The organism is Microvirga yunnanensis, from assembly GCF_025460875.1.
This window is the reverse complement of sequence record NZ_JAMXFI010000007.1, coordinates 3,313-59,887: the sequence shown is the minus strand read 5'-3', so window position 1 is coordinate 59,887 and position 56,575 is coordinate 3,313. Positions and strand designations below refer to the sequence as shown.

The window sequence follows — 56,575 nt, the reverse complement described above, 5'->3', positions numbered from 1 at the left end:
ACAGGCGCAGCATCATCTCGATCTGGTCGTCATATTCGACCGACAGCCAGGACAGCCACTCCCGCATCGGGATCAGCCTGCCTTGGCGGTCTTCTTGGCTGGGGCCTTCTTGGCCGCCGGGCTCTTTGCCGCCGGCGTCTTGGCCGCCGCCTTTTTCGCCGCCGTCTTGGGAGCGGCTTTCTTGGCCGCAGACTTCTTGGCCGCAGGTGCCTTGGCGGCCGCCTTCTTGGCCGGGGCCCTGCGGCCGCGGGCGGCCTTCTTCGACGGAGCGGCGGCGCGACGGACCTTCAGAAGCTCGACGGCCTCGTCCAGAGTCACCGCATCCTGGGCCATCGTCCGAGGCAGGGTGGCGTTGGTCTCGCCGTCGGTCACGTAGGGGCCGAAGCGTCCCGCCTTGACCACGATGGGCTTGCCGGATTCCGGATCGTCGCCCAGCGCCCGGCCAGGATCGCCCGCCCCGCGTCGGGCCCCTCCGCCGCCGCTCTCCTTGGTGACGATCAGGTCGATGGCGCGGTTGGCCCCGATCTCCAGCACGTCGTCGCCGGGCCCGAGATTGGCGTAGGTCTTGCCGTGCTGAACATAGGGCCCGTAGCGGCCGATGCTCGCCAGAATCGGTTCGCCCGATTCCGGATGGGTCGCCACCTGCCGCGGCAATGCCAGCAGCTTCAGGGCCTTCTCCAGATCGACGAGCGCCGGCGACAGGCCCTTGGGCAGGGACGAGCGCTTGGGCTTCTCGCCTTCGCCGAGCTGCACGAAGGGACCGAACCGACCGTCGCGCAGGGTGACGTCCAGACCCGTCTCGGGATCGGTGCCCAGCACCTTCACGCCAGGCTGCCCGCCGTTCTCCGACGAGCCGTCGCCTTCGCCTTCCACGCCGCTGGCGGCAAGCTGTCGGGTGTACTTGCACTCCGGGTAGTTCGAGCAGCCGATGAAGGCGCCGAACTTGCCGAGCTTCAGCGAGAGCTGGCCGGTGCCGCAGGTCGGGCAGGTGCGCGGGTTGGATCCATCACCCTTGTCCGGAAAGATGTGCGGCCCGAGAAGCTCGTTGAGGGCATCGAGCACTTCCGTGGTGCGCAGCTCCTTGGTCCCGCCGATGGCGGCCGAGAAATCGCGCCAGAAGTCGCGCAGCACCTGCTTCCAGTCGATCTCCGAATTGGAGATCCGGTCGAGCTGCTCCTCGAGGTCCGCCGTGAAGTCGTATTCCACGTAACGGCGGAAGAAGCTTTCCAGGAACGCCGTGACGATCCGGCCCTTGTCCTCGGGCACGAGCCGCTTCTTCTCGATCCGCACGTATTCCCGGTCGCGCAGGGTCTGGAGCACGGCCGCGTAGGTCGAGGGGCGTCCGATGCCGAGCTCCTCCATGCGCTTCACGAGAGAGGCCTCCGAGTAGCGGGGCGGCGGCTCGGTGAAGTGCTGGGAGGCGTTGATCCGGCGGCGCTCCAGAGGATCGCCCGCCTTCATCGGGGGAAGACGTCCCTCGTCCTCGTCGCCCTCGTCGTCCTTGCTCTCGTTGTAGAGCGTGAGGAAGCCGTCGAACTTGATCACCTGGCCGGTGGCGCGAAGGTCGAGCTTGCGCGGCCCGACCCGGGCGGCGATGTCGGCCGTGGTGCGCTCGAGCTCGGCCGATTCCATCTGGCTCGCCACGGTGCGGGTCCAGATCAGGTCGTAGAGACGGGCCTGCTCGGGCTCCAGGTACTTGGCCACAGCCTTCGGCAGACGGCCCATGTCCGTCGGCCTGATGGCCTCGTGGGCCTCCTGGGCGTTCTTGGCCTTGGTCGAGTACTTGCGCGGGGCGCCGGGAACGTAGCGCTCGCCGTATTCCTTGCCGATCACCCGGCGGGCCGCCTGGACGGCTTCGGGCGCCATGTCCACCCCGTCCGTTCGCATATAGGTGATGAGGCCGACCGTCTCGCCCCCGATATCGACGCCTTCGTAGAGACGCTGCGCGATGCGCATGGTCTGGGCCGGCGCCAGGCCGAGCTTGCGGGAAGCCTCCTGCTGCAGGGTCGAGGTCGTGAAAGGCGGATACGGATGGCGCTTGGCCGGCTTGGCCTCGATGTTGGCCACCGAGAAGGTCGCCAGCTCCAGGTCCTTCTTGAAGGCTTCCGCGTCCTTGCCGTTGCCGATGTCGAGGCGCTGGATCTTCTTGCCGTCGGCGCCGACGAGCCGCGCGTCGAACACTCCGCCGTCCTTCGTCGCCAAGGTGGCGATCAGCGACCAGTATTCCCTGGGCTTGAAGGTCTCGATCTCGAGTTCCCGGTCGCAGACGAGGCGCAGGGCCACCGACTGCACGCGGCCGGCCGAGCGGGCCCCCGGCAGCTTGCGCCAGAGGACCGGCGAGAGGGTGAATCCCACGAGGTAGTCCAGGGCCCGGCGGGCCAGATAGGCGTCGACGAGCGCCTGGTCGATCTCGCGCGGCTGGCGCAGGGCGGCCTGGACGGCATCCTTGGTGATGGCGTTGAAGGTCACCCGCTCGACGGGCAGGTCCTTGAGGGCGCGCTTCTCGCGCAGGGCTTCCAGGACGTGCCAGGAAATGGCCTCGCCCTCGCGGTCGGGGTCGGTGGCCAGGATGAGCTTCTCGGCCCCCTTGATCGCCTTGGCGATATCGGAGACGCGCTTCGAGCCCCGGTCTTCGAGCGTCCAGATCATGCGGAAATCGTCATCCGGGTCGACCGAGCCGTCCTTGGCGGGCAGATCGCGGATATGCCCGAAGGAGGCCAGGACCTCGTAATCCTTGCCGAGATATTTGTTGATCGTCTTGGCCTTCGCAGGCGACTCGACGACGAGGACTTTCATGAACGACTTCCTAAAAGCGGGAGCAGGCGGACGCCCTGTCTCCAGGGCAGATGCGCCGGTCAGCCCTTGGCCAGCGCAGGGCGGGATAAGTGGTAGATGATCGCCGACAAGTCAAATCGGACTTGTACGGATGTTTCCTATATGGCCACGAATGCCCGCTCCAGCAAGGGATTCACCGCTCCTCCCAGGTCGTTGGCGCCGATCATCCGCGACGGAACGGCAAGGCGGGTCAGGGCATAGACCTCGGCGATGTCCGGCGGTGCGGACCGGGTCAGGGCCGCGGCGGCGGCCAGGACGAAAAGCCGTTCGGCCACGAATCTGGCCTTCGCCTCCGCGTCGGTGGATTGCAGGGCCAGGACGATGTCCCGGGCCGCATCCGAGGCGCCCGGGAGATCGCCGGCATCCTTCATCAGGCGCTCGAGAACGGAGGCGGCGACCTCGGGCTCCCGGTTCTCGGCGCGCAGGATGTCGAGGGCGATCACGTTGCCGGAGCCCTCCCAGATCGCGTTGACCGGCGCCTCGCGATAGAGCCGGGGCAGGGCGCTCTCCTCCACGTAGCCGTTGCCGCCGAGGCACTCCATGGCCTCGTAGAGGAGCCGCGAGGCAGCCTTGCAGATGCCGAACTTGGCCGCCGGGGTCACCAGACGGGCAAAGGCGGCCTCGCGGCTGTCCGCCTGCCGGAGGTCGAAGCTGTCGGCCACCCGCAATGCGAGGGCCGTCATGGCCTCGCTCTCCAGGGCGAGGTCGGCGAGCACCATGCGCATGGCCGGCTGGTCGACGAGCCGCTTCTGGAACACGCTGCGGTGCCGGACGTGGTGGGCGGCGAGGGCCAGTCCCATCCGGACGAGCCCGGCCGAGGCCACGGCGCAATCGAGCCGGGTCAGCTGCACCATGTCGATGATGGTGCGCACCCCGCGACCCTCCTCGCCGATCCGCCAGCCGAAGGCCTCCTGGAACTCGACCTCGGAGGAGGCGTTCGAGCGGTTCCCGAGCTTGTCCTTCAGCCGTTGCAGCCGCAGGGCGTTGAGGGAGCCGTCAGGCCGGAAGCGGGGGGCGAGGAAGCAGGTGAGCCCGCCGGGCGCCTGGGCGAGCACGAGGAAGGCGTCGCACATGGGGGCCGACATGAACCACTTGTGACCGGTCAGCTCGTATTCGTCTCCGGCTTTGGGTTCGGCGCGGGTCGTGTTCGCCCGGACGTCGGTGCCGCCCTGCTTCTCGGTCATGCCCATGCCAAGCGTGACGGCCTGCTTCTCCCAAAAGGGGATGAAGCGGGAATCGTATGCGCGCGAGCGGATTTTCGGCAGCCACTCGGCGAGCCGGTTCGGCGAGGCGGCGAGCGCCGCGACCGACGCATGGGTCATGGTGATGGGGCAGACATGCCCGCTCTCGACGCCTGCCGCCGTATGGAGCCGCGCGGCCCGCGCCACATGGGCATGGCCGGTCCGGGGCTCGTCCCAGGTCGAGGCGTGCAGGCCGTCCTCCATGCTGGCCCGCATGAGCAGGTGATAGGCCGGGTGGAACTCCACCGCGTCGATCCGGTAGCCCCGCGAATCATGGGTGTGCAGCTTGGGCGGGTTCTCGTTGGCGAGCCGGCCGATGTCGAGCCGCTCCGCCGATCCCCAGGCCGCGCCGAAGTCCAGGAGCCGCTCTCCCTCCATGCCGACGCCGCTGGCCGTCAGGGCGTCGAGCAGGGGCCGGTTGGCGGCGATCAGGTTCACGTCGCCGAACGGGGGCGGCTGATTGATGACCTCGTGGGTCTCGAACGCGTGCATGGTGACCGCCCTTCGGCACAATCCCTGATGATTCTAGGGTTGAAGCGCGTCCCGCGTAGAGACCCTGCTTGCGGCGGTTTCCCGGAGCGCCTATAGCCATCGCTTTAAGATGACTGACGCCCCCCGATCCGTTTTTCCCCACCGGCATCTCCTCGGCATCGAGGGGCTGTCTCCCCTGGACATTCAGGCGCTGCTCGATCTGGCCGACGAACAGGTCGAGGTGAGCCGCCAGATCGAGAAGAGCAAGTCGACCCTCAGGGGCCGGACGCAGATCAACCTGTTCTTCGAGGCCTCCACCCGCACCCAATCGTCCTTCGAGATCGCCGGCAAGCGGCTGGGCGCCGACGTGATGAACATGCAGGTGGCCTCCTCCTCGGTGAAGAAGGGCGAGACCCTCATCGACACGGCCGTGACCCTGAACGCCATGCGGCCCGACATCATCGTCGTGCGCCACCATGCGGCCGGCGCGGTGCATCTTCTCGCCCAGAAGGTGGATTGCGCGGTGGTCAATGCGGGCGACGGCGCCCACGAGCATCCGACGCAAGCTCTGCTCGACGCTCTCACGATCCGCCGCAACAAGGGACGGATCGAAGGCCTGACCGTGGCGATCTGCGGCGACATCCTGCATTCCCGCGTCGCCCGCTCCAACATGATCCTGCTCGCCGCCATGGGAGCGCGGGTGCGCCTCGTGGCGCCCTCGACCCTGCTGCCGCCCGGGATCGCCCGGCTCGGGTTCGAAACCTTCACCAGCATGGAGAAGGGGCTCGAGGATGCGGACATCGTTATGATGCTGCGCCTGCAGCGCGAGCGCATGAACGGGTCCTTCGTCCCCTCCGTGAAGGAGTATTTCCGCTTCTACGGCCTCGATCAGGAAAAGCTTGCCTTCGCGAAGCCCGATGCGCTGGTGATGCATCCCGGCCCCATGAACCGGGGCGTGGAGATCTCGTCGGACGTCGCGGACGGCGCGCAGTCGCTCATCCGCGAGCAGGTCGAAATGGGCGTCGCCGTGCGCATGGCGGTGCTGGAGGCTCTGGCGAGCCATCTGCCGAACCGGTGAGGCGCGTCATGAGCAACCAACCCATCCTCTTCAAGAACGCCCGTCTCATCGATCCCGCCCGCGACCGCGAAGAGCGGGGAGGCGTGCTGGTGCGCGACGGCCTGATCCAGGCGGTCGGACCGCAGGTGAGGGAGGCTTCCGACGCGCAGGTGATCGATTGCGGCGGGCAGGTGCTGGCGCCTGGCCTCATCGACATGCGCGCCTTCATCGGCGAACCCGGAGGGCCGTACCGCGAGACGCTCAAGAGCGCCGGCGAGGCGGCGGCGGCCGGCGGCGTGACCACGGTCGTGTCCATGCCCGACACCAGCCCTGCGCTCGACGATCCGGCCGTCATCGATTTCATCGTGCGCCGCGCACGGGACACCTCCATGGTCAATATCCGCCCCGCGGCGGCCCTGACGAAAGGGCTCGAGGGGCGGGAGATGGTCGAAATCGGCCGCCTCAGGGAGGCCGGCGCGATCGCTTTCACGGACGGTGCCCGCTCGGTCACGAACGCCCAGGTGATGCGGCGGGCCCTCACCTATGCGGGCGATTTCGACGCGCTGATCATCCATCACGTCGAGGATCCCGACCTCGTCGGGCAGGGGGTGATGAACGAGGGCGAGTTCGCCTCGCGGCTGGGGCTCCCGGGCATCCCGCGGGAGGCCGAGACGGTGATGCTCGAACGTGACGTCCGGCTCGTGCGCCTCACGGGCGGGCGTTACCACGCGGCGATGATCTCCTGCGCCGATTCGGCCGAGATCATGCGCCATGCGAAGGATCGGGGGCTGCCGGTGACCTGCGGGGTCTCGATCAACCATCTGGCGCTCAACGAGAACGATATCGGCGATTACCGCACCTTCCTGAAGCTCTCGCCGCCCCTGCGCCACGAGGACGACCGCCAGGCCGTGATCGACGCCCTGGCCGACGGGACCGTCGACGTGATCGTCTCCGACCACAATCCACAGGATGTGGAAAACAAGAGGCTGCCCTTCGCCGAGGCGGCCGACGGGGCCGTGGGGCTGGAAACGCTGCTCTCGGCGGCCCTTCGGCTCGTCCATTCGGGCCGGCTTTCCCTTCCGAGGCTGCTGCGGGCCATGTCCTTGAGGCCCGCTGAAATCCTGGGACTTCCGGCCGGCCGGCTTTCGGCGGGCGCTCCGGCCGATCTGTTCGTCTTCGATCCGGACGCGCCCTACGTGCTCGACAAGCGCCACCTCAGGTCCCTGTCCAAGAACACACCCTTCGACGAGGCGCGGCTGGAGGGGCAGGTCTCGACCACGATGGTTGCGGGCAGGGTGGTCTTTCGGCGCGATACGATGTAACGAGAAGAGAATGTCCGACGAAGTCAACCTCCTCCACCTGCTGGCCGCCCTGCTCTTCGGCTATCTTCTGGGCTCGATTCCGTTCGGCCTGATCTTCACCCGCATGGCCGGCCTGGGCGACGTGCGCAAGATCGGCTCCGGGAATATCGGCGCCACCAACGTGCTGCGCACGGGCCGCAAGGGTCTCGCCGCGGCGACGCTCGTAGCCGACGCCCTCAAGGGCACGATCCCGGTGGTGATCGCCGCGCAGTGGGGGCCGCAATTTGCGACGGTCGCCGCCCTCGGCGCCTTTCTGGGCCACCTTTTTCCCGTCTGGCTCGGGTTCAAGGGCGGCAAGGGCGTGGCCACCTTCATCGGCGTGCTGATCGGCCTGAAGCCGCTGGCGGCGCTCATCTTCTGCCTGATCTGGCTCGGAGTGGCATTCGCCTCCAAGTACTCCTCGCTCTCCGCTCTGATCGCCAGCGCGGCCACCCCGGTCGTCCTGTGGCTGCTGGGCGAGCCCGGCATGGCCGGGATGGCGGTCATCCTCGTGGCGCTGCTGTGGTGGAAGCACAGCCAGAACATCAGCCGCCTTCTGGCCGGGACAGAAGGCAAGATCGGCCAGAAGGGATAATCCATGATTCTCACGGATGAGCAGCGGCTCGATTGGCTTCGCCTCATCCGCTCAGAGAAGGTCGGGCCGCGCACCTTCCGCGCGCTGATCAACCAATACGGGGGCGCCGCCGGCGCCCTGGAGGCCTTGCCCGATCTCGGACGTCGCAGCGGAAGCCCGGGCCTGAAGGTCTGCACCCGGGCGGAGGCCGAGACGGAGATGGCCGGGGCGGCGCGCCTCGGCGTCCGCTTCATCGCCATGGGCGAGCCCGATTACCCGAAGACCCTTCAGGCCGTGGACACCGCGCCGCCGCTGATTGCGCTCCGGGGTTCGGCCGGGATTCTGGCCAAACCTTCGGTCGCCGTCGTGGGATCGCGCAACGCGTCCGCGTCGGGCCTCACCTTCGCTGAGCGCCTGGCGCGGCAGCTCGGCGAAGCCGGCTATTCGGTCGTGTCGGGCCTGGCGCGCGGCGTCGACACGAGGGCCCACAGAGCGAGCCTGGCAACCGGCACCGTCGCGGTGCTGGCCGGCGGACATGACCGGATCTACCCGGTTCAGAACGCACCGCTCGTCGAGACCATCGTGGAGCAGGGCGGGGCCGTGCTATCCGAGATGCCCATGGATTGGGAGCCTCGCGGGCGGGACTTTCCGCGCCGCAACCGGATCGTGTCGGGCCTCTGCTACGGCGTGGTGGTCGTCGAGGCGGCGCGGCGCTCGGGTTCTCTTATCACGGCCCGGTTCGCCCTGGAGCAGGGACGCGAGGTCTTCGCCGTGCCGGGTTCACCCCTCGATCCCCGGGCGGAGGGAACGAACGATCTGATCCGCGAAGGTGCCACCCTGTGCGCCAGCGTCGAGCATGTGACGAGCGTCCTGGAGCCGCTGATCGCATCCGGCCCCCGCCTCGATCAAGGTGCGGAGGAGCCGATCCATCTCCTTGGTTCGGAAGAGCTCTGGGACGAGCTGGATCTTCCCGACGTCCTCCGAGCGCCCGTGCGCCCGATCATGCCCGAGGCCGGGGCGGACGATGCAACCGGTGACGTCCAGTCCGACCTGGTGGCGTTTCTCGGCCCTTCGCCGGTGACGGTCGACGATCTGGTCCGGCAATCCGGCCTGTCGATCCGCAACGTTCAGATGGCTCTCCTCGAACTTGAGATCGCCGGACGGCTCGAGCGGCACGGCGGCAACGCGGTCTCGTTAATCACCAGCCCCTAGCGCATCGATCCCGAAAGTGGGGCCACTTTTGGAATCGATGCTTCAGGCTGTTGTTTTGGAGCATCTTTGCACGCAAAACCGGTCCCCACTTTTGCGCCCGATGCTCTAGCGGTCCTCGCCGGGAGCCTCGCGAACGCGGACGGCCTCCAATCGGGCCATGTCCAGCAGGTAGGCCAGGAGATCGAGCTTCGCCTCTCGGGCGAGGGAAGAGAGCACGGCGGAAAACTCCGAAATGTACTCGGCCGTCTCGGTGACCGACATCTCCGGCCGGCCCGCATCGGCCGCCTGGCCTCCAGGCTGTTCGTTCGCCAGGGAGGGGAGGAAGGATCGGTGCGGAGGTTTGGCCATCGATGCCGACGCTGTCTCTATGTTTCACTGGCTCTAGATAGCAGCACAACCAAAAATAAGACAAGGCCGTTTCATTAATCTGCAAGTTGTATCATCAACCGAGCCCTGAAATCAGGAGTGGCATCGAGATCCGGGCCAGCAGGGTCTGCAGGGTCAGGATCTCGGCCATGAGGCCTGCATTGCCGCCCATCTGCCGTGCCAGCACGAAGGCGGCGCTGGCCGAGGGTACGGACGATGCGACGATGGTCACCGTCAGGTCGTTGCCTTCCACGCCGATGAAACCCGCGTAGGCGACGGCCATCACCGGCATCAGGACGAGCTTCAGGCCGGCTGTCAGCAGGTGCGGGATTCCGGGACGGGCGAGCCTGCGGATGTCGAGGCCCGCGCCGACGATCAGCAGACCGGCCGCGAGCGCCGCGCGCCCCATGACGTCGATATACGCGGCCAGAGGCTTGGGCAGCGGCGGCACCAGGACGTTCAGCAGAAGGCCGATGGCGCAGGACCAGATGAACGGATTGGTGACGAACGAGCGCAAGATGTCCCAAGGGCTTTGCTTGGGCCTGCCGGCGAAACGGATGAAGACGTAGAAGGCGAGCAGGTTGAGGAGCGGCACCATGGCCGCGATGGCAACTGCGATCAGGGCGATCCCCCGCTGGCCGTAGAGACTTCCCGCGACCGCCAGCCCGACGAAGGTGTTCCAGCGGGTCGCGCCCTGGAAGATCGACGTGAAGCTCGGGCCGTCGATCCCGAGCCCGCGTTCGAGGATGGGGCGCAGCCCCAGGACCAGCACGGCCATGGTCAGGATGGCGCCGACCAGCGCACCGCCGACACCGAGGACGGGGACCGAGGTCAGATCGGCCCGGGAGAGGGTGTCGATGATGAGGGCCGGGAAGAAGATCACATAGGTGACCCGCTCGAGACCGGCCCATTGCGGCTCGCTGACGAAATTCGTCACCCGGCAGAGCCATCCGGTGGCGATGATCAGGAAGGTGGGGATCAGGCTGGCGAGAATGGCAGACATGGAGAGCCATGGGAGAGGCCGGACCTTGCGATCCGGAAAAGCGGGGTGCATGAGGCGCTTAAGACGTCTCGAGCCCATCGACAAGCGCCGGATAAGCTTGCATTGGAATTCCGCTCCGATGCTCCACTTGTCCTAATCCGCGTCCGGTCCGAGGCCCTTGATGATCCAGGTGACGAATTCCATTGCCCTCGACGAGGCGGAACTCCAGGAAAGCTTCATTCGCGCGTCCGGACCGGGAGGCCAGAACGTCAACAAGGTCGAGACCGCGGTCCAGTTGCGCTTCGACGTCCGCCACTCTCCTTCGCTGCCGGATTTCGTGAAGGAGAAGCTGGAACGGCTTGCCGGGAAGCGCATGACCAACGACGGTGTTCTCGTGATCACGGCCCAACGCTTCCGCAGTCAGGACCGCAACCGCGAGGATGCGGTCGCGCGTCTGGTCGAACTGATCCGGCAGGCGACGGAGCGCCCCAAGCCGCGCCGGCCCACCCGCCCGACCCTGGCTTCGAAGAAGCGCAGGCTCGAGGCGAAAGGGCGGCGGTCCGAGATCAAGAAAGGGCGCAGCGGGAAGCCGGGCTTCGACTAGAGCATTTTCCGGTGAAGTGGATCCGGTTCACCGTCAGAAAATGCGGCTAGGCAAAGACAAGAGATGATTCCACGTGAGTGGAAGCAGCTCTAGACCATCGGACCCAAGAGAGGATTCACTTTTGCGTCCGGTGCTCGAGCCGTCATCCCTGAAGGACGATGCCGCCGAATCCGAGCAGGTCGGCGAAGACGGCCAGCACCACGCCCAGGCCGACCAGGCCGAGACCGGTCAGAAAGTACCGGACCGAGCGGTTGTACCGCTTGAGCTGGAGCGACGAGACAAGGAGCAGGTCGGCCAGGGCCTTGACCTGAAGGGTCAAGCCGACCGTGATCAGCGCGACCGACACCAGATCCGAATGGGCCCATTCGCCGGGCAGCGCCGACCAGCGGCTCAGAAAACTCAGAGAGAATCCGACGACCACGCCGATCGCCGTGATCGAGCCGTTGCGGAATGTGGAATCGACGCGCTGGTGCTCTTCGGCCGGCTTGGCCGCATCGTTCGCCATCGTCGGGCTCCGCCTCCGGCAGGTTCCGATGAACCCGCTTCGCGGCGATCTTAGCGTACTTTCCCGCGAGGGTCCTCCCGCGACGGCCGAACCGGGTCTCAGCCGTAGTCGCGGGTCACGCCGATTTCCGTCGTTCCGGCGACGGGCTTCGTCGTGAGGGCGACGGCGATCTCGAACACGCCGAGGATGAGACGGGGCCAGGACACCTGATCGGCAAAGCCGAAGAGCCAGGGGAGGCCGCCAGAAGCAGTCCGCCGGCCGCGTCGACCCCAAGATGAGCCCGCATGGGGATCAGCCGTCCCAGCGACAGCTCGTCGTCCGTCATGGGGCTCGTGACCAGGATGGCCGCCCCGAGGATCATGGGCACCCATTGGGCCGGCCCATTGTCGGCGAAGCCGAGCAGGAAGGGCGCCATGGTCAGGGCGAGCCCGGTCGGGCAGTCGATGGCAGCGTGGATACGGGTCGGGATGAAAGGCATGAATGAACGATCCTCATCCGGCATGGCCGCGCAGGTGCAAGGGCGCGGCAGTCAAAGCACGCCCGCCTGGAATGTTCCCGGGTTGAACGGATAAGTCTATGAATGGACTTATGTTATCGGTCCGGCGGATAGGTGTGCTCGCGGCCCCTGTAGTCCGAGACCGAGTAGCAGCCCTCTCGGCCCTGGATCGCATCGGGACCGATGACCGCCTTGCCGTGACCGCCCGGGATGTCGAGGATGTAGGTCGGCTGGCACAGCCCCGAGATTCGACCTCGCAGACCGGCGACGAGGGCCCGGCCTTCCTCGATCGTCAGGCGGAAGTGGCTCGTCCCGGGGGCAAGGTCCGGATGATGCAGGTAATAGGGCTTTACCCTCGTCTCCACGAAGGCGCGCATGAGGGCCGCGAGCGTATCGGGATCGTCGTTGACCCCTCTCAGCAGCACGGACTGGCTGATCATGACGATGCCTGAATCGACGAGCCGCGCGCAGGCGGCCCGGGCCTCGGCCGTCAGCTCGCGCGGGTGATTGGCGTGAAGGGCCACGTAGGTTGTCTTGCTGCTCGCCTTCAGGGCCGCGATCAGGGCTTGGTCGACCCGCTCCGGCTCGACCACGGGCACGCGGGTATGGAAACGAACGATCTTCACGTGATCGATGGCGGAAAGCCGCTCCATGATCTCCGTGAGACGACGAGGGGACAGAACCAGCGGATCTCCCCCGGTCAGGATGACCTCCCAGATCTCCGGGTTGCCGGCGATATAGGCGAAGGCTCGGTCCATGGCGTCCGGCGACAGGGTGCCGAGCCCCTGGGGCCCGACCATTTCGCGGCGGAAGCAGAAGCGGCAATAGACCGGGCAGACATGCACGGCCTTGAGCAGAACACGGTCCGGGTAGCGGTGAACGATGCCTTCGACGGGGCTGTGCGAAAGATCGCCGATCGGATCGGCACGCTCGTCCGGCATGATCGTCAGTTCGGCTGCATCCGGCACGAACTGACGGGCGATCGGGTCCTGCGGATCGCCCCGGTCGATCAGCGCGGCCATGGCGGGGCTGATCGCGATCGCGTAGCGCTCGGCCACGGCTTCGATCGCCGCGCGCTCGTCCGGACCGACGAGGCCTGCCTCGGTGAGTTCGACAGGGGTGCGGATGGGGCGGATCGCGTTCAACGGCCCGTCTCCGGCACGGGCGCCCAGAGCACCTGGTCGATGCGCGCGGCCCCGGTGGCGAGCATCACGAGGCGGTCGAAGCCAAGAGCAATGCCGCTCGCCTCGGGCATTCGGGCCAGCGCTGCCAGGAAATCCTCGTCCACCGGATAGCTCTCGCCGTAGATTCGCATTTTTTCCGCCATTGCCGCCTCGAAGCGCCGCCGCTGCTCGGCCGCGTCCGTCAGTTCGCCGAAAGCGTTGGCGAGTTCGACCCCGCAGGCATAGAGCTCGAACCGCTCCGCCACCCGCCGGTCGCGGGCGCTCGGGCGGGCGAGGGCCGCTTCCGCGACCGGGTACTCGTCCAGGATCGTGGCGCGACCGAGGCCGAGATGGGGCTCGACACGCTCCACGACGACGCGGCTGAACAGGTCCGCCCAGGTGTCGTCCCCGGCCACCCGAATGCCCGCCGCCTTCAGGCCGGCGGCCAGGTGGTCCCGATCCGTCGCGCCGCTCGCGTCGATGGAGGCGAGGAGGTCGATTCCGGCGAAGCGGTCGAACGCCTCGGCCACGCTCAGGCGCTCCGGCTCACGGAACGGATCGGCCTCGCGGCCGCGCCAGGCGAGGGTGCGGGTGCCGGCGGTTTCCGCCGCCAGGCGCAGGATCTCTACGCAGTCGCGCATGAGAGCCTCATAGCCTTCGCCTGCGCGGTACCATTCGAGCATGGTGAATTCCGGATGATGCAGGGGGCCGCGTTCCCGGTTCCGGTAGACATGGGCGAAGCAGGCGATGCGGGTCTCGCCGGCCGCCAGGAGCTTCTTGCAGGCGAATTCCGGAGAGGTGTGCAGGTAAAGGGGCGCCCGCGAGCCGTCGAGGCCGACGGCCTCCGTGACGAAGGCGTGAAGATGCGCCTCGTTGCCCGGCGAGGTCTGGAGCGTGGCCGTGTCGACTTCCACGAAATCCCGTGAGGCGAAGAACGCCCGGACGCCGGCCTGGATCCGGTTCCTGCTCAGAAGGAAGGGCCGGCGGTCCGCATGGACGTGGGGCGTCCACCAGGGAGAGGGGGAAGGTACGGGTCGATCCATTCCAGAGGGCTCATCAAGGTCGGACTGGCGATTTTCGCGAAGATAGGCTACTGCGGCTCGGAAAACCGGTTTCGGTGCTCCTGAAGGCTCGGCGACCCGACCCTCATGACGCGCCCCTATCTGTCACAAGGAAAGCTTCCCGTGAAGGTCATCGCCTCAACGCTCCGCAAAGGCAACGTCGTCGACATCGACGGCCGACTCTATGTGGTTCTCACCGCTCAGAATATCCACCCCGGCAAGGGAACGCCGGTCACCCAGCTCGACATGCGCCGCATCTCCGACGGCGTGAAGGTGTCCGAGCGCTACCGCACCACCGAGCAGGTCGAGCGGGCCTTCGTGGAGGACCGCGAGCACACCTTCCTCTACGAGGACGGCGAGGGGTTCCATTTCATGAACCCGGAGACCTACGACCAGGTGACCGTGCCCGAGGACATCATCGGCGACCAGAAGGCCTATCTCCAGGAAGGCATGGCCGTGATGCTCTCGACCCATAACGGTGTTGCCATCGCCATCGAGCTGCCGGCCCGCGTCACCCTCGAGATCACCGACACGGAGCCGGTGGTCAAGGGTCAGACCGCGTCGTCGTCCTACAAGCCCGCCATGCTGTCCAACGGCGTGCGCACCCTGGTGCCGCCCCACATCACGGCCGGCACCCGCGTCGTGATCATGACGGAAGACGGTTCCTACGTGGAGCGTGCGAAGGACTGATCCTTCGCTCCTGGCCTCGTGGCCGGCATCCGCCGGCCGAGGAGGCAGGCGGACCAATCAGGTCTTGAAGGGCAGGACGTTTGGGTGAACCCTCACCGGACATCCTGCCCTTTTCTCTTTTGTCGGAATCGGATGGCCTCATGACCCGCGGTCTCGCGAACCCCATCAACCCTCTCGTCGCCGATGTCGGCTCTCCGCCGATTCCCGAGGCTCAGGCCTGGACGAAGCGCTATGACGGCTCCCTGGGTCCGCTGATCAACCTGTCGCAGGCCGTCCCGGGCAATCCGCCCCATGCCGAGCTGCTCGCCCGGATGGGGGCTGCCGCGGGCTCTGCGGCCGGCTCGCAATATGGGCCGATCAATGGGGACGCGGATCTGCGACAGGCCTACGCGGCGGATCTTTCCCGCTTGTACGAGGGCCGGATCGGGCCCCAGGACACGGCGGTGACCGCCGGCTGCAACATGGCGTTCTTCGCCGCCATGATGCTGCTCGCCCGCCAGGGCGACGCGGTGCTCCTGCCGACGCCCTGGTACTTCAACCACCAGATGACGCTCGACATGCTCGGCATCGAGCCGCGCCCGCTGCCGTGCCGGGCGGAGAACGGGTTCGTGCCCCGGGTGGAGGATGCGGAGCCCCTGCTCGACGGGACGGTTCGGGCCATCGTTCTCGTCACGCCCAACAATCCCACCGGCGCCGTTTATCCCGCGCATGTGATCGAAGGCTTCGCACAGCTCTGCGCCAGACGCGGCATTTATCTCGTGATCGACGAGACTTATCGGGACTTCCTGCCGCAGGGCATGAACCGCGCGCACGGTCTGTTCATTGGCGAGGAATGGCGCAACACGGTGATCCAGCTCTATTCCTTCTCGAAATCCTACGCGATCCCGGGTCATCGCACGGGAGCCATCACGGCCGATGCCCCGCTCATCGACCAGATCGCCAAGATACTCGACTGCATCCAGATCTGCGCGCCCCGGACGGCCCAGGCTGGGCTGCCCTGGGCCATCGACGCCCTGCGCGACTGGCGCGAGGACAACCGGGCCGAGATCAACCGGCGTGCACAGGTTTTTCAGGAGGCGCTCGCGCCGCTGCCGGAATGGAAAATCGAGTCGGTCGGGGCCTATTTCGCGTATCTGCGTCACCCGTTCCCGCAGGCCAAGGCCCAGCAGGTTGCGGAGAAGCTTGCGACGGAGCGAGGGGTCCTGTGCCTGCCGGGGAGCTATTTCGGGCCCGGTCAGGAAGGACATCTGCGCGTTGCCATCGCCAATGTCGGAGCCGATGTCCTGAAGGGACTCACGGATCGGTTCAAGGAGTTCCGGCTCTGACCGTCCCGGAAGGGGTAGGGTACAATCTGCGGCGGCTGCCCTTGGCAGGAGCGCACGGCGATGGTTACTCTCTTGATCGAATACGGCGTCCGATCGGGACGCCCGGGGATTCGTTTTGACCGTCAAAGTGGACGCGACAGCAGAACCAGGAGACCGACATGCGGACCCGCTGAACGGGTCCGCAAACGGCGCCTCCTTGGTCGCGGAGCGTCCCGCGCCGGCCCGGACCGGTACGCGCCGGCGGTCTTCGAAAAGCTACGCCGCGCTCGATCTCGGCACGAACAATTGCCGCCTTCTCATTGCGGAACCGGCCCATTTCGGCTTTCGCGTCGTCGACGCGTTCTCGCGCATCGTCCGGCTCGGCGAAGGCCTCGGCCTCGGCAACCGCCTCAGTGACGACGCCATCGCCCGTACGCTCGACGCCCTGCGCGTGTGCCGCGAGAAGATGGCCGCGAAGGACGTCACGCGGGCGCGCCTCGTCGCCACGGAGGCGTGCCGTCTCGCCGAGAACGGCCCGTCCTTCATCGAGCGCGTGCGCGACGAACTCGACCTCGATCTCGAGATCGTCGACCGCAAGACCGAAGCGTATCTGGCCGTGACCGGATGCGCGTCCCTGGTCGATCCCAAGGCGCATTCCGTCATCGTGTTCGACATCGGTGGCGGATCGACGGAAATCGCCTGGCTCGACGGTCAGGCGCCGCATGCCTTCGCGGATCCCTGCAAGCGGATCCGCGCCTGGGATTCGCTTCCCGTGGGCGTCGTGACCCTGGCCGAGCGCTGGGGCGGCATCGATGTGACGCCGGAAACCTTCGAGGGCATGGTCGAAGAGGTGTCCGATCTTCTGCTCGATTTCGCCCTGGTGGCGGCGCAGGCGGGACGGGCCCGGCATTTCCACCTCCTCGGGACCTCGGGAACCGTCACCACGGTCGGCGGCATTCATCTGGGACTCGCGCGCTACGACCGGCGCCGCGTCGACGGAATGTGGATGCGCAACGGCGAGATCTCGACAGTGATGCAGCGTCTGCTGCATTCGGACTTCACGCAGCGGGCCGAGAATCCCTGCATCGGCAGGGAGCGCGCCGATCTGGTTCTCGCGGGCTGCGCCATCTTGGAAGCGATCCGGCGGGCATTCCCGTCGGAGCGCCTGCGCATTGCGGATCGCGGATTGCGCGAAGGAATTCTGATGAAGATGATGCGAGAGGATTTCGTGTGGCGAGGGGGGCAGCGGTGAGCGCCAAAGCGGGATCCGGGACCCGCAATCTCAAGCAGCGCGTGAAGACCGCCCACAAGCGGACGCTTTCCTCGCAGAAGTGGCTCGAACGCCAGCTCAACGACCCTTACGTCGCGCGCGCGAAGCGCGAGGGCTATCGATCGCGCGCGGCCTTCAAGCTCCTGGAGATCGACGAGAAGTACCATCTCCTCAAGCCCGGCCAGCGCATCGTGGACCTCGGCGCCGCGCCCGGCGGCTGGTCGCAGATCGCCGCCACGAAGGTCGGCCCGAAGGGAAAGGTGGTCGGCATCGATCTTCTGCCGATCGACCCCATGCCGGGCGTCGAGTTCATCCAGCTCGACTTCCTGGACGAGAGCGCTCCCGGCCGGCTGATCGAGATGCTCGGCGGTCCGGCGGACATCGTCATGTCGGACATGGCGGCCAATACCACCGGCCACAAGAAGACCGATCACCTGCGCATCATCGGCCTCGCGGAAGCGGCGATCTATTTCGCCCGCGAGATCCTGGCGCCGGGCGGCGCCTTCGTGGCCAAGGTGTTCCAGGGGGGCACCGAGAACCAGCTGCTGGCCGATCTCAAGCGGGATTTCGCGGTCGTGCGCCACGTGAAGCCGGCGGCGAGCCGTGCCGACTCGGCGGAACTCTACGTGATGGCGACCGGTTTCCGGGGGCGGGCCGACGGGACGCCCGCCGCCTGACGGGTCTTGCCCGGGGCCTGATTTCGCAAAGGACACGACCATGGCAGCGCACCAGATCGGCATTATCGGCCTCGGCAAGATCGCACAGGATCAGCATCTGCCGGTCATCAAGGCCAACCCGGACTTCGAGCTCCTGGCCGTCGCGAGCCAGCGCGGGCTGCAGCCGGACGAGGCGAAGTACAGCTTCCAGGATTACCGGGACCTCCTGAAGATCCCCGAAGTGGAGGCGGTGGCGATCTGCACGCCGCCGCAGGTCCGCCACCAGATTGCCCGCGAGGCGCTCCTGGCGGGCAAGAGCGTGCTGCTCGAAAAGCCGCCGGCCGCCACCTTGAGCGAGCTCGAGGACCTGAAGGAGCTCGCCGCCAAGGTGGGGAAGGTCGTGTTCACCACCTGGCATGCCCAGTACAACAAGGCCGTCGAGGAGGCCAAGAAGGCCCTCGCCGGATGGACGATCAAGCGCCTTCTCGTGACCTGGAAGGAGGACGTGCGCCACTGGCATCCGGGCCAGCAATGGATCTGGCAGCCGGGGGGCTTCGGCGTGTTCGATCCCGGCATCAACGCGCTCTCCATCGTCACCCGCATCATGCCCGAGCCGGTCTTCATCAAGGCTTCGGATCTCGAATTCCCGGCCAACCGCGACGCGCCGATCGCCGCCCATCTGACGTTCTCCATGAGCCACGGACAGGGGGACCTGCAGGCCGTGTTCGACTGGCGCCAGACCGGACCGCAGACCTGGGACATCGAGGTCGAGACGGAAGCGGGCCTGAGCCTCAAGCTCTCCCATGGCGGCAGCTGCCTGGAGATCGGCGGCCGGCAGGTGGTGCAGGAGGAGCCGGCGGAATATCAGGGGATCTACCGACGCTTCGACGAGTTGCTGAACGCCCGCCAGTCCGAGGTGGACGACGCGCCTTTCCGCCTCGTGGGCGATGCCTTCATGATCGGCAGGCGGGTTCAGGTCGAGGCCTTCGAGGACTGATCGGGCGACCCGTCTGTCATCACGGGCCCTGTGCCAGTGGTCCCGGTCGATCGAGGCGCCGCGTTCTTCAGGATCGGGATGGCCGGGACAAGCCCGGCCATGACGGGAAGGGGAACGCTTACGCCAGGCTCTTCTTCAGGAAACCGATCGTCCGGCTCCAGGCCAGGTCGGCGGCTTCCTTGTTGTAGCGGGCGGCCCCGGTATCGTTGTTGAAGGCGTGGTTGGCCCCCTCGTAGACGTAGATCTCGTAGGTCTTGCCCGCCTGCTTCAGAGCCGCCTCGTAGGCCGGAATGCCGGCATTGATGCGCTCGTCCAGTCCGCCGTAATGCAGCATCATGGCGGCGTTGATCCTCGGCACGTCCTCGGCCTTGGGCTGTCCGCCGTAATACGCCACGCCTGCATTGAGGTCCGGCTCGTTGACCGCCAGGTTGTTCACCGCGCCGCCGCCCCAGCAGAAGCCGATGGCTCCGACCTTGCCGTTGCTGTCCGGGCGGCCTTTCAGATAGGCCACGGCCGCCTTGCCGAAGGCGATCACGTCCGGCTGCTTCAACTGGCCGATCATCTCGCGGCCTTTGTCCTCGTCGGCCGGGGTCCCGCCCATGGGCGAGAGACAGTCGAGGCCGAGCGCCACGAAGCCCTGGGTGGCGACCCGGCGGGTCACGTCCTTGATGTGCGGGTTGAGCCCGCGGTTCTCATGAATGACGATCACGGTCGGCAGCTTGCCGGTGGCGTCCTTCGGCCTGACGAGATAGCCCTTCAGCCCCGGGACGCCCGGGATGTCCACGGTTTCCGTCGTGATCCGCGGGTCGCTCTCATCGACGGTCTGAGCCTGCGCGTAGTTGCTCTGCAGGACCGACAGGAGGGTCGTCGCGGCGGCGGTACTGCCGGCCAGGGCGGCGAGCTTGTCGAGGAAGTTGCGGCGGCTCATGCCGCCATGGGTGAAGTCGTCGTAGAGATCGATGATGCGTTGATCCATGCGGGCCTCCCGAAGGGCCGGATTGGTCCGGCGCCTTTATTCCCAACCGGAAGGTAGCGCGGCCTAGCGTCCCGACATACCGTCTCCGAGACCCGTGGAGGCAGGTTTCTCCTTCACAATCTTGTGTCCCGACATCTCGGCGCCGGCGGTCGGCGACAGGCCGATGAAGACGAAGCCGGCGAGAGCCGACACGGTCGCGACGGCCCAGAACGCCGGGCCGAAATCCGCCGCCGTGATCGTGGCGTCGCCGTCGAGGCTGGCCGCCGTCTCCAGCACGAAGGCCCCGAAGGCGACGCCGATGCTCAGCGAAACCTGCTGGAGGGCGCTCGACAGGCTCGTGGCGTAGCTCATCTCCCGGTTGGAGATTTCCGCATACCCGATGGCGTTGAGGCTGGTGAACTGGAGCGAGCGGAAGCAGCCGCCGACCAGCAGGATGATCATGATCAGCCAGTGAGGCGTCTCCGGGGTGAAGAAGCCGTTGGCGGCGACGAAGGCCGCCCCGATGAACGCGTTGACGATCAGGAGCCGGCGAAACCCCGTCCGCTCCAGGATGCGTTTCGCCATGGTCTTCATGAACAGGGCGCCGACCGCCGCGATGAAGGTGAGCGATCCGGACGCGAGCGGGCTGAGACCGAAGCCCACCTGGAGCATCAGCGGCAGCAGGAACGGGATCGCCCCGATGCCGACCCGGAACAGGAAGCCGCCGACCACGCTGATGCGGAAAGTCGGGATTTTCAGGAGCCTGAGTTGCAGGACCGGGTAGGGGGTCCGCCGGGCATGGAAGACGTAGAGGACGAGGCAGATCGCGCCGATCACCACGCAGCCGGTCGAGATCCCGGCCGGAATGAGATGCCGGCCGCCCGAGGCGAAGCCGAGCATGAGCAGGGCGAACCCGAAGCCGGAGAGCAGGAACCCGATCACGTCGAGGGGCGGCGTGTCCTCCTCCCTGATGTTCGGCACGTAGATCGTCGCCAGGACGATGCCGAGGATCCCGATGGGGATGTTGATGAAGAAGATCCACCGCCAGTGGAAATAGGTGGTGATGAAGCCACCGAGCGGCGGGCCCACGATGGGGCCGACCAGGGCCGGGATCGTCAGGGTCGCGAGGGCCTGAACCACCTCGCTGCGGGCGACGCTGCGCAGCAGAACGAGGCGGCCCACGGGAACCATCATGGCGCCGCCGGCCCCCTGGATGAACCGGGCGATGACGAACCATTCCAGGGAATTGGCGCCCGCGCAGGCGAGCGATCCCGCCATGAAGACCCCGATGGCCGCGGTGAAGATCGTCCGGGCCCCGTACTTGTCGGCCATCCAGCCGGAGATCGGGATGAAGATCGCAAGGCTCACCAGATAGGAGGTCAGGGCAAGCTTGAGGGCGATCGGATCCGTCCCGAGGCTCTGCGCGATCATCGGCAGCGACGTGGAGATGACGGTCGAATCCGTGTTCTCCATGAACAGGGCAGTCGCGATGATCAGCGGGAGAAGGCGGGATTCACGCATGACTCGCAGGACCTAGCGCATCGTGCGGAAAAGTGGATCCGATTTTTCCGCGGAAACGATGCGCTGCTTAAAAAATGAGCATCGAATCGATCCCGAAAGTGGTCGCCACTTTCGGGTCGGATGCTCTAGCGCCCGGCAACCCCGTTGCAAAGAGCGAAATCGCGCAGAGCAGGTCTACGGGGGAAGCGCCTCTTCGACCCTTTGCGAATTGACAAGCCCGTGCTACGGACCCGTGCCAACTCGCCAAAGCGTTATTCTCTCATATCCGAACCCTTGAAGGAGTTGGTCATGGCCTCTGCATTCGCCGATAAGTTCATCGAAGGACTGACCTTCGATGACGTGCTCCTCCGGCCCGGCCGCTCCGAAGTCCTGCCCGGCGACGTGGATGTGGCGACCCGTCTGACCCGGACCATCCGCCTGAACATGCCGATCATCGCGTCCGCCATGGACACGGTCACGGAAGCCCGCATGGCCATCGCCATGGCCCAGAACGGCGGCCTCGGCGTGATCCACCGCAACCTGGAGCCGGACGCGCAGGCCGAGCAGGTCCGCCTGGTCAAGCGCTACGAGTCGGGCATGGTGATGAACCCGATCACGATCCATCCGGACGAGACCCTGGCCGATGCCCTCGCGATGATGAAGCATCACGGCATTTCCGGCATTCCGGTGGTCGAGCGCGGACCGGGCGGGACCAAGGGCAAGCTCGTCGGCATCCTGACCAACCGGGACGTGCGCTTCGCCAACAATCCCGGCCAGCCGGTCTCCGAGCTGATGACCAAGGACCGCCTGATCACCGTCCGCGAGGGCGTGAGCCAGGACGAGGCCCGTCGCCTTCTGCATCAGTTCCGCATCGAGAAGCTCCTGGTCGTCGACGACCATTACCGGTGCATCGGCCTGATCACCGTGAAGGACATCGAGAAGCAGGTCGCCTATCCCAACGCGGCCAAGGACGCCCAGGGCCGTCTCCTCGTGGCCGCCGCCACCACGACCGGCGAGCAGGGCTTCGAGCGCGCCGAGCGCCTCATCGATGCGGGCTGCGACGTGGTCGTGGTCGACACCGCCCATGGCCATTCCGTCAAGGTCCTGGAGAGCGTCACCCGCGTGAAGAAACTCTCCAATGCCGTCCAGGTCGTGGCCGGCAACGTCGCGACGCGGGAGGGAGCCCAGGCCCTGATCGACGCCGGCGCCGACGCGATCAAGGTCGGCATCGGGCCCGGCTCCATCTGCACCACCCGGATCGTGGCGGGCGTCGGCGTGCCCCAGCTCACCGCCATCATGGAGGCGGTCGAGGCGGCGTCCCAGGCGGATGTTCCGGTGATCGCCGACGGCGGCATCAAGTTCTCGGGCGATCTCGCCAAGGCGCTCGCAGCCGGCGCCTCCTGCGCCATGGTGGGATCGCTCCTCGCCGGCACGGACGAGACCCCGGGCGAGGTTTTTCTCTACCAGGGCCGGTCGTACAAGTCCTACCGCGGCATGGGATCGGTCGGGGCCATGGCCCGCGGCTCGGCGGACCGCTACTTCCAGGCCGAGGTCCGCGACACCCTCAAGCTCGTTCCCGAGGGCATCGAGGGGCAGGTGGCCTACAAGGGCCCGGTCTCCGCGGTGCTGCACCAGCTCACCGGAGGCCTGCGCGCCTCCATGGGCTATGTGGGCGCCGCGACCCTGCCGGAATTCCAGGAAAAGGCCCGGTTCATCCGCATCACCAGCGCGGGCCTGCGCGAGAGCCACGTTCACGACGTGACGATCACGCGGGAAAGCCCTAATTACCCGACTCGCAGCTAAGCTTCAGTCGAGTGAGCGCCCATGAGCATCAGTGCCGTCATCCTGCCCGCCCTCGTCCAGGTCGGGCTCACCTTCCTGCTTCTCCTGTGGCTCGGCCGGTCCCGGGTCGGGCGGCTTCGCGCTGGAGACGTGAAAGCGAAGGACGTTGCGCTGGGCGAGCGCAACTGGCCGAGCCATATCCTTCAGATCCAGAACTCGTACCACAATCAGTTCGAGCTTCCGGTTCTGTTCTATGTGCTGGTGGTGCTGGCGCTCATCACCCGCAAGGCGGACATGCTGTTCGTGGTCATGTCCTGGATGTTCGTGACGAGCCGTCTGGTTCACGCGGCCATCCACACGACCTCGAACAAGCTGTCCCAGCGCTTCATGGCCTTCGTGGTCGGCGTGCTGATCCTCGCCGCCATGTGGGTCATCTTCGGCATCCGCATCTTCGCGGCGGAAGCGGGCGTCTGAACAAGCGGACGGGATGGGCCTTGCGCCCATCCCGCTGATCGCATCAGTACTTGCGGCCGCTCTCGAGCTGGGTCTTGGCGTCGGTCTGCTTCATGGGAGGCGGGGTCAGGTCGGCGGCCGGGGCCGTGGCGCAGGCCGCGATGGTCAGGGTGAGGCCGACGGCCATCAGGCCGCGGGTCAGTCGGGTCAACATCGAGAGTGGCTCCAAAGAGGAAACGTGCGGAATGCACGCGGCCTCACCATGTTCTCTCGATGAAGACGAAAAATAGGTAACAATGTGTCGTTTCCACGGCCAAGCTTGAGTGTGCCCTTTCGATGACGCCAGCCGCCCGCATCTCCGCCGCCATCGAGGTTCTGACCGACATCGACGCCCGGCGCCGCCCGGCCACCGATGCCCTCAAGGATTGGGGCCTCTCCCATCGTTTCGCCGGCTCCAAGGACCGGGCCGCCATCGCGAGCCTCGTCTACGATGCCTTGCGCCGAAAGGCCTCCGCGGCCTGGATCATGGGAGAAGCCACGCCCCGGGCCATCGTCCTCGGCATGTTGAGGCTTCAACGCGGCCTCGATGCCGCGGCCGTCGCGGCCCTGTGTTCCGGCGAGCGGTTCGCCCCCGAGCCCCTGACCGCCGACGAGCGCGCCAGGCTTGAAAGCGCCGACCTCGGCGGCGCGCCGGCTCCTGTGGCGGGCGACTTCCCGGACTGGATCGAGCCCTCGCTCCGGCGTCTCTTCGGCGATGATCTCGTGCCCGAGATGCGGGCGCTCACCGCCCGGGCCCCGCTCGATCTGCGGGTGAACACCTTGAAGGTGCCCTCGCGGGAGGAGGCGCACGACGCCCTGCCGCATCTCGGCGCCGTCGAGACCCCGCTCTCGCCCTTGGGTCTTCGCATCGCACCGGGCGAGGACGGGCGCGGGCCGGCCGTCCAGTCCGAACCCGAATTCCTCAAGGGGTGGATCGAGATCCAGGACGAGGGCTCGCAGCTCGTGGCGCTTCTCGCCGGGGTCAAGCCCGGCGAGCAGGTGGTCGATCTCTGCGCCGGCGGCGGCGGCAAGACCCTGGCGCTTGCGGCCATGATGGAGAACCACGGTCAGATCTACGCCACCGACAACGATGCCCGCCGCCTCGCGCCGATCCACGACCGGCTCGCCCGCGCGGGCGTCCGCAACGTCCAGGTCCGCACCCCGCGGGCGAAGGCCGATGCGGTGACCGATCTCGACGGGAAGATCGACTGCGTGCTGGTGGACGCGCCCTGCACGGGGGTCGGCACCTGGCGGCGCAACCCGGACGCCAAATGGCGCCTGCGCCCCGGAAGTCTCGACGTGCGGCGCAAGGAGCAGGAGGCGGTCCTCGACCGGGCGGCCCGGCTCGTGCGACCGGGGGGACGTATCGTGTACATCACATGCTCGATCCTGCCGGAGGAGAACGACGATGCCCTGGCGGCGTTCATGGAGCGCCACGACGGGTTCACGCCTCTGCCGCCGGCGGCGGTCCTGGACGCGGCGCGGCTCGGCCCCCTCGAGAAGGCCGTGCGCCCGACCGCCCACGGGCTCCAGCTGACGCCGCTCAGGACCGGGACGGACGGCTTTTATGCCGCGATCCTGGTGCGAAACCCATGAAAAGCCTCATATTTCGATTGTCGCCCCGACCCGGAAACCCGTAAGAACCCGCCATGACCCAGACCCACGACAAAATCCTCATCGTCGATTTCGGCTCCCAGGTGACCCAGCTCATCGCACGGCGCGTGCGTGAGGACGGGGTCTATTCGGAGGTGGTGCCGTTCCAGAAGGCCGCCGAGGCGATCCGGACCATGAAGCCGAAGGGCGTGATCCTCTCGGGCGGACCGGAATCGGTCACGGCGGACATGTCGCCCCGGGCCCCTCAGGAGCTGTTCGACACCGACCTCCCGGTCTTCGGCATCTGCTACGGCCAGCAGACCATGGCGGCGCAGCTCGGCGGCGAGGTCGAGAGCGGGCACCATTCGGAGTTCGGCCGCGCCGAGGTCGAGGTGCTCACCGAGAGCCCGCTGTTCCAGGGCGTGTGGCAGGTCGGCAAGAAATATCCGGTCTGGATGAGCCACGGCGATCGGGTCACCAGGCTTCCCGAAGGATTCGAGGTCCTTGCCGCCTCCGAGAACGCCCCCTTCGCGGTCGTGGCCGACGAAGAGCACAAGTTTTACGGCGTGCAGTTCCATCCCGAGGTGGTGCACACGCCCCAGGGCGCGCAGCTCATCCGCAACTTCGTGCGCGACATCGCGGGCTGCAAGGGCGACTGGACCATGAAGGCCTTCCGCGAGGAGGCCATCGAGCGCATCCGCGCCCAGGTCGGCACCGGCCGGGTGATCTGCGGCCTGTCCGGCGGCGTCGATTCCGCCGTCGCGGCGGTCCTGATCCACGAGGCGATCGGCGACCAGCTCACCTGCGTGTTCGTCGATCACGGCCTGCTGCGCGCGTCGGAAGCCGAGCAGGTGGTGACGCTCTTCCGCGACCACTACAACATCCCGCTCGTTCACGTGCAGGCGCAGGATCTCTTCATCGGGGCCCTGGAAGGCGTGTCGGACCCGGAGGTCAAGCGCAAGACCATCGGTCGGCTCTTCATCGACGTGTTCGACGAGGAGGCCAAGAAGATCGGCGGGGCGGATTTCCTGGCCCAGGGCACCCTGTACCCGGACGTCATCGAAAGCGTTTCCTTCACCGGCGGCCCTTCGGTCACCATCAAGAGCCACCACAATGTGGGCGGCCTGCCCGAGCGGATGAAGATGAAGCTCGTGGAGCCCCTGCGCGAGCTGTTCAAGGACGAGGTGCGCGTGCTCGGCCGCGAGCTCGGCCTGCCCGACGCCTTCGTGGGCCGCCACCCGTTCCCGGGCCCGGGCCTCGCCATCCGGGTTCCCGGCGAGATCACCCGCGAGAAGCTCGACATCCTGCGCAAGGCCGATGCGATCTATCTCGAGGAGATCCGCAACGCCGGCCTCTACGATCAGATCTGGCAGGCCTTCGCGGTGCTGCTGCCGGTGAAGACCGTGGGCGTCATGGGCGATGCGCGCACCTACGATCACGTCTGCGCGCTGCGCGCCGTCACGTCCATCGACGGCATGACGGCGGATTTCTACCCCTTCGACATGGGCTTCCTCGGCCGGGTCGCGACCCGGATCATCAACGAGGTCAAGGGCATCAACCGTGTCACCTACGACATCACCTCCAAGCCGCCCGGCACCATCGAGTGGGAGTGAGGTGACGTCTCCTACTCGGCGCTCCCGGCACAATAGTAGGTCAGCCGAGCGGCGAACAGGCGTCCCAATCCTGTTCGCCCAAGAGCCTGTTAGCCCAAGAGCCGGATCGCGAGCACGAGCGATCGTCCCGAGCGTGACGTTTTGGGCGAATTCCTTTATCGTCGGACAGAACACGCGGAGGGACCGGGGACCATGGCCAAAGCCTATTGGGTCGCAACCTATCGTTCGGTCAGCAATCCCGAGGCCTTGGCGGCCTATGCCGCCCTCAGCGTCGCGGCCGGCGGCCGTATTCTGGCGCGGGGAATGCCCGCTCACCTCTACGAGGGAGGGCTTCAGCAGCGCACGGTCGTGATCGAGTTCGACTCGGTCGAGCAGGCCCGAGCGGCTCATGACAGCCCGGCCTATCAGGAGGCTTTGGCTGCCCTGGGCGGCGGAGCGGAACGCGACATCCGCATCGTCGAAGGCGTTTGACGGGTCCGCTAGCGCATCGTGCGGACCCAGAGGGCCGCGTCAGCGACCCGAAGGGCCGAACGATGCGCCGCTTCAGGAATTGAGCATCGGATCCGATCCCAAAAGTGGGTCCACTTTTCCCGTCCGATGCTCTAGCCCGACGAGTTGGGCTTTTCACGGGGCGCCGTCAGCCTCGAAAGCCCTTCAAGGCGGCTCCATCGCTGTCGATGAAACCGCTCGGCAGGATGTGTTGGAGGATCCGGCGTCCTCGACGATGAATGGATTGGAGTGGACGATGGCGATGACCCTCTACGGCATCAGGAACTGCGACACGGTGAAGAAGGCGCGCGCCTGGCTCGATGGCGAGGGCGTGCCCTTCGCGTTCCACGACTACAAGTCGGAAGGGATCACCCGGGCGCGGCTCGAATCCTGGGTGTCGCAGGTCGGCTGGGAGACGCTTCTCAACCGTGCCGGCACCACCTTCCGCAACCTCCCGGAGGCCGACAAGGTGGGTCTCGATCAGGCCAGGGCCATCGCGCTCATGCTCGATCAGCCCGCGATGATCAAGCGCCCGGTGCTCGACCGCGGCGGGCGCATCCTGGTCGGCTTCAAGCCGGAGCTGTATGCGGAAGAAGTTCAGTAACCTGGAATATGACGGGGATCGCCATGGCCCGAGGGCTGAAGACGACATTGGCGGCCGTTTCGCTCCTGCTGACGGGCTGGGCCGGGCCCTCCCGTGCCGAGGGCGCCGGATGCTTCCACTTCGGCTACGAGCTCCAGGACCTCGAGGCGAACCGGGACATCTACCTCGGGCGCATCAACACTCTCGCGCCACGGGTGAATTTCGTGAAGCGCGACGTCTTCGGGAAGGGCTGCCCCAACAGCAGCGCCGCCTGCAAGGATAAGGCTTATCTTGTTCCCGGCGACGAGGTGGTGATCTCGGGCGGCGACGGAGATTTCCTGTGCGCCAGCTATCCCGGCCGGAAAGGTGTCGTGACGGACGGCTGGTTGCCGCGTGGTGCGGTGTCCGCCGTGCCCGAGGAGCCCGTGGCGGCGCCCCACGGCTGGATCGGAACATGGGACAGCGGTCCGGAGCAGACGATCCGGATCGAGACCGGCGCGCAAGGGACGCTGAGGATCAAGGGCGACGCCACCTGGGGCGCGTCCGATCCCGGCCGCGTCGCGCGCGGCGCCGTGAACATCGGTGAACTCGACGGCGAAGCGCCGGTGCGCGGCGCGATGCTCTCCTTCGGCATGGGAGAGGACGGACCGCTGCCGTACGACGAAGCCGACGAGGCCGATTGCCGGGTCCAGCTGCGTCGTCTCGGCGCCTACCTGCTCGTCAGGGACAACGCCATGTGCGGCGGCCACAACGTGACCTTCACCGGGATCTACCGGCGCCGGTAACGAGTCCGCGCCGGCAGGTCCCGTCGACGCTCACCCCCGGAAGAACAGGAGCGTCAGGAGCAGGAAGGTCGGGATCAGGATGGCGCCCGACCAGAGCAGATAGCCGAAGAAGCTCGGCATCTTCACGCCGCCTTCGCGGGCAATCGCATAGACCATGAAGTTGGGCGCGTTGCCGATATAGGAATTCGCCCCCATGAACACGGCGCCGGCCGAGATGGCTGTGAGCGTCAGCGCCCCGGTGGTCATCAGCTGCTGCGGATCGCCGCCGGCCAGCTCGAAGAACACCAGATAGGTCGGGGCGTTGTCGAGGAACGAGGACAGCCCGCCCGACAGCCAGAAATAGGCCGCGTTGTTGGCGCTGCCGTCCGGGTTGGTCACGAGCGCGACCAGCGGCGCGAAAGCCCCGTGCGCTCCGGCCTTGAGCATGGCGAGCACCGGGATGATCGCGATGAAGATGCCGGCAAACAGCTTCGCCACCTCCTGGATCGGTCCCCAGGAGAAGCCGTTCTCGATCCGGTTCGCCTTCGAGGTCGTCTTCAGGGAGATCACCGTCACGACGATCATGATCAGATCGCGCAGGGCGTTGGCGAATTCGATCTCCACGCCGAGCACGGTGACACGGCCGAGATCCGTGGTGGCGCTCATGAGGATCGCCGCGATGATGATGAAGATCAGGAGGAAGTTGATGCCGCCCGTGACCCGCACCGGGTTGTCGGGCGTCGGGTCGGGCCGGACGCGCCCTTCCTTCCGGTAGACCACGAGATCGATCACGAAGAACAGGGCGAGCAGCAGGAGGCTGGCGAACAGGGTCTCCGGCAGCAGGTGCCTGGTGGTCCAGAAGAAGTCGACGCCGCGCAGGAAGCCCAGGAAGAGCGGCGGGTCGCCGAGCGGCGTGAGCGAGCCGCCGATGTTCGACACCAGGAAGATGAAGAACACGATCACATGGACGTTGTGCCGCCGGTCGTCGTTGGCCCGCATGATCGGGCGGATCATCACCATGGAGGCGCCTGTCGTGCCGATGAAGCTCGCCAGCACGGTGCCGAGGCCGAGGAGCATCGTGTTGGTGCCGGGCGCCCCGTGGATGTTGCCGCGCACGAGAATGCCGCCCGCCACCGTGAACAGCGCCAGCAGCAGGAGGATGAAGGGGATGTATTCGAGCAGCGCCGTGTGGGCGAGGGCGTGGATTGCCGTGGTCGGCCCGAAGGCGACCGCCATGGGGACCAGGACCAGCAGGCCCCAGCCGGCTGCGATCTTGCCCTGGTGGTGCTCCCAGACATGGGGGGCGAGAAGCGGGAACAGCGCGATGGACAGAAGGATGCCGGCGAAAGGCAGGGCCCAGGCGAAGCCGAGGCTCGCCCCGTCGAACTCGGCCGCGAAGGCCGCCTGAGGCAGGAGGGTGAGCACGCCGGTCAGCGCCAGGCTCGTGATGCGAAGCATATCGTCGGTTCCCCCTCAGGTGCCGCTTGGACCGGCATGGTTTTTCTCGGTCGCGCCGTGGTTCTATGGGATGGGCGACCGGTCCGCAACGGTTCGCCCGTTAGAGCATCGGACGGAAAAGTGGATCCGGTTTTCCGTTCTGACCGATGCTCTCATTCAAGAAGAAAGCATCGGATGGATCCCAAAAGTGCAAGTCCACTTTTGGGTCCGATGCTTTAGCAAAAAGGCGGGCTCCGAAGCCCGCCTTTTCCTGTTTTGCCCGAGCGTCCGTTACTGGATCTTCGGAGGCTCGTCGAAGTTCAGGCCCGGGAGGCCGCCCGGTTCGCTTCCCGGAGCGCCCAGGCCCGGCACCAGGAGCTCGTCGAGCTTCTGCTGCACCGCCGCCGGATCCACTGCGGGACCGGCCGCCTTGTAGTGGGTGACGAGGCCCGGGAAGGCGATCACGATCGCCACCATGATCAGCTGGATGATCACGAAGGGAACGGCGCCCCAGTAGATCTGCCCCGTGGTCACGGGTTCCATCTTCTTGCCCGTCACGCGGTCGATATACGGCACCTTCGGGGCCACCGACCGCAGGAAGAAGAGCGCGAAGCCGAAGGGCGGGTGCATGAACGAGGTCTGCATGTTCACGGCCAGGATCACGCCGAACCAGATCAGGTCGATGCCGAGCTTGTCGGCCGCGGGCCCGAGGAGCGGGATGATGATGAAGGCGAGCTCGAAGTAGTCGAGGAAGAAGGCCAGGAAGAACACCAGCGCGTTCACGAAGATCAGGAAGCCGACCTGGCCGCCCGGAAGCGAGGTGAGCAGGTGCTCGACCCAGATGTGGCCGTTCACCCCGTAGAAGGTGAGCGAGAACACGCGTGCGCCGATCAGGATGAACAGCACGAAGGCGGAGAGCTTCGCGGTGGCTTCCGTCGCCTGGCGGACCAGGGTCCAGTTGAACCGGGCCGGGTTGTTGTCGAGCTTGCGCTTGATGGCCGCGAGGATCACCGAGCCCAGGGCTCCCATGGCGCCGCCTTCGGTCGGCGTCGCGAGGCCGATGAAGATGGTGCCCAGCACCAGGAAGATGAGCAGGAGCGGAGGCACCATGACGAAGGTGACCTGCTGGGCCATGTTCGACATGAGGCGAAGGCCCGTGAAGCGCTCGACGATTCCGACGATGAGCGCATAGATCACCCCGGCCAGGATCATCTCGAAAGTGAGGGCGAAGTTTTCGTGGCCCTGGCTGTGCAGATAGGCGTAGATGCCCGCCAGGACGGCCGCGAGGACGACCGAAATAACGACCCGCTTGGCGCCCAGCATCTTGTTCATGAGCGCGCAGATCAGGGCCACGACGGTGGCCACGCAGATCGTCAGGATGACGAAGTCGGCGCCGGCCTTCGTTCCGGTCTGCGACATCACATAGTAGCCGACGAGGCCCGAGAAGACGACCAGCACGCCCAGCTGCCACACGCCACGCGCCCCGTCGGGCTCGCGGTAGCCGATCGCCTCCGGGGGCAGGCCGGGGGCCGATTTCGGGTACACGATCGACATCAGCATGATGTAGCCGGCGTAGAGCGCGGTCAGGATCAGGCCGGGGAGGAACGCGCCTTCGTACATGTCTCCCACCGAGCGGCCGAGCTGGTCGGCCATGACGATGAGAACCAGCGAGGGCGGGATGATCTGGGCCAGGGTGCCCGAGGCCGCGATCACGCCGGAGGCCAGCCGGCGGTCATAGCCGTAGCGCAGCATGATCGGCAGGGAGATGAGGCCCATCGAGATCACGGAGGCGGCCACGACGCCCGTGGTGGCCGCCAGCAGCGCGCCCACGAAGATCACCGCATAGGCGAGGCCACCGCGCACGGGGCCGAAGAGCTGGCCGATCGTGTCGAGCAGGTCCTCCGCCATGCCGGACCGTTCCAGCACCAGTCCCATGAAGGTGAAGAACGGGATTGCCAGCAGCACCTCGTTCGACATGGTGCCGAAGATGCGGTCGGGCAGAGCCTGGAGGAGGGGCCAGGAGAGGGTGATCGTCTCGGGCGCGTAGGGAGCAAGCTCCACCGCGATGAAGAAGAACAGGAGGCCGTTCGCGGCCAGCGCGAAAGCCACCGGATAGCCGAGCAGGAGGAAGACGACGAGCGCCGCGAACATGATCGGCGCGAGGTTCTGGGCAATCAATGCAGCCATTGATGGAAACTCCGAAATCGTGAGGTCAGGCGCCGAAAGGATCAGCTCACGCCGTCGCCGGGGGGCGTACCGCCCTTGCCCGGCGTGTTGACGGTGCCGATCTCCTGGATGAGGCGCTCCGCCTCCGCCTCAGCGCTGTGAGCGCCGGCGCTGTCCTGCTCGTCCACGAGCTCGCCCTTCATGATGGCCACGCGCTTGATCAGCTCGCTCAGCCACTGGAAGAACATCGAGATGAAGCCGAGCAGGATCAGCCCCTTGGCCGGCCAGATCAGCAGGCCGCCCGCGTTCGACGAGACTTCGCCCGACCGGTACGAGTTGAGGAAGAACGGGACGCACAGCCAGAGCAGCAGGGCCACGAAGGGAAACAGGAAGAACAGGTGCCCGAAAACGTCGATCGTGTCCCGGCCGCGCTTGGAGAGCCTGCTCGAGACGATGTCGATGCGGATGTGCTCGTTCGCCTTCAGGGTCCAGGCCGCGCAGAGCATGAAGACCGCGCCGAACAGGTACCATTGCAGCTCGAGCCACGCATTCGAAGAAACACCGAAGATGCGCCGGATGAACGCGTTGATCGCGGAGACCAGGATGGCCGCCACGATGGCCCAGGCGGCGATCTTGCCGAGGCGCTCGTTGATCGAGTCGATGACACGGGATAGCCCAAGAAGTGCCGTCACCTGTCTCCCCCTTGAAAACTTGTTGAGATCTTGCGGCCTAGCTATCGGACTTGCGGCGGCCTCGCTAGTGCCGATTTAGTCTAAAGCAAGGTTTGAGCCGTCCGTAGCGGAGAAATTTTCAGGCTGCAAGCGGCCCCTTTGTTAAAAGTTTAGGCAGTCCAAGGGTTTGATGACGATAGGAAACTTGCGGGTCCGAGCCGGGGGTTTTTCGTCCCAGGGCGATCCTCCCGGTCCTGCGGGTTGGTTTTCCTCGACGGCAATGGCTATAAGTTCCTAGCAACCGGAGACCTCCCGTGACGCTTCTGATCCTTGGCCTCGTGATCTTTCTCGGCATGCACGCCTTCAGCATGGCGCGGGGCGCCCGGGCCGCCCTGATCGGCAGGTTCGGGGAGGGGCCCTACAAGGGTCTCTACTCCCTCGTGTCCCTGCTCGGGGTCGTGCTGATCGCGATCGGGTTCGGCCGGTACCGGGCGGGCGGGTACATCCCGGTCTGGGATCCCCCGGTCTGGACCCGCCATCTCGCCCTCCTGCTGGTCTGGGTCGCCTTCGTGTGCTTCGTGGCGGCCTATCTGCCGGGGCGCATCAAGCGCGGGCTGAAGCATCCGATGCTCACCGGCGTGAAGATCTGGGCCCTGGCGCACCTTCTCGCCAACGGGGACCTGGGGTCGATCCTGCTCTTCGGCTCCATCCTGGTCTGGGCGGTGCTGGCCCGCATCAGCGCGAAGCGCCGGGACGTGGCGGCCCAGCACGGGGGCACGGCGGCCCCGGCCGGATGGCGCAACGACGTGCTGGCGGTGGCGATCGGCACGGCGGTGTATCTGGCCTTCGTGTTCTGGCTCCATCCCTGGCTGATCGGCGTTCCCGTCCTGCCCATGCGGGCATGAAGCCTCTCGCCATGCGCGGTCGTCTATGTTAGGCGACCTCCTTCGATGCAGGAGGCGGCCGCCTGAGCCGCATGAGAGACACGATGGCCCCGAACGACGAGTTCATTCGCGAAGTCGATGAGGAATACCGCCGCGACCGGATCGCCCAGATCTGGAATCGCTACAACGGAATCATCATTGCCGTCGTGGTTCTGATCGTGGCGGGCGTCGGCGGGTGGCGCTTTTGGCAGCACACCCAGGAACAGCGCGCCCAGGAAGCGGCCGTGCGCTACGAGGAGGCCCTGCGCCTCTCTTCAGAGGACAAGGGACAGGAATCCCAGGCCGCCTTCGAGACCGTCGTGAAGGAGGACGGCGCGACCGGCTACGCAATGCTGGCCCGCTTCCGCCTGGCCGCCGAGCTGGGGCAGCAGAACGCCGAGAACGGCGCCTCCGCGTACGACGCGCTCGCCAACGACGGCTCCGTCCCGCCGCTGTGGAAGGACCTTGCGCGTCTGCGCGCCGCGTGGCTGCGCATCGACACCGCCGATCCGGCCCGCCTGCGCCAGGCCGTGGAGCCGCTGGCGGCTCCCTCCAACGCGTGGCGTCATTCGGCCAGGGAACTCTTGGGATTATCCGGCCTTAAGGCCGGTGATATGGATTATGCGGGTCGATGGTTCGACCAGATCGCCGCCGACCGCGAGACGCCCTCTTCCCTGAGGCAGCGCCTCGCAGTCTATACCGCGCTCGTGGCGGGCGGTCCGGTCCAGGCGACCCAGTGAGACCAGCAGGATAGGACAGGACATGACGGCGACCGTCGCCATTGTCGGGCGGCCGAATGTCGGCAAATCGACTCTCTTCAACCGGCTCGTCGGCAAGAAGCTGGCGCTCGTGGACGATCGGCCGGGCGTGACCCGGGACCGCCGCGAGGGCGAGGCCAGGCTCGGCGACCTGGAATTCCGCATCATCGACACGGCGGGTCTGGAAGAGGCCACCGAGGAATCGCTCCTCGGCCGCATGCGCGCGCAGACGGAAGCGGCCATCGCCGATGCGGACGTCATTCTCTTCGTGATCGATGCCCGCGCGGGCATTCTGCCGGCCGACCGGCCGTTCGCCGAAATGGTCCGCCGCTCGGGCAAGCCCGTGATCCTGATCGCCAACAAGGCGGAGGGCTCGGGCGGCATGGCGGGCGCCTACGAGGCGTTCGGACTGGGGCTCGGGGAGCCCGTTCCCCTGTCCGCCGAGCACGGGGAGGGCATGGCCGACCTGTTCGAGGCCCTGATGCCTCACTTCCCCGACCCCGACGACGTCGAGGAGGAGGACGATCCGAACAAGCCGCTCCAGGTCGCCATCGTGGGCCGGCCGAATGCCGGGAAGTCGACCCTCATCAACCGCATGGTGGGCGAGGAACGGCTGCTCACCGGCCCCGAGGCCGGCATCACCCGCGATTCGATCTCCCTCGACTGGGAGTGGCGGGGGCGTTCGATCAAGCTGTTCGACACGGCCGGCCTGAGGAAGCGCGCCCGGGTCGAAGACAAGCTCGAGAAGCTCTCCGTGGCCGACGCGCTGCGTGCGGTGCGCTTCGCCGAGGTGGTGGTCGTTCTGCTCGACGCCACGATTCCGTTCGAGAAGCAGGACCTCTCCATCGTCGATCTGGTGGAGCAGGAGGGCCGCGCCCTCGTGATCGGCCTCAACAAGTGGGATCTCGTCGCCGACCAGCAGGGGCTTCTGAAGGATTTGAAGGAGAAGGCCGCCCGCCTCCTGCCGCAGGTGCGCGGCGCCCCGGTGGTGCCGCTCTCGGGTCTCGCCGGCAGCGGCATCGATCCGCTCATGAAGGCGGTCTTCCAGGTCTACGAGACGTGGAACTCCCGGATCCCGACCGCGAAGCTCAACCAGTGGCTCTCCGAAGCGCTGGAAGCCAATCCGCCGCCGGCCGTGTCCGGCCGGCGCATCAAGATCCGCTACATGACCCAGGTGAAATCGCGCCCGCCGCATTTCGCCGTCTTCGGCAACCAGCTCGACGCCCTGCCGAAAAGCTACACCCGGTATCTCGTCAACGGCCTGCGCGAAGCCTTCAACCTTCCGGGGACACCGATCCGCGTCTCGCTGCGCATGGGTCAGAATCCGTTCGACAAAGAGCGGAAGTAGGCGAGATCAGTTCCAGGCCGCTTTGACCTGAGGCTGCGGCAACGCCACGACGTTCGCCGCGATCAGCGGCACGAACTCCTTGATGGGCGCCGGGCGGCCGAACAGGTAGCCCTGCGCCTCGGCACATCCCTCGAGCCCGAGGAACCTCAGCTCTTCCGTCGTTTCGACGCCCTCGGCGATCACGGGAAGACCCAGGCCGCGTCCGAGGCCGAGCACGGCGCGCACGATGGCGGCCGCCTGAGGGTTCGCATGGACGGCCTGGATGAAGGATCTGTCGATCTTGATCTTGTCGAACGGGAAAGCGCGCAGGTTCGACAGGGAGGAATAGCCCGTTCCGAAATCGTCCATGGCAATGTTGACGCCGAGCGCCTTCAGCCGCTGGAGCGAGTGGAGCGCCCGGCTGGGATCCCGCACCAGCGCCGTCTCGGTGATCTCGATCTCGAGGCGATGCGGCGGCAGATTCATCTCGCCCAAGGTCGCCTCGACGAGCTCGACGAAGCCGTCGCTGGTCAGCTGAAGGGCCGAGACGTTGACCGCGATGGTCAGGGGACGCATCCACGTGGCGGCCTCGCGGCAGGCTTCGCGCATCACCCATTCGCCGAGCTTGAGGATCAAGCCGCTCTCCTCAGCGATCGGGATGAAGACGGACGGCGGAACATTGCCGCGCGCAGGGTGGTTCCACCGCAGCAGAACCTCGAACCCGTTCACCTCGCCCGTTTCGACCTGCGCCTGCGGCTGGTAGACCACGCTCAGTTCGTTGTTCGCGATCGCGCCGCGCAGATCATGCTCGATGCTGCGACGCTCCCGGATCTGGACCCCCATGGCAGCCTCGAAGAAGCGATAGGTTCCCTTGCCCTCGGTCTTGGCGCGATACAGCGCCGCGTCCGCGCTGGAGAGAAGCTCGGTGCGGTCCTTGCCGTCCGACGGATAGAGGGCGACGCCGATGCTGACGGAGACGAGGCCCGCGGGAATGCCGTCCTGCTCCCATGCGAGGCTTTTCAGCAGGGTGTCGGCGAGCCGCCCCACCTGAGCCGGATCGGTCACGAGGGGAGCGATGATGGCGAATTCGTCGCCGCCCAGACGCGCGAGCATCTGCCCCTCGCCGAGGACCGAGGAGAAATGCTTGGCGATGTCCTGGAGCACGCGGTCGCCGGCGGCATGACCGTAGATGTCGTTGACCTCCTTGAAGCCGTCCAGGTCGAGACACAGGAGGGCGAGCTGTCGACGGGCCCTGCGATGGAAGCGGATTTCACGGTCGAGGCGGTGGTCGAAGCTGGCCCTGTTGCCGAGGCCGGTGAGGGGGTCGTGATGGGCGAGATAGCGGATCTGGGCCTCCGCATTCCGACGGTCGCGGAGGTCCCGGAACGCCACCACGTTGTGCGGCGCGCCATTGTAGCTGATCTGGCGCGCGATCAGTTCGACGGGCATCAGCGCACCATCCGCATCCCGCAATTCGGTTTCGATGGCGCGGCCCAGGGAGGCGAACAGGGTGTCGCGCTTGGCGGCGTCGGGAACCCATTCCGACAGGTCCCGGCCGGCGATCTGCTCGGCCGTCAGGCCCGTCAGCCGGGCGAAGCTCTGGTTGACCGTCACGATGACGTCGCCGGCACAGACCACGAGGCCTTCCACCGCGGCATCGGTCAGGTCCCGCATCCTCTCGATCTCCAGAGAGGCGCGCCGGCGATCCCGGATATCGAGGCTCAGCGCGACGACCGCGATGAGGAGAATGGCCAGGCTGACGAGCGCCACGCCGGCCGCCAGCCAACCCGAATGAATCGAAGTGGCGGACAGGGCAATGGACGGGTCGGGCGTGATGGCGACCGCTCCCATGGCGGTGAAGTGGTGGCTGCAGATCGCAAGCGTGAGCAGCAGCGCGCCCGACAGCTTCGTGCGCAGCGTCGCGCCGCCGAGCGCCACGGACAAGGCTGCCGCGCCGATCGCCGCTCCGAGCCCGATGGACGCCGCCACCAGCCCATGGTTCCACGCGATCGTGCCCGCGACCTCGAAGGCGGCCATGCCCGTATAATGCATGACCGCGATGCCGCCGCCGACGAGTGCCCCGCCGATCCAGGGCGCCGCGACATGGCCCGGCCGGAGCGCTACCCCGAAACCGAGGCCGGTCAGCAGAACCGCCGCTATCAGGGAGACCACGGTCAGGACGACGTTGTACGCGGTCGGCACGGACGGGGAAAAGGCCAGCATCGCGATGAAATGCGTGGCCCAGATGCCGAATCCGGTCGAAGCTGCCGCGATGCCGAGCCAGGTTGCGCGATTGCCGCCGTCCGAGCGGCGCACGTGGTGAAGCAGGTTGACGGCCGTCAGCGAGGCGAGCGCACAGACCAGGGCCGCGAGAGCGACGAGCCGGAGATCGTGGTCGGAAACGACGCAGTCATAGACGGTCAGCATAACGGGCCTTCGCTGGCGATCCGCTGCGGCAACGTCGCCGCCTGCCGAAAAGCCTGTCGGTATAGATCGATGGAGACAAGGCATCCGGTCTTTCACCGGGAAGGCGGGGCGGCATCATGCCTTTGGACCGGCCTCGCGGAGAGGCGCCAATCCGCCATGGGTCTCGGGATTTTTCCCGCCCGGTAAGATGAGCCATCAAGCGGCCAAGTCAACGAGGCGGCGGGCTGCGGCCGTGGCTATCGAGGATCAGGGTTAACGCCGGATGTCGCAACATTCCCGATGGCCCGGTTCATCGTCAGGGGAAGTTCGATGTGAACCTCCAGTCCCCCCGGCTCGAAGGAGAGCCGCACCGTCGCCCGACACTGGGCCTGAAGCACACGCTCGAGCAGGGTGAAGCCGAAGCCGTGATGGGCGGGAGGCTCCACGGGAGGGCCGTTCCGCTCGACCCATGTGAGGCGGAGCGCCCGCATGCCGTCGGTGGTCTCCACGTCCCACCTCACCGCGACGCAGCCCTTGCGGACGGAAAGCGCACCGTAGCGCGCCGCATTGGTCGCCAGTTCGTGCAGCGCCATGCTCAGGGGGATCGCCAGGTCGGCCGTGAGGTTGACCTCCGGACCCTCGAGCGTGAAGCGCTGATGCCGTTTCTCCTCGAACGGCTGGAGCTCGCAGAGCAGCATGTCGCGCAGGAGCGCGGTCTGCCAATAGTCGTCCGTCAGCAGGGTCTGGGTCCTGGCGAGAGCTGCGATCCGTGACGAGAACGTCTGATTGAACTGCCTCACATGCGTCGCGCTGCGCGCCGTCGCGCTGGCCAAGGCCTCGACGACCGCGAGCGTGTTGCGAACCCGCTGGTGGAGCTCGCGCACCAGCAGGGACTGCCGCTGCTCGAACCGCTTGCGCTGGTCGATATCCTGGATCACCCGCACGCTGTACTGGAACTGCCCATGCACGCCGAAGACGGCGGTCGACGAAACGTGAAGCCAGACATTCGTGCCGTCCTTGCGGATGCAGCGACGCTCCAGCGTGTAGGTCTTCAGCTCGCCTCCGACCTGGCGATCATACAGGGCCTTCTCGGCCTCGACGACGTCCGGCGGAACGAGATCGAAGACGGTCATGGCCAGCAGTTCGTCGCGGGAATAGCCGGTGATCGACGACAGGCCTTTGTTGACTGTCAGAAACCGCCCGGACGCGTCGGTCTCGCCGATTCCCACGCTCGCATGCTCGTGAGTGGCCCACAGGCGTTCGCGGCTTTCGCGCTCGGCGCGCTTGCGGACCGCATTCTCCGCCGCGACGGAAGCGATCTGCGACAGCTGGACGAGGATCGCCTCGTCATCGGCCGTGAAGTCGCCGCGTTCCTTGTCCGACAGCATGAGCACGCCGAGCATCCCGCCCGGCGCGGCGGGAATGGGCACGGCGATCAGCCCCTCGGTCACGAGGAGGTCGGCCTCCGTGTTGCGTACGCCCTGGAGCTCCGGAAAATGGGAGAGCTCTTCCGAGGTCATCCGCAGCGGCCGCTTCGTCTGAACCACGTGCGTGTAGATGCCGACGCCGCTCTCCGCGATGGCGGCGCGCGAGAACGCGCGATACTTGTCGGAGACCGAAACGATGATCGGATCCTCGGGCCATAGAACGTACGGGATCGTGTGGGTCGAGGCCCAATGGGCGCCCACGATCCGCCGGGCCTGCTCGGTCACTTCGCGGAAAATGCTCGCCGGCATTTCCTCCAAGGTGATCCGCGCACAGGTCGCCGCAAGGGACCTCAGCTGCTCCTGGTGCCGGTGTGCCCGGGCCAGAAGGGCCTGGCGTTCCTGCTCGATCAGGACGCGGTCCGTGATGTCGTGATGGGCGGCGACCGCATAGGTCACGCCGTCGTGAAGAAGGCGGGAGACCTGAAGCCTGAACCAGCGCGTCACGGTGGGCGAGTGGCAGGGATATTCGAGCGAGAAGGTGGTCTTGCCGGCGAGGACGGCCCGGATTCCCGCCGCGGCGGCCCGGGCGCAGGGACCGTCCGCACCGACCGCACGGTCGCAGATCTCGAGATAATTGACGCCGCCCGCGACGGCTGTCGGAGCTCCGTTCGCCGCGCCGAAATCGTGCCACGCCCGGTTGACCGCAATGATGATTCCGGTCGGATCCAGCACGGCCACGGGTCCCGTGATGGCGTCCAGGATGGTCTGAGCCGGGGGCGCCGCAGGAAGACCGTTCTGCTCCGACAGCCGATTCATCGCACTTCATCTGTGATGGCGGGTGAGAACAGGGGGAAAACGGCCAATCCGCCGTCCGGTTCATTCACCGGACGGGTCGGCGTTTTCGCCGACGTCCGCACCGCCCCCAACGGCCGGTCGCAAGCTCGGCCGTTCCGGCGGGGACGGCCCGTGCCGGCTCGCGCTTGATCGAACGGGACGCGATCCTTGTGCCTTGTCGACGCCCGGTGCGCTGAAACCCTTGCGTAACAAGGATTTCCTTGGAATAATTTCGTCCTTGGATGGCTTTCGAGGCCTGGATGCGCCCCATTGGGAAAAGGTCCAGCCCGGGAGGGAAAGCCGATGGGCGAGGTGCTGTCGCATCGCAGGCTGTCGGAGCTGATCGGGTCAATCTACGATTGCGCCCTCGATCCTGGCCGCTGGGACGGAACTCTGGCCGACGTCGCCGAGACCTTCGACTGCGCGGTCGTATCCCTGACCCTCAACGATCTTCACAGCAACCGTTTCCTCATCAACAAGGCGGCCGGCTGGGAGCCGGCGCTGCTGCGGCTGAAATCGGAGCGCCACGTGCCCGAGATCAACGCCCGCCTGACCGAGTGGCTCGAAAGGCAATCGTCCATCGACGAGATGTTCGTGACCTCGGCCCATCTCCCTCCCGACTACATCCAGGCCTCGCCCTATGTGGAGGAGTGCCTGAAGCCGCAGGGTATCGTGGACATCATGCACATGTTCCTGATGCACACCCAGCGGCAGTTCGCCGAGATCGGCCTGGGGCGCCACGCCCGGCAGGGAGTCATCACGGCCCGGGAGCTCGAGCTGGGCCGCCTGCTTCTGCCTCACCTGCGCAAGGCCGTGACGATCAGCGATATCCTGGATGTGAGCTCCATCGAGCAGGCTCACATGGCCGAGGCGCTCGACGCGCTCCGGTGCGGTGTCGTGCTCACCGACGAGCGCGCCGGTATCCTGCACGCCAACCGGTCCGCCGAGCGGATGATGAGCAAGGGTGCTCCCATCCGCAGCATCCGGCGCGTCCTGGCGGCAGGCACGTCCGCCGCCAGCCGGGAGCTGCGCAGGGCGATCCTGCACGCGGCCCGCAACGGGACGCATCCGGGCGAGAGCAATGCCGCGATCCGCCTCAACGAGGCCGACCAGCCGCCCGCCTATGCGCACGTGCTGCCCATGGTGACGGGAGACCTGCGAACGCGGCTTCAGCCCAACGCGGTCGCGGCGATCTTCGTCGGCGCCACCGACGAGCAGACCGGCATCGGCCTGCTGGCCAAGGCCTACAACCTGACCGCCGCCGAGGTCAGGATCCTGGAGAGCCTCATGGCCGGCCATACCTTGGCCGAGACCGCGCAGCATTTCGGGATCGCACGGTCGACCGCCAAGACCCATCTCGACCACATCTTCGCCAAGACGGGCGTGTCCCGGCAGACCGAGCTGGTTCGGCTGACCATGCAGCTGACCCAGCCGGTCCACGGCCCCCTCGACATGGCCCATCCCTGGCCGCATCAGTTCGGTCCTCCGAGCTAGCGCACCGTGCGAAAAAGTGGACCCGGTTTTTCGCGTCGAACGGTGCGCCCCTCAAGGGATTGAGCATCGGATCCGATCCCAAAAGTGGATTCCACTTTTCCCGTCCGATACTCTAGATCCTCATCTCCCAGGCATTCGCCGCCATCAGCACGCCGAGCGCCCCGAGGATCAGGCCCGACGCCTTGTTGATGAAATTGAGGACCGTCACGTTCAGCTTCGAGCGCAGGGCCGCGACGCTTCCGCTCACGATCAGCCACCAGGTGACCGATGCCGCGAAGACCCCGGCGATCATCGTGGAAGCGGCGGCCGGCGCAGGCGACGCGACGGCCGGGAGGACCGCCGCGAGGAGCGCCGGCGTCAGCGGATTGAGCAGGGCGCAGGCGACGGCGCTGCAATAGGACGACAGGGCTCCCTGATCCTGGGCGATCGAACCGGCCAGCGATACGGTCCGCCGCAGCACGCGCGCGCTGAACCAGAAGAGAAGGCAGGCCGAAACGGCGCACAGGAACCCCTGGCTCTCGCCCAGGACCGGGGAGATCGCCGGTCCGACGCCCAGGATGGCACAGGTCGTGTAGATCACCAGGACCGTGGCGGCCCCGAGCCCGGTGGCGAAGCCCGTCACGGCTCCGTAGATCAGGGCCCGCTGAATGCAGAGGACGCTCATCGGGCCGATCGGCACCGTGATCACGAATCCCACTGTCGCTCCGGAGATGAATGCCGATGTGCCCGTCATGATCGTGCCTCGCCATGCCGTGTCGAGGCGGATCTTCGTCCCGGCGCGGGCTGGTCGACGCACCGCCTCATTCAGGAGAAGCGAGGCTAACGTGGCAAGGCCCGGCGCCGCGTCCACCGTTTGGTGGAGACGGGGCGATCCGGGCCAGGGCGAGGGCAGGGCTGTCACCCTGCCTCGTCCGGCTCTCAACCCTTTCGGCGCGAGAATGTTCAGGCGGGACGGTCAGGCCGGGGGCTGCGGCTCGATGATCTTCCCGTCCTGCGTGAAGTCATAGATCTTGCCGGTCTCGGTCCAGGACGGCAGGGCGAGCTTCACGATGTGCGGGGCAAGATCGTCCGGCGTCTTCAGGGTCAGCGGATCCTCGCCGGGCATGGCCGTGCGGCGCATGGCGGTGCGCAGCGGGCCCGGATTGAGCAGCATGGCCCTGACCGGGGTCGTGGCGGTTTCCGCCGCATAGGTGCGCACCAGCGCCTCGAGGGCCGCCTTCGAGACGGAATAGACGCCCCAATAGGCGTTGTGCTTGTGGGCGGCCCCGGAGGTGATGAAGATCGCGCGGCCGGCGTCGGACTTGCGCAGCAGCGGGTCGAGGGAGCGGATCAGCCGGTAATTGGCCGTCACGTTGACGGCCATGACCTCGTCCCAGACCGGCTGGTCGATATGCGTGATGGGCGCCAGCTCCCCGAGCTGGCCGGCATTGCCGAGCAGGATATCGAGCTTGCCCCAGCGCTCGTAGATGGCGGCGCCCAGGCGGTCCAGGGCCTCGAGGTCCTTCAGGTTGACCGGCACCAGGGTCGCCGACGAGCCCTTGGCGCGGATCTCGTCGTCGAGGGATTCGAGCGCGCCCTGGGTCCGGGCCAGCGCGATCACATGCGCGCCGGCTTCCGCGAGGGCGAGCGCCGCCGCGCGGCCGATGCCGCGCGAGGCGCCGGTGACGACCGCGACGCGGTCCTGAAGAGGCTTGTCCATGAAAACGCTCAGTCGGCTTCGGCGAGGACGGCGAGACGGCGCGGGGTCGCGACCGTGAGGTCGGTCAGGGGCGTCGGGTAGTCGCCCGTGAAGCAATGGTCGGTGAATTGCGGCTGAGCCGGGTTGCGGCCCGTCTCGCCCATGGCCCGGTAGACGCCATCGATGGACAGGAAGGCCAGCGAATCGGCCCCGATATACTGGCGCATCTGCTCCAGGTCGTGGGTGGCGGCGAGCAGCTTCTCCTTCTCCGGCGTATCGATGCCGTAGAAGTCGGGATGGGTGATCGGCGGGCTGGAAATGCGGAAATGCACTTCCTTGGCGCCGGCCTCGCGCATCATGCGCACGATCTTCACCGAGGTCGTGCCCCGCACGAGGCTGTCGTCCACGAGCACGATGCGCTTGCCGGCGATCGCCGAGCGGTTGGCGGAGTGCTTCATGCGCACACCGAGCTCGCGGACCGACTGGGTCGGCTGGATGAAGGTGCGGCCCACGTAATGGTTGCGGATGATGCCGAGCTCATAGGGCAGGCCGCAGGTCTGGGCGAATCCCAGAGCGGCCGGCACGCCGGAATCCGGCACGGGGATCACCACGTCGGCATCGGCGGGCGATTCGAGCGCGAGCTCGCGGCCCATGCCCTTGCGGACCTCGTAGACGCTGCGGCCGTTCACGACCGAGTCCGGGCGGGCGAAGTAGATGTACTCGAAGATGTCGGGACGGGCTGGCTGCTCAGGCACGAACCGGAAGGACTCGAGGCCCTCGTCCGAGATGACCACGCATTCCCCGTTCTCGACGTCGCGGATGAAGCGGGCGCCGATGATGTCCAGCGCGCAGGTCTCGGAGGCCAGGATGTAGCGGCCATCGAGCTCGCCCAGCACCAGCGGGCGGATGCCGAGGGGATCGCGGGCGCCGATCAGCTTCTTGTTGGTGAGCGCCACGAGGGCATAGGCTCCCTCGAGCTTCTGGATCGCCTCGACGAAGCGGTCGACCACCCGGTCCTTGCGGCTGCGGGCCACGAGGTGGACGATGACCTCCGTGTCCGTGGTGGACTGGCAGATGGCGCCGTCGCGGATGAGATTGCGGCGCAGCGTCAGGCCGTTGGTCAAATTGCCGTTATGGGCGACCGCGAAGCCGCCGCCGTCGAGTTCGGCGAACAGGGGCTGCACGTTGCGCAGGACCGTCTCGCCGGTGGTCGAGTAGCGGGTATGGCCGATGGCGGAGAGGCCCTCCAGGCGCTCGATGGTCGCCCGGTCGGAGAAGTTGTCGCCCACGAGGCCGAGCTTGCGCTCGGAATGGAAGACCGAGCCGTCATAAGAGACGATGCCCGCCGCCTCCTGGCCGCGGTGCTGCAGAGCATGGAGGCCGAGCGCCGTGATGGCGGCCGCGTCGGGGTGGCCGTAGATGCCGAAGACGCCGCATTCTTCGCGCAGGGTATCGCCGTCGAGGTCGAGGTTCACCTGCTTCGGGGTGACCTGCCACGTCTCTGACAAAGCAGACATCGATCAAATCCTTGGGATTCGCGCCCCCACCGGCGCCGCCCTTATGTAGTCGGCATCAGGCCAAACGCCAATGGCCAATCTGACGCTGTCGGAAACGTGATCCGGGCGCTCGAGGATCGGACGTGAAACGTGGAGCCCGGTTCGGGATCGGATCCGATGCTCGACTCTTGCCTGGCGCATCGTCCGGGACCCGGTCTTGATTCCTCGGCCGGATGGTCACCCCTTCGTCATCACCGGGTCACACCACCCTCTCACGTCATCACCGGGCTCGTCCCGGTGATCCCGCTTCTGAGAGGCGCCGCGCTTCAGCGGATCGGGATGGCCGGGACAAGCCCGGCCATGACGTGGGGAGGGTCGTGGGGAGGGTCGTGGAAGGGTGTTCGCACTGGCCCGTGCCACCCTCGACGTCATCATCGGGCTCGTCCCGGTGGTCCCGATTGCCGGGAACGCCGCACCTCACCGGAGCGGCGCATCGTTCGGCGCGCTAGCTGCGCCGCTGTGGGGCTGGCGGTGCCGCCGGGGCAGCCGGAGCGGCCGGCCGCTGCGGATCGGGCTCGGCCGGCTCGGCATCCGCCGGCGCTTCCTTGTTGCGCAGCCGCTGGATCAGGGCTTCGGCATTTTCCGGCAGCATGGCGATGATGTTGTCGCGGGTGTTCTCCATGGCCGGACGGGTGCGGGACGAGGCCGCCCATTCGGGCTCCTTGCCCTGGAGCAGCCAGCCCAGGAAGGCCCAGCCGATCACGCAGATGAGGAAGCCGCGGGCCGCCCCGAAGAAAAGCCCCAGCGTCCGGTCGAGGGCCCCGATGCGGGAATCGAGGATCAGATCGGAGATCTGCACCGTGATGATCGACACGATGATCAGGGTGACGACGAAAATGCCCCCGATCGAAGCCACGAGAGCCACCGTGTTGCTGCTGATATATTGCTGCGCGATCGGCAGAGCCGTCGGATGCAGGTACCAGGCTGCGGCCGCCGCCACGACCCAGGCGACGATCGCGAGCACTTCGCGGGTGAAGCCGCGCACGGCAGCGAGAAGGGCCGAGATCAGGACGATACCGATGACGACGAGGTCCAGAACGGAAACGGGCATGGGCCGGGCCTACGCAATAGAACAGGAATGGAGCCGCCTTCGCGGGTTCGAAGCCTTGGCTCTATAGCGTTAAGAAAGGCTTTCGTCACCCTTGAACGCGCGCAGGCTGTGCGAAGAGAGCCGGAGGCGGCAGCCGCTCAGGAAACCTGCACGATCAGCTTGCCGAAATTCCTACCCTCGAGCATTCCGATGAAGGCCTCGGGCGCGCTCGCGAGCCCGTCGACGATGTCCTCCTGGTACTTGACGCGGCCCTCGGCGATCCATTGCGCCATGTCCCGGTAGAAGTCCGGGCGCTGCGCATGGAATTCCCTCTGGATGAAGCCGCGGATCGTCAGGCTCTTGGTGAGCACGTCGCGCATCAGGACCGGCAAACGGTCGGGCCCGTCGAACGGACCCGTGCTGTTGTATTGCGCCACGAGGCCGCAGACCGGAATCCGCGCGAACGTGTTCAGCAGGGGAAACACCGCCTCCCACACCCTGCCGCCGACATTCTCGAAATAGACATCGATTCCGTTGGGGCATGCGGCGCGCAGATCCTCCGCGAAGGTCGGGGACCGGTGATCGAGGGCGGTGTCGAATCCGAACACGTCCCGCACCAGCGCACATTTGTCCGGTCCGCCCGCGATGCCCACCGCCCGGGCTCCCTTGATGCGCGCGATCTGGCCGACCGCCGATCCCACCGGGCCGCTCGCCGCGGCCACCACGACGGTCTCGCCCGGCTTGGGCTGACCGAGGGTGAGAAGGCCGGCATAGGCCGTGAATCCCGGCATCCCGAGCACCCCCAGGGCAGTCGTGACGGGCGCCTGCCGCGGATCGAGCTTGCGCAGGTCGGTCCCATCGGAGAGGGCATAGGATTGCCAGCCCGAATAGGACAGGACCCAGTCACCCGCGGCATGGTCGGGGTGGCGGCTCTCCAGGACCTCGGCCACGGTGCCTCCCTCCATGACCTGCCCGATTTCCACCGAAGCGGCATAGGATTTCGCGGCGCTCATCCGGCCGCGCATGTAGGGGTCGAGGGAGAGATAACGGATTTTGAGCAGGACCTGTCCTTCGCCGGGGCTCGGGATCGGCATCCGCACGAACTCGAAATTGTCCGGCGACGGGCGTCCTGTCGGACGCGAGGCAAGGAGGACTTGGAGGTTCTGCTCTGTCACGGTGAGACTCCTGCTGCAGGCGGGCCCGCGCTGCCATCGGCCATGGCGCGGGGACGGCGAGCACCATAACGGATGGGGTGCCGGTCGCGTTCGTCAAGCCTTCGAGGGGCCTTCCGGGCGAGCGCTCTCCTATGAAAAAGCCCCGGCGGAGACCGCCGGAGCCCGAGCTCGTAGCCTCTTGGGACCTCAGATGAACAGAATGTCGCTGAAGGCGAGGGCGGCGCCGGGTTTCAGCTTGAGGATCTCGATCGGCTTGGCGCCGCCCGAACCGTCCACGTCGAGAGAGACGGTCCCGCTCTTCTTGCTGTAGACGACATAGTCGTTCCCGTCCTTGGACGTGGTCCCGACGGTGAAGAACTTCTTCTCCAGCTTGCCTTCCTTGAAGACCTTGTCGAGCCCGACCGAGGACTTCTTGTCGGGCTTGCCCTTCTTGGCGAAGTCGAGGACATCGCTCTTCGACGCCTTGACCTTGAAGGTCTTCAGGGCGTCGAGATCGAACACGATCTTGTCCTGTCCGGACTTGAAGTCCTCGATGTGGTCGAAATGGCCCTTCTTGAAGGGGGCGTCGAACACGAAGGTATCCGCGCCGTCGCCGCCGAAGAGGAAGTCCTTGCCGGCGCCTCCGTTGAGGGTGTCGTCGCCGGCAAATCCCTTGAGCCTGTCGTTGCCGGACAGGCCGTTGATGATGTCGGCGTCGGCGCTTCCATAGAGCTTGTTGTCGTTGCCGGTGGTGCCGGTCACGATTTCCGCGCCGTTGGTGACGTTGACCGTGACCGAGACAGTCTCCACCGTGGTCGGCGTGACGGTGCTTGTGCTCGTGGCCGCGATCGAGAGCGTGAACACATTCGGGCTCGACTCGTAATCGAACAGACCCGGCGTCTTCACCCGCAGTTCGCTGCCGGCGATCTCGAACCGGTCGTCCAGGTCGTCGGACAGAGTGAACGTGAAGGTTTCATCGGCTGTGGCGCCGTTGACGGTGAGGGTTGCAATGACCCGGCCGGGCTCCGGGTTCTCCGGCACGTCCAGCATGGGCGAAATGACAATGGTCGCCATGGAATTACTGTAAAATGGCTTGCGGACTGGTCCGATACTTCTTTCGAGGTACCCTGAACGGGCACCGAAGGACCACTGTCCTGGCGCGGTTCTAAGGTGTCAATGCGGCCGAAAGGTCTAGTCACATGCCTGCCCGGACCTAGGCCCCTGCGGTTGTCTGTCGGTCAGCCTCGATCTGAACCATGAGCCCGCCGATTGGGGCGACGATGTCGTGCCGCCGGACGGCCGATCCCGCTGCCCAGGCCCGTCTGCGCCTCCTCGACAGCCAGCGGCCCGGTCCGCCGAAGCGGAACGTGTCGGGCGGGAGAGACGCGACCGGCGGCTGGAGCACCACGACCGGGTCCGCGGCTGGCTCGGTGCTGCGCGGGCCGCGCATGGGCAAGGTCGAGACGCCGTCCGCCTTCAGATGAACAGGAAGTCGTCGGCGCCGAGCGTCGTGCCCGGCTTCACCTTCAGAATCTCGATCCCTTTGGCTTTGCCGGAGCCGTCGAGATCCAGGTACACGATGCCGCTCTTCTTGTTGTAGAAGACGTAGTCGTCCGCGCCGCCGGGACCTTCACCGGATTTCGTGCCGATGTCGAAGAACTTCTTTTGAAGCTTGTGGCCCTTGCGGAAGACCTTGTCGAAGCTGACGCCCTTCGTGCCGCCCTTGTCGTCCGAGCCGCTTTTCGCCGTCCCATCGCCCGCCTTGGCTCCTTTCGCCTTGTACGCCTTCAGGGCGGAAAGGCTGATCTGGATCGTATCGTCGGCGGCGTTGAAATCTTCGATCCGATCGAAATGGCCTTTCTTCACGGGGGTATCGAAGACGAACACGTCATGACCGTCGCCGCCGTAGAGCCGGTCCTTGCCGGCGCCGCCATTGAGCGTGTCGTCACCGGCAAAGCCGTAGAGCGTGTCGTTGCCTGACAGCCCTGTGAGCAGGTCCGCCCCGGCCGTGCCGAGGAACCCGTCCTTCGCCGCCAGGTCGCTCCGGATGTCCACCGCATCCGACACATCGACGGTCAGACTGGTCGTATAGGCATTCCCGTCGGAATCTCTCACCTCCACGGTGATCTGGTGCGATTGCGCGCTCGTGTAATCGAGCATCGAGCCGTCCTTCACGACGAGATTGCCGTCCCTGATGGCGAAGCGTCCGCCGGCATCGTCGGTCAGGGTAAAGGTGAAGGTGTCGTCGTCGTCGGGATCGGACGCCCAGAGAGAGCCGATCACGGTCCCGGCTTGCGCATGCTCGACCACGGAAGTGTTCGACAGGACGAGTCCGGTCGGAGCCGTGTTGTCTGTCACCGTAACGGTGAGAGTCGTTGTTCCGATGGGCGTTCCCCCGTCGGTGGCGGCGATCCGGAAGGTGAAATGATTGAGGGCGTCGTTCTCGAAGTCGAACAGGCTGCTGCCGTCGCCGCTGACGTTGTTTTTGACGACGAGCACGAAATTCACGATGCCTTCCTGGTAGAGTTCCTTGATCTCGAAGCGTCCGCTGCCCGGATCGATCAGCCTGAACCGGGCATTCTCGGTGGCGTCCTCTCCGGTGACGCCGATGAAGCCCACGATGGTGCCGATCTGAGGGTTCTCGATCACCGTCGCGTTCGAAAGATAAACCGTCGCCATGCTGCCTCCAGGGTCCCGGGCCCGTCACTGTGTCCGCCGAAGAAGCATTCGGCAGAACCAGGCATGCATGTTATATTATATCATTGGATGATCAAGTCGGCCGGTCGGCCTAGGACGCCTGACAGGACGGGGCTCAGGACGCCTTGCGCCGGCGCGCGGCGATGCCGGCGACCAGATCGGTGATATGCCCGATGGAGGATGCCGCGAGGGGCAGTCTCTCCGGCTTGCCTTTCTCCACGCGCGGCGCCGGTGCGACGGCGCCTGAAAAGCCGAGCTTCGCCGCTTCCTTCAGACGCGCCTGCTCCTGGGCCACCGGCCGGATGGCCCCGGAGAGGCCCATTTCGCCGAAATAAACCGTATCGGGCGGGAGCGGATTGCCCGAGAGCGACGAGACCAGAGCCGCCGCGGCGGCAAGGTCCGCGGCGGGCTCGGTGATGCGCAGGCCCCCGGCCACGTTGAGGTAGACGTCGTGCATGCCGAGCTTCAGGCCGCCATGGGCCTCGAGCACCGCGAGCACCATGGACAGACGGCTCTGGTCCCAGCCGACCACGGCGCGCCGCGGGGTGCCGAGCGAGGACGGGGCCACGAGGGCCTGGATCTCCACGAGGAGCGGGCGGGTGCCCTCCATGCCGGCGAAGACCGCCGTCCCGGGCGTCGCCATGTCGCGGCCGGCCAGGAACAGTTCGGACGGGTTCGAGACCTCGCGTAGGCCCTGGTCGGACATCTCGAACACGCCGATCTCGTCGGTCGGGCCGAAGCGGTTCTTTACCGCGCGCAGGATCCGGAAATGGTGGCCCGTGTCGCCCTCGAAGGAGACCACCGCGTCGACCATGTGCTCGACCACGCGCGGGCCGGCGATCTGCCCGTCCTTGGTCACGTGGCCGACGAGAATTACGGCGGTTCCGGTGGTCTTGGCGAAGCGGATCAGGGCCTGGGCGGAGCCGCGCACCTGGGTGACCGTGCCGGGGGCCGATTCCACCGTCTCGGTCCACATGGTCTGGATGGAGTCGATGATGGCCAGCGCCGGCGGACGCCCCTGGCTCAAGGTCGCGATGATGTCCTCGACATTGGTCTCGGAGGCGAGCTCGACCGGCGCCTGCCCGAGGCCGAGGCGCTCGGCCCGCAGGCGCACCTGCGCGACCGCCTCCTCGCCCGAGATGTAGGCGACCCGCTCGCCCCGGTTGGCGAGCGCGGCCGAGGCCTGCATGAGGAGGGTCGACTTGCCGATGCCGGGATCGCCGCCGAGCAGGATGATCGAGCCATGCACGAAGCCGCCGCCGGTGACCCGGTCGAGTTCGGCAATGCCGGAGGGCGTGCGCGGCGCCTCCTTGGTCTCGCCGGAGAGGCCTTCGAGCGGGAAGATCCGGCCCTTGGCGCGGGAGGGGCGGGTCGAGACCGGGCCTGCCATGGGGGACGCGGAACCGGCCTCCTCGGCGATGGTGTTCCAGCCGCCGCAGGCCTCGCACTTGCCTTTCCAGCGGTTGTAGACCGCGCCGCATTCCTGGCACACGAAGGAGGGGTGACGCTTGGCCATCAGCCCCGGCCCCCATGGTAGGCGCGGGCATAGCGGGACCCGAGACCGGTCAGGATCTCGTACCCGATGGTGCCGGCCCGGCGTCCGGCCTCGTCGACCGTGAGATCGCCTCCGATCAGGGTCACGGTGTCGCCGCGCCGGATCTCGTTCTCGGGCACGTCCGTCACGTCGACGGTGATCAGGTCCATGGAGACGTTGCCGGCGAACGGGCAGGGCCGGCCGGCCACGAGGGTCATGCCGGCGAGCAGCTCGTCGCCGCTCTTGCCCCGGGCGCTCGCCGCGCGCGGATAGCCGTCCGCATAGCCGACCGACAGGGTCGCGATGCGGCGCTTTTCCAGCGCGAGCCAGCGGCCGTTATAGCCGACCGTTTGGTCGGCCTCGACCCAGCGCAGCTGCACGATGCGGGCCTCGAGGCCCACGACCGGCTTCATGGGATTGTCCCGGTCCGGGGTCGGGTTGCCGCCGTAGAGCGCGTAGCCCGGACGCACGAGATCGTAACCGGGCCTGTCGGCGAGGAAGATGCCGGACGAGTTCGGGAGCGATGCGGGAATGCCGGGCAGGGACGACCGGACGGCCTCGAAAGCCTCGATCTGCTGGCGGTTCAGCGGGTTGGCGCTCTCCTCGGCGCTCACGAAATGACTCATGAGAAGGGAGGTGTCGAAATCCTTCAGCTCCGACCGGTCCTTCAGTTCCAGCCCCTGCGGGACGGTGAGGCCGAGGCGGTTCATGCCGGTATCCACATGGATCGCGGCCTTCCGCTTCCGGCCTTCTGCCCGGCAGAACCCGGCCCATTCCTCGATCTCCTCGAAGGAGCCGAGAACGGGACGCAGGTCGAACTCGGCATAGGTCGGGCCGGTGCCGGAAAACAGGCCGTTCAGCACGTAGACGGCAGCCCCGGGCGCGACCGCGCGCACGCGGACCGCCTCGCTCAGATGCGCCACGAAGAACGTCCGGCAGCCGGCCCCCGCGAGAGCCGGAACGGCCTGCTCGATGCCGATGCCGTAGGCGTTCGCCTTGACGACGGCGGCGGTCTCGGCGCCGCCCGCCTTGTCACGCAGGGTGCGCCAGTTCGACGCCAGACCATCGAGATCGACGTGCAGGATGCCGCCGGCGGCGGTCTCGGGGATGCTGCCGGCCGTGGCTTTGTGGGAGGTGAGTTCGGTCAATCGCCAATCCGTTCGGGAAGTTTGTCTTCATCCGCAAGGTCGGTGAAGCGGGTGATGTCGGCCTGGAAGGCCAGCTGCACGGTGCCCGTGGGACCGTGACGCTGCTTGCCGATGATGACCTCGGCCTTGCCGTGGACCTGATCCATTTCCGACTGCCACTTGAAGTATTCCTCGGTGCCGGGCTTCGGCTCCTTGTTCTTCAGATAGTACTCCTCGCGGTAAACGAACATGACCACGTCGGCGTCCTGCTCGATCGAACCCGATTCACGAAGGTCGGCGAGCTGCGGCCTCTTGTCGTCGCGGGCCTCCACCTGACGGGAGAGCTGGGACAGGGCGATGAGCGGGACCGCCAGTTCCTTGGCGAGCGCCTTGAGGCCCGTGGTGATCTCGGTGAGCTCCTGCACCCGGTTCTCGCCCTTCTTGGCCGAGCCGGACAGAAGCTGGAGGTAGTCGACGATCAGGATGTCGAGGCCGCGCTGGCGCTTCAGGCGCCGGGCGCGGGCGGTGAGCTGCGCGATGGAGATGCCGCCGGTCTGGTCGATGTAGAACGGGATCGACTGCATCTCGCGGGCGGCCTCCGTGATCTTGTAGAAATCGTCCTCCCGCATGTCGCCGCGTCGGATCTTGTAGGACGGCACGCCGGACTGCTCCGCGATGATGCGGGTCGCGAGCTGCTCGGCGGACATTTCGAGGGAGAAGAAGCCCACGATGCCGCCGTTCACGGTCTTCAGATGGCCGTCCTGCTGCTTCTCGGCCCGGTAGGCCTTGGCGATGTTGAACGCGATGTTCGTCACCAGCGAGGTCTTGCCCATGGCCGGACGCCCGGCCAGGATGATCAGGTCCGAGGGTTGCAGGCCGCCCAGGGACTTGTCGAGATCGATCAGCCCGGTCGAGACGCCCGAGAGCGCCCCTTCGCGCTTGTAGGCCGCCGCCGCCATGTCGATCGCCGAGGTCAGCGCGTCGGAGAAGCGCTGGAAGCCCCCGTCGGACCGGCCCGTCTCGGCGATCGCGTAGAGGCGCCGCTCCGCCTCCTCGATCTGCTCCCGGGGCGAGTTCTCGACCGGCGCGTCGAAGGCGTTGTTGACGATGTCCTCGCCGATATTGATGAGGTTGCGGCGGATCGCCAGGTCGTAGATCGTGCGGCCGTAATCCTCGGCGTTGATGACCGTGGTCGCCTCGGCGGCCAGGCGGGCGAGGTACTGGGACACCGTGATCCCGCCGAGATCCTGGTCGCCCAGGAAGGTCTTCATGGTGATCGGGGTGGCGATCTTGCCGGCCTTGATCAGGCTCGTCGCCACCTCGTAGATGCGCCGGTGCAGGTCCTCTATGAAGTGGCCGGCTTCGAGGAAGTCGGAGACCCGGTAATAGGCGTCGTTGTTGACCAGAATCGCGCCCAGCAGAGCCTGTTCGGCCTCGATGTTGCTGGGGGGCGTCCGAAACTGCGGCTCGGCGGTTTCGAGGCGGGCGATCAGGGCATTGGCGGTGGCCATCGGGCGCTCCGAAAACAGGAAAGGGTTAGAGTCTCTTAGACCGCAATTGGTGTCCTAAAGGTTGCCGGGCGGACACGAAGCCGGGACTCTCCCCGAGCTGTCCTCGCTGTCCTCGATTCTCACACCGTTCCTCCTTCTGCGGGCGTCGCAGCTTGACTCTCGCGCAAGCCTCGAACCCAAAAGAAAAACGCTCCCCGTCGAATCGACGGAGAGCGCGATTTTAGAACAAATCAAGAACTCGAGCAATCGCTCCAGCTTGGATCTCCACACCTGCCGTCATGGCCGGGCTTGATCCGGCCATCCCGGCCGGAGGAGCTCGGCGCTCCCTGGGATCGGGATCACCGGCACAAGGCCGGTGACGACGTGAGACGTGTGCTAGAGCATCGGACGGACCCAGAGGGCCGCGTCAGCGAAAAGTGGCCCCGGTTTTCCGTTCTGACCGATGCTCTCATTCAAGAAGAAAGCATCGGATGGATCCCAAAAGTGCAAGTCCACTTTTGGGTCCGATGCTTTAGCGAGGCGATCGAGGTCGTGCCGCCGGAGACGGCAGCGAACCCTCAGAGCTCCTCGTCGCCACCGGCCTCGGCCAGGGCGGCGCCGACCTCCAGGCCGAGGTCGTCGAGGTTCGTCTCCTCGCGGGTCGTGACCTGCTCGCCGCGGGCCTGACGCTCGGCTTCCTCGGGGCTGCGGGCGACGTTGATCGTCACCTGGACCTCGACCTCCGGGTGGAGGACGACCGGCACGGTGTGCAGGCCGATGGTCTTGATCGGCTGGTTGATGGCGATCTGGTTGCGATCGACCGTGAAGCCGTTCTGGGTCATGATCTCGGCGAGGTCGCGGGTCGAGACCGAGCCGTAGAGCACGCCGGTCTCGCCGGACTGGCGCAGGATGATGAAGCTCTGGCCGTTCAGCTTCTCGCCGACGACTTCGGCTTCCTTGCGGCGCTCGAGGTTGCGGGCCTCGAGCTGGGCGCGCTGAGCCTCGAAGTGCTTCTTGTTGGCATCCGTGGCGCGCAGGGCCTTGCCGCGCGGCAGGAGGAAGTTGCGTGCGTAGCCGGAGCGGACCTTCACGGTCTCGCCCATCTGACCGAGCTTTGCGACGCGCTCGAGAAGGATCACTTCCATGGTTGTCTCCTTTAGGTTCGTGATCAGGTGGAAAGGGTTGGCGGTGGGTTCGGACGCGAGCCGAAGCGGCGGCGCAGCCCGAAGACGGTGTCGGCGATGCCGAACAGGGCCAGGGCGACCATCAGGATGCCCTGGGTGACGAAGATCAGCACGTAGAGGGCCGACAGGATGAAGGAACGGCCCGACTTGCCCCGCGTGCGGTCGTGAATGGCGGCGAGGCCCTGAAGGGCGAACGCCATCAGGAAGGCGCCGGACAGGGCCATGCCCAGGGCGCCGAAGAAGCCCTCGAAGCTGGCGACCACGAGGGAGCCGATCAGGATCAGCCCGGCGGAGCGCGGCATCACCAGTTCCGGGACGGACGGCCAGGGACGCGGCAGACGCTTCGAGGCCTGCACGATCCGGGCGGCCGCCCAGAGATAAAGCGCCAGCACGGTGGCGAAGCCCTGGGCCGACAGGAACGGCGTCAGGCGGGCAAAGAGGCCGACGAGTTCCTCGCGGGTCTCCGCGTCGAGCGCGCCGGGTCCCGAGGTGCCGAACTGGGAATTCACGAAGGTCTCGGCGACCGCGCGGGCATTCTGGTCGAAGGCGCTGAAATCGCCCCCCGTCGAGATCACGCCCGCCGCCATGATGGTGAGCGCGGCCGTGGCGGCGATCCAGGCGAGAAGGCGGCCGACCGGATACCATTCCATGGTCCCGTCCGCCCCGGAGCGCCCGAGAAGGGCGAGATAGGACAGCCACCAGGCGGGCAGGGCGGTGATGAGGGCGAAGCCCAGTCCGCTGAGCGGGGACAGGATCAGGGCGATCGCGAGGCCGCCCACGAGAGCCGCCACGAGGCCGGACCGGTGGTCCCAGCCGAGCGACACGATCAGAACGGGAATGGGAGCCAGGAGATACAGCACGGCAGCCAGCGGCGTCGCCTTGACGATCACCGCGGTCAGAAGGGCCGATACGAGGCCCGCGCCTATGCCTGTCGCTACAAAGTTCATCGTCTCGCTGTCCCGCTGCTCATGGGCAGGGTTAGGGGCCTCGGCCCCAACTGACCCGGCGGATTCGCACCGCTGGGCGATCTGAAGGAGGAGCGGGGGGGGGGGCGCCGGGCCGCCCGCCGGGGGGGGGGATGGGGAGA

The 56,575-nt window shown here is 66.7% G+C and carries 51 protein-coding genes (1 of these 51 cut by a window edge); 22 read left to right on the top strand and 29 right to left on the bottom strand.

The features are described 5' to 3' along the window. The 3 genes from NF876_RS05570 to NF876_RS05560 all read right to left on the bottom strand — a co-directional run. A protein-coding gene (locus NF876_RS05570) for an MgtC/SapB family protein (protein ID WP_262267858.1) crosses the window boundary here: on the bottom strand, positions 1-67 show its 5' end (the start). The gene continues 431 nt to the left of window position 1, outside the view; only the first 67 of its 498 coding nucleotides appear in the window; the start codon lies at positions 65-67; the stop codon falls past the left edge of the window. A 5-nt stretch (positions 68-72) separates the two neighbouring features. Further along, the gene (gene topA, locus NF876_RS05565; protein WP_262267857.1) at positions 73-2,796 is read right to left on the bottom strand and encodes a type I DNA topoisomerase; all 2,724 of its coding nucleotides are present in this window, start codon (positions 2,794-2,796) and stop codon (positions 73-75) included. A 137-nt stretch (positions 2,797-2,933) separates the two neighbouring features. Next, positions 2,934-4,568, bottom strand: coding sequence for an isovaleryl-CoA dehydrogenase (locus NF876_RS05560; RefSeq protein WP_262267856.1), 1,635 nt, complete (start codon positions 4,566-4,568; stop codon positions 2,934-2,936). 109 nt (positions 4,569-4,677) lie between these two features. On the opposite strand from NF876_RS05560, the gene NF876_RS05555 reads away from it, so the two are divergent. From NF876_RS05555 to dprA, 4 genes are read left to right on the top strand one after another with little or no spacing between them, the layout of a single operon-like run. Next, positions 4,678-5,625 carry an aspartate carbamoyltransferase catalytic subunit gene (locus NF876_RS05555; protein ID WP_262267855.1) on the top strand — a complete coding sequence of 316 codons (948 nt, stop codon included), beginning with the start codon at positions 4,678-4,680 and terminating at the stop codon, positions 5,623-5,625. 8 nt (positions 5,626-5,633) lie between these two features. Next, positions 5,634-6,926 carry a dihydroorotase gene (locus NF876_RS05550; RefSeq protein WP_262267854.1) on the top strand — a complete coding sequence of 431 codons (1,293 nt, stop codon included), beginning with the start codon at positions 5,634-5,636 and terminating at the stop codon, positions 6,924-6,926. Positions 6,927-6,936: 10 nt separating this feature from the next. Further along, positions 6,937-7,539, top strand: coding sequence for a glycerol-3-phosphate 1-O-acyltransferase PlsY (gene plsY, locus NF876_RS05545; protein ID WP_262267853.1), 603 nt, complete (start codon positions 6,937-6,939; stop codon positions 7,537-7,539). Between the two features lie 3 nt (positions 7,540-7,542). Next, positions 7,543-8,730 (top strand): DNA-processing protein DprA, encoded by a 1,188-nt coding sequence (dprA, locus tag NF876_RS05540; protein WP_262267852.1) that lies wholly within the window; start codon positions 7,543-7,545, stop codon positions 8,728-8,730. 105 nt (positions 8,731-8,835) lie between these two features. On the opposite strand, the gene NF876_RS05535 is transcribed toward dprA, so the two are convergent. After that, positions 8,836-9,078: a hypothetical protein gene (locus NF876_RS05535; RefSeq protein ID WP_262267851.1), complete on the bottom strand. Its 243-nt coding sequence runs from the start codon at positions 9,076-9,078 to the stop codon at positions 8,836-8,838. 94 nt (positions 9,079-9,172) lie between these two features. Beyond that, positions 9,173-10,099 (bottom strand): AEC family transporter, encoded by a 927-nt coding sequence (locus NF876_RS05530; RefSeq protein WP_262267850.1) that lies wholly within the window; start codon positions 10,097-10,099, stop codon positions 9,173-9,175. Between the two features lie 160 nt (positions 10,100-10,259). Between NF876_RS05530 and arfB the strand changes: the two genes are divergently transcribed. Beyond that, positions 10,260-10,682: an alternative ribosome rescue aminoacyl-tRNA hydrolase ArfB gene (gene arfB / locus NF876_RS05525; protein WP_262267849.1), complete on the top strand. Its 423-nt coding sequence runs from the start codon at positions 10,260-10,262 to the stop codon at positions 10,680-10,682. Between the two features lie 142 nt (positions 10,683-10,824). On the opposite strand, the gene NF876_RS05520 is transcribed toward arfB, so the two are convergent. The 4 genes from NF876_RS05520 to epmA all read right to left on the bottom strand — a co-directional run bounded on the left by NF876_RS05520 (position 10,825) and on the right by epmA (position 13,889). Continuing rightward, positions 10,825-11,187 (bottom strand): hypothetical protein, encoded by a 363-nt coding sequence (locus NF876_RS05520; protein ID WP_262267848.1) that lies wholly within the window; start codon positions 11,185-11,187, stop codon positions 10,825-10,827. Between the two features lie 115 nt (positions 11,188-11,302). Then, entirely contained in the window at positions 11,303-11,665 is a 363-nt protein-coding gene (locus tag NF876_RS05515) for an SPW repeat domain-containing protein (protein ID WP_262267847.1), read from the bottom strand. A gap of 113 nt (positions 11,666-11,778) precedes the next feature. Further along, complete coding sequence (locus tag NF876_RS05510; RefSeq protein WP_262267846.1) at positions 11,779-12,828, bottom strand: lysine-2,3-aminomutase-like protein; 1,050 nt, start codon at positions 12,826-12,828, stop codon at positions 11,779-11,781. Beyond that, positions 12,825-13,889: an EF-P lysine aminoacylase EpmA gene (gene epmA / locus NF876_RS05505; protein WP_262267845.1), complete on the bottom strand. Its 1,065-nt coding sequence runs from the start codon at positions 13,887-13,889 to the stop codon at positions 12,825-12,827. Before epmA ends, NF876_RS05510 begins: the two co-directional genes overlap by 4 nt. Before the next feature lie 105 nt (positions 13,890-13,994). Here epmA and efp point away from each other — a divergent pair, with 105 nt between their 5' ends. From efp to NF876_RS05480, 5 genes are all read left to right on the top strand, one after another. Continuing rightward, positions 13,995-14,597, top strand: coding sequence for an elongation factor P (gene efp, locus NF876_RS05500; RefSeq protein ID WP_262267844.1), 603 nt, complete (start codon positions 13,995-13,997; stop codon positions 14,595-14,597). 140 nt (positions 14,598-14,737) lie between these two features. Then, the gene (locus NF876_RS05495; RefSeq protein WP_262267843.1) at positions 14,738-15,922 is read left to right on the top strand and encodes an aminotransferase; all 1,185 of its coding nucleotides are present in this window, start codon (positions 14,738-14,740) and stop codon (positions 15,920-15,922) included. A 115-nt stretch (positions 15,923-16,037) separates the two neighbouring features. Next, positions 16,038-17,153: a Ppx/GppA phosphatase family protein gene (locus tag NF876_RS05490; protein WP_373371318.1), complete on the top strand. Its 1,116-nt coding sequence runs from the start codon at positions 16,038-16,040 to the stop codon at positions 17,151-17,153. Beyond that, positions 17,150-17,848 carry an RlmE family RNA methyltransferase gene (locus NF876_RS05485; protein WP_262267842.1) on the top strand — a complete coding sequence of 233 codons (699 nt, stop codon included), beginning with the start codon at positions 17,150-17,152 and terminating at the stop codon, positions 17,846-17,848. Before NF876_RS05490 ends, NF876_RS05485 begins: the two co-directional genes overlap by 4 nt. 40 nt (positions 17,849-17,888) lie before the next feature. Beyond that, positions 17,889-18,824, top strand: coding sequence for a Gfo/Idh/MocA family protein (locus NF876_RS05480; RefSeq protein WP_262267841.1), 936 nt, complete (start codon positions 17,889-17,891; stop codon positions 18,822-18,824). A gap of 118 nt (positions 18,825-18,942) precedes the next feature. On the opposite strand, the gene NF876_RS05475 is transcribed toward NF876_RS05480, so the two are convergent. After that, a complete protein-coding gene (locus NF876_RS05475) occupies positions 18,943-19,800 on the bottom strand; it encodes a dienelactone hydrolase family protein (protein WP_262267840.1) in 858 nt (285 codons plus the stop codon). Between the two features lie 63 nt (positions 19,801-19,863). Beyond that, positions 19,864-21,300 carry a DHA2 family efflux MFS transporter permease subunit gene (locus NF876_RS05470; protein WP_262267839.1) on the bottom strand — a complete coding sequence of 479 codons (1,437 nt, stop codon included), beginning with the start codon at positions 21,298-21,300 and terminating at the stop codon, positions 19,864-19,866. A gap of 288 nt (positions 21,301-21,588) precedes the next feature. Here NF876_RS05470 and guaB point away from each other — a divergent pair, with 288 nt between their 5' ends. Further along, on the top strand, positions 21,589-23,082 hold the full coding sequence (guaB, locus tag NF876_RS05465; RefSeq protein ID WP_262267838.1) for an IMP dehydrogenase: 1,494 nt from the start codon (positions 21,589-21,591) through the stop codon (positions 23,080-23,082). 21 nt (positions 23,083-23,103) lie between these two features. Continuing rightward, positions 23,104-23,535, top strand: a complete 432-nt coding sequence (locus NF876_RS05460; RefSeq protein WP_262267837.1) for an MAPEG family protein — start codon at positions 23,104-23,106, stop codon at positions 23,533-23,535. A 43-nt stretch (positions 23,536-23,578) separates the two neighbouring features. Here NF876_RS05460 and NF876_RS05455 read toward each other — a convergent pair whose 3' ends face one another. Continuing rightward, a complete protein-coding gene (locus NF876_RS05455) occupies positions 23,579-23,728 on the bottom strand; it encodes a hypothetical protein (protein WP_262267836.1) in 150 nt (49 codons plus the stop codon). A 122-nt stretch (positions 23,729-23,850) separates the two neighbouring features. Here NF876_RS05455 and NF876_RS05450 point away from each other — a divergent pair, with 122 nt between their 5' ends. From NF876_RS05450 to NF876_RS05430, 5 genes are all read left to right on the top strand, one after another. Then, complete coding sequence (locus NF876_RS05450; RefSeq protein WP_262267835.1) at positions 23,851-25,149, top strand: RsmB/NOP family class I SAM-dependent RNA methyltransferase; 1,299 nt, start codon at positions 23,851-23,853, stop codon at positions 25,147-25,149. A gap of 53 nt (positions 25,150-25,202) precedes the next feature. Then, a complete protein-coding gene (gene guaA / locus NF876_RS05445; RefSeq protein ID WP_262267834.1) occupies positions 25,203-26,759 on the top strand; it encodes a glutamine-hydrolyzing GMP synthase in 1,557 nt (518 codons plus the stop codon). A 192-nt stretch (positions 26,760-26,951) separates the two neighbouring features. Next, positions 26,952-27,230, top strand: a complete 279-nt coding sequence (locus NF876_RS05440; protein WP_262267833.1) for a DUF1330 domain-containing protein — start codon at positions 26,952-26,954, stop codon at positions 27,228-27,230. Positions 27,231-27,504: 274 nt separating this feature from the next. After that, positions 27,505-27,852 (top strand): ArsC family reductase, encoded by a 348-nt coding sequence (locus NF876_RS05435; protein ID WP_262267832.1) that lies wholly within the window; start codon positions 27,505-27,507, stop codon positions 27,850-27,852. Between the two features lie 23 nt (positions 27,853-27,875). Next, positions 27,876-28,616 (top strand): hypothetical protein, encoded by a 741-nt coding sequence (locus NF876_RS05430; protein WP_262267831.1) that lies wholly within the window; start codon positions 27,876-27,878, stop codon positions 28,614-28,616. Positions 28,617-28,646: 30 nt separating this feature from the next. On the opposite strand, the gene NF876_RS05425 is transcribed toward NF876_RS05430, so the two are convergent. The 3 genes from NF876_RS05425 to NF876_RS05415 all read right to left on the bottom strand — a co-directional run bounded on the left by NF876_RS05425 (position 28,647) and on the right by NF876_RS05415 (position 32,890). After that, positions 28,647-30,053 carry a sodium:proton antiporter gene (locus NF876_RS05425; RefSeq protein WP_262267830.1) on the bottom strand — a complete coding sequence of 469 codons (1,407 nt, stop codon included), beginning with the start codon at positions 30,051-30,053 and terminating at the stop codon, positions 28,647-28,649. A 270-nt stretch (positions 30,054-30,323) separates the two neighbouring features. Continuing rightward, positions 30,324-32,219 (bottom strand): TRAP transporter large permease, encoded by a 1,896-nt coding sequence (locus tag NF876_RS05420; protein ID WP_262267829.1) that lies wholly within the window; start codon positions 32,217-32,219, stop codon positions 30,324-30,326. A gap of 41 nt (positions 32,220-32,260) precedes the next feature. Then, a complete protein-coding gene (locus tag NF876_RS05415) occupies positions 32,261-32,890 on the bottom strand; it encodes a TRAP transporter small permease subunit (protein ID WP_262267828.1) in 630 nt (209 codons plus the stop codon). A 293-nt stretch (positions 32,891-33,183) separates the two neighbouring features. On the opposite strand from NF876_RS05415, the gene NF876_RS05410 reads away from it, so the two are divergent. The 3 genes from NF876_RS05410 to der all read left to right on the top strand — a co-directional run bounded on the left by NF876_RS05410 (position 33,184) and on the right by der (position 35,898). Further along, the gene (locus tag NF876_RS05410) at positions 33,184-33,774 is read left to right on the top strand and encodes an NnrU family protein (RefSeq protein WP_262267827.1); all 591 of its coding nucleotides are present in this window, start codon (positions 33,184-33,186) and stop codon (positions 33,772-33,774) included. 83 nt (positions 33,775-33,857) lie between these two features. Next, positions 33,858-34,532, top strand: coding sequence for a tetratricopeptide repeat protein (locus tag NF876_RS05405; protein ID WP_262267826.1), 675 nt, complete (start codon positions 33,858-33,860; stop codon positions 34,530-34,532). Positions 34,533-34,554: 22 nt separating this feature from the next. Beyond that, positions 34,555-35,898 carry a ribosome biogenesis GTPase Der gene (gene der, locus NF876_RS05400; protein ID WP_262267825.1) on the top strand — a complete coding sequence of 448 codons (1,344 nt, stop codon included), beginning with the start codon at positions 34,555-34,557 and terminating at the stop codon, positions 35,896-35,898. Between the two features lie 6 nt (positions 35,899-35,904). Here der and NF876_RS05395 read toward each other — a convergent pair whose 3' ends face one another. Together NF876_RS05395 and NF876_RS05390 are read right to left on the bottom strand one after the other, a co-directional pair. After that, complete coding sequence (locus NF876_RS05395; protein ID WP_262267824.1) at positions 35,905-38,304, bottom strand: bifunctional diguanylate cyclase/phosphodiesterase; 2,400 nt, start codon at positions 38,302-38,304, stop codon at positions 35,905-35,907. 236 nt (positions 38,305-38,540) lie between these two features. Continuing rightward, a complete protein-coding gene (locus tag NF876_RS05390; protein WP_262267823.1) occupies positions 38,541-40,526 on the bottom strand; it encodes a sensor histidine kinase in 1,986 nt (661 codons plus the stop codon). A 321-nt stretch (positions 40,527-40,847) separates the two neighbouring features. On the opposite strand from NF876_RS05390, the gene NF876_RS05385 reads away from it, so the two are divergent. Beyond that, positions 40,848-42,038 (top strand): helix-turn-helix transcriptional regulator, encoded by a 1,191-nt coding sequence (locus NF876_RS05385; protein ID WP_262267822.1) that lies wholly within the window; start codon positions 40,848-40,850, stop codon positions 42,036-42,038. A gap of 112 nt (positions 42,039-42,150) precedes the next feature. Here the strand turns inward: NF876_RS05385 and NF876_RS05380 are convergent, their stop codons facing one another. The 6 genes from NF876_RS05380 to NF876_RS05355 form a co-directional block, all read right to left on the bottom strand. Continuing rightward, complete coding sequence (locus NF876_RS05380) at positions 42,151-42,939, bottom strand: LysE family translocator (protein WP_262267821.1); 789 nt, start codon at positions 42,937-42,939, stop codon at positions 42,151-42,153. A gap of 54 nt (positions 42,940-42,993) precedes the next feature. Then, on the bottom strand, positions 42,994-43,737 hold the full coding sequence (locus tag NF876_RS05375) for an SDR family NAD(P)-dependent oxidoreductase (protein ID WP_262267820.1): 744 nt from the start codon (positions 43,735-43,737) through the stop codon (positions 42,994-42,996). Between the two features lie 8 nt (positions 43,738-43,745). After that, on the bottom strand, positions 43,746-45,233 hold the full coding sequence (purF, locus tag NF876_RS05370; RefSeq protein ID WP_262267819.1) for an amidophosphoribosyltransferase: 1,488 nt from the start codon (positions 45,231-45,233) through the stop codon (positions 43,746-43,748). 484 nt (positions 45,234-45,717) lie between these two features. Further along, positions 45,718-46,323: a CvpA family protein gene (locus NF876_RS05365; protein ID WP_262267818.1), complete on the bottom strand. Its 606-nt coding sequence runs from the start codon at positions 46,321-46,323 to the stop codon at positions 45,718-45,720. A gap of 137 nt (positions 46,324-46,460) precedes the next feature. Then, a complete protein-coding gene (gene curA, locus NF876_RS05360) occupies positions 46,461-47,477 on the bottom strand; it encodes an NADPH-dependent curcumin/dihydrocurcumin reductase (RefSeq protein ID WP_262267817.1) in 1,017 nt (338 codons plus the stop codon). Positions 47,478-47,663: 186 nt separating this feature from the next. Beyond that, the gene (locus NF876_RS05355; RefSeq protein ID WP_262267816.1) at positions 47,664-48,530 is read right to left on the bottom strand and encodes a calcium-binding protein; all 867 of its coding nucleotides are present in this window, start codon (positions 48,528-48,530) and stop codon (positions 47,664-47,666) included. Between the two features lie 182 nt (positions 48,531-48,712). Between NF876_RS05355 and NF876_RS05350 the strand changes: the two genes are divergently transcribed. Then, a complete protein-coding gene (locus NF876_RS05350; protein ID WP_262267815.1) occupies positions 48,713-48,940 on the top strand; it encodes a hypothetical protein in 228 nt (75 codons plus the stop codon). Here NF876_RS05350 and NF876_RS05345 read toward each other — a convergent pair. The 6 genes from NF876_RS05345 to NF876_RS05320 all read right to left on the bottom strand — a co-directional run bounded on the left by NF876_RS05345 (position 48,933) and on the right by NF876_RS05320 (position 56,435). Then, entirely contained in the window at positions 48,933-50,135 is a 1,203-nt protein-coding gene (locus NF876_RS05345) for a hypothetical protein (protein WP_262267814.1), read from the bottom strand. The genes NF876_RS05350 and NF876_RS05345 overlap by 8 nt on opposite strands. 133 nt (positions 50,136-50,268) lie before the next feature. Further along, positions 50,269-51,669 (bottom strand): DNA repair protein RadA, encoded by a 1,401-nt coding sequence (gene radA / locus NF876_RS05340; protein ID WP_262267813.1) that lies wholly within the window; start codon positions 51,667-51,669, stop codon positions 50,269-50,271. Continuing rightward, positions 51,669-52,835: an alanine racemase gene (alr, locus tag NF876_RS05335; protein ID WP_262267812.1), complete on the bottom strand. Its 1,167-nt coding sequence runs from the start codon at positions 52,833-52,835 to the stop codon at positions 51,669-51,671. The genes radA and alr overlap by 1 nt, the downstream gene beginning before the upstream one ends. Next, positions 52,832-54,325 (bottom strand): replicative DNA helicase, encoded by a 1,494-nt coding sequence (locus NF876_RS05330; protein WP_262267811.1) that lies wholly within the window; start codon positions 54,323-54,325, stop codon positions 52,832-52,834. The genes alr and NF876_RS05330 overlap by 4 nt, the downstream gene beginning before the upstream one ends. Positions 54,326-54,882: 557 nt before the next feature. Further along, positions 54,883-55,449 (bottom strand): 50S ribosomal protein L9, encoded by a 567-nt coding sequence (rplI, locus tag NF876_RS05325; protein ID WP_262267810.1) that lies wholly within the window; start codon positions 55,447-55,449, stop codon positions 54,883-54,885. A gap of 23 nt (positions 55,450-55,472) precedes the next feature. Beyond that, positions 55,473-56,435, bottom strand: a complete 963-nt coding sequence (locus NF876_RS05320; protein WP_262267809.1) for a DUF2232 domain-containing protein — start codon at positions 56,433-56,435, stop codon at positions 55,473-55,475. Positions 56,436-56,575 lie beyond the last annotated feature (140 nt).

Excerpts from the sequence above, each read along its gene's own strand:
- topA (WP_262267857.1), bottom strand. The coding sequence starts at position 2,796 with ATGAAAGTCCTCGTCGTCGAGTCGCCTGCGAAGGCCAAGACGATCAAC.
- NF876_RS05560 (WP_262267856.1), bottom strand. The coding sequence starts at position 4,568 with ATGCACGCGTTCGAGACCCACGAGGTCATCAATCAGCCGCCCCCGTTC.
- NF876_RS05555 (WP_262267855.1), top strand. The coding sequence starts at position 4,678 with ATGACTGACGCCCCCCGATCCGTTTTTCCCCACCGGCATCTCCTCGGC.
- NF876_RS05550 (WP_262267854.1), top strand. The coding sequence starts at position 5,634 with ATGAGCAACCAACCCATCCTCTTCAAGAACGCCCGTCTCATCGATCCC.
- plsY (WP_262267853.1), top strand. The coding sequence starts at position 6,937 with ATGTCCGACGAAGTCAACCTCCTCCACCTGCTGGCCGCCCTGCTCTTC.
- dprA (WP_262267852.1), top strand. The coding sequence starts at position 7,543 with ATGATTCTCACGGATGAGCAGCGGCTCGATTGGCTTCGCCTCATCCGC.
- NF876_RS05535 (WP_262267851.1), bottom strand. The coding sequence starts at position 9,078 with ATGGCCAAACCTCCGCACCGATCCTTCCTCCCCTCCCTGGCGAACGAA.
- NF876_RS05530 (WP_262267850.1), bottom strand. The coding sequence starts at position 10,099 with ATGTCTGCCATTCTCGCCAGCCTGATCCCCACCTTCCTGATCATCGCC.
- arfB (WP_262267849.1), top strand. The coding sequence starts at position 10,260 with ATGATCCAGGTGACGAATTCCATTGCCCTCGACGAGGCGGAACTCCAG.
- NF876_RS05520 (WP_262267848.1), bottom strand. The coding sequence starts at position 11,187 with ATGGCGAACGATGCGGCCAAGCCGGCCGAAGAGCACCAGCGCGTCGAT.
- NF876_RS05515 (WP_262267847.1), bottom strand. The coding sequence starts at position 11,665 with ATGCCTTTCATCCCGACCCGTATCCACGCTGCCATCGACTGCCCGACC.
- epmA (WP_262267845.1), bottom strand. The coding sequence starts at position 13,889 with ATGGATCGACCCGTACCTTCCCCCTCTCCCTGGTGGACGCCCCACGTC.
- efp (WP_262267844.1), top strand. The coding sequence starts at position 13,995 with ATGACGCGCCCCTATCTGTCACAAGGAAAGCTTCCCGTGAAGGTCATC.
- NF876_RS05495 (WP_262267843.1), top strand. The coding sequence starts at position 14,738 with ATGACCCGCGGTCTCGCGAACCCCATCAACCCTCTCGTCGCCGATGTC.
- NF876_RS05480 (WP_262267841.1), top strand. The coding sequence starts at position 17,889 with ATGGCAGCGCACCAGATCGGCATTATCGGCCTCGGCAAGATCGCACAG.
- NF876_RS05475 (WP_262267840.1), bottom strand. The coding sequence starts at position 19,800 with ATGGATCAACGCATCATCGATCTCTACGACGACTTCACCCATGGCGGC.
- NF876_RS05470 (WP_262267839.1), bottom strand. The coding sequence starts at position 21,300 with ATGCGTGAATCCCGCCTTCTCCCGCTGATCATCGCGACTGCCCTGTTC.
- guaB (WP_262267838.1), top strand. The coding sequence starts at position 21,589 with ATGGCCTCTGCATTCGCCGATAAGTTCATCGAAGGACTGACCTTCGAT.
- NF876_RS05460 (WP_262267837.1), top strand. The coding sequence starts at position 23,104 with ATGAGCATCAGTGCCGTCATCCTGCCCGCCCTCGTCCAGGTCGGGCTC.
- NF876_RS05455 (WP_262267836.1), bottom strand. The coding sequence starts at position 23,728 with ATGTTGACCCGACTGACCCGCGGCCTGATGGCCGTCGGCCTCACCCTG.
- NF876_RS05450 (WP_262267835.1), top strand. The coding sequence starts at position 23,851 with ATGACGCCAGCCGCCCGCATCTCCGCCGCCATCGAGGTTCTGACCGAC.
- guaA (WP_262267834.1), top strand. The coding sequence starts at position 25,203 with ATGACCCAGACCCACGACAAAATCCTCATCGTCGATTTCGGCTCCCAG.
- NF876_RS05440 (WP_262267833.1), top strand. The coding sequence starts at position 26,952 with ATGGCCAAAGCCTATTGGGTCGCAACCTATCGTTCGGTCAGCAATCCC.
- NF876_RS05435 (WP_262267832.1), top strand. The coding sequence starts at position 27,505 with ATGGCGATGACCCTCTACGGCATCAGGAACTGCGACACGGTGAAGAAG.
- NF876_RS05430 (WP_262267831.1), top strand. The coding sequence starts at position 27,876 with ATGGCCCGAGGGCTGAAGACGACATTGGCGGCCGTTTCGCTCCTGCTG.
- NF876_RS05425 (WP_262267830.1), bottom strand. The coding sequence starts at position 30,053 with ATGCTTCGCATCACGAGCCTGGCGCTGACCGGCGTGCTCACCCTCCTG.
- NF876_RS05420 (WP_262267829.1), bottom strand. The coding sequence starts at position 32,219 with ATGGCTGCATTGATTGCCCAGAACCTCGCGCCGATCATGTTCGCGGCG.
- NF876_RS05405 (WP_262267826.1), top strand. The coding sequence starts at position 33,858 with ATGGCCCCGAACGACGAGTTCATTCGCGAAGTCGATGAGGAATACCGC.
- der (WP_262267825.1), top strand. The coding sequence starts at position 34,555 with ATGACGGCGACCGTCGCCATTGTCGGGCGGCCGAATGTCGGCAAATCG.
- NF876_RS05395 (WP_262267824.1), bottom strand. The coding sequence starts at position 38,304 with ATGCTGACCGTCTATGACTGCGTCGTTTCCGACCACGATCTCCGGCTC.
- NF876_RS05390 (WP_262267823.1), bottom strand. The coding sequence starts at position 40,526 with ATGAATCGGCTGTCGGAGCAGAACGGTCTTCCTGCGGCGCCCCCGGCT.
- NF876_RS05385 (WP_262267822.1), top strand. The coding sequence starts at position 40,848 with ATGGGCGAGGTGCTGTCGCATCGCAGGCTGTCGGAGCTGATCGGGTCA.
- NF876_RS05375 (WP_262267820.1), bottom strand. The coding sequence starts at position 43,737 with ATGGACAAGCCTCTTCAGGACCGCGTCGCGGTCGTCACCGGCGCCTCG.
- purF (WP_262267819.1), bottom strand. The coding sequence starts at position 45,233 with ATGTCTGCTTTGTCAGAGACGTGGCAGGTCACCCCGAAGCAGGTGAAC.
- NF876_RS05365 (WP_262267818.1), bottom strand. The coding sequence starts at position 46,323 with ATGCCCGTTTCCGTTCTGGACCTCGTCGTCATCGGTATCGTCCTGATC.
- NF876_RS05355 (WP_262267816.1), bottom strand. The coding sequence starts at position 48,530 with ATGGCGACCATTGTCATTTCGCCCATGCTGGACGTGCCGGAGAACCCG.
- NF876_RS05350 (WP_262267815.1), top strand. The coding sequence starts at position 48,713 with ATGAGCCCGCCGATTGGGGCGACGATGTCGTGCCGCCGGACGGCCGAT.
- NF876_RS05345 (WP_262267814.1), bottom strand. The coding sequence starts at position 50,135 with ATGGCGACGGTTTATCTTTCGAACGCGACGGTGATCGAGAACCCTCAG.
- radA (WP_262267813.1), bottom strand. The coding sequence starts at position 51,669 with ATGGCCAAGCGTCACCCCTCCTTCGTGTGCCAGGAATGCGGCGCGGTC.
- NF876_RS05330 (WP_262267811.1), bottom strand. The coding sequence starts at position 54,325 with ATGGCCACCGCCAATGCCCTGATCGCCCGCCTCGAAACCGCCGAGCCG.
- rplI (WP_262267810.1), bottom strand. The coding sequence starts at position 55,449 with ATGGAAGTGATCCTTCTCGAGCGCGTCGCAAAGCTCGGTCAGATGGGC.
- NF876_RS05320 (WP_262267809.1), bottom strand. The coding sequence starts at position 56,435 with ATGAACTTTGTAGCGACAGGCATAGGCGCGGGCCTCGTATCGGCCCTT.